This window comes from Paracraurococcus lichenis (assembly GCF_030657435.1).
Taxonomy (GTDB): domain Bacteria; phylum Pseudomonadota; class Alphaproteobacteria; order Acetobacterales; family Acetobacteraceae; genus Paracraurococcus; species Paracraurococcus lichenis.
Map to the genome: position 1 here is coordinate 1 of NZ_JAUTWS010000025.1, position 52,903 is coordinate 52,903.

At 71.9% G+C, this 52,903-nt stretch carries 59 protein-coding genes and 2 riboswitches (1 of these 61 cut by a window edge); of the genes, 30 read left to right on the forward strand and 29 right to left on the reverse strand.

Features of this window, described 5'->3' with window-relative positions:
* The 3 genes from Q7A36_RS22480 to Q7A36_RS22490 form a co-directional block, all read left to right on the forward strand.
* Positions 1-424: PQQ-dependent sugar dehydrogenase (locus Q7A36_RS22480; protein ID WP_305105996.1), on the forward strand; the 424-nt coding region annotated here is incomplete at its 5' end.
* A gap of 55 nt (positions 425-479) precedes the next feature.
* Positions 480-1,070 (forward strand): c-type cytochrome, encoded by a 591-nt coding sequence (locus Q7A36_RS22485; protein WP_305105997.1) that lies wholly within the window; start codon positions 480-482, stop codon positions 1,068-1,070.
* Positions 1,067-1,516, forward strand: a complete 450-nt coding sequence (locus tag Q7A36_RS22490) for a hypothetical protein (RefSeq protein ID WP_305105998.1) — start codon at positions 1,067-1,069, stop codon at positions 1,514-1,516. The genes Q7A36_RS22485 and Q7A36_RS22490 overlap by 4 nt, the downstream gene beginning before the upstream one ends.
* 198 nt (positions 1,517-1,714) lie before the next feature.
* Here the strand turns inward: Q7A36_RS22490 and ilvD are convergent, their stop codons facing one another.
* Positions 1,715-3,568, reverse strand: a complete 1,854-nt coding sequence (gene ilvD, locus Q7A36_RS22495) for a dihydroxy-acid dehydratase (RefSeq protein ID WP_305105999.1) — start codon at positions 3,566-3,568, stop codon at positions 1,715-1,717.
* Positions 3,569-4,093: 525 nt separating this feature from the next.
* Between ilvD and Q7A36_RS22500 the strand changes: the two genes are divergently transcribed.
* The 4 genes from Q7A36_RS22500 to Q7A36_RS22515 all read left to right on the forward strand — a co-directional run bounded on the left by Q7A36_RS22500 (position 4,094) and on the right by Q7A36_RS22515 (position 6,812).
* Positions 4,094-4,618 carry a hypothetical protein gene (locus tag Q7A36_RS22500; RefSeq protein WP_305106000.1) on the forward strand — a complete coding sequence of 175 codons (525 nt, stop codon included), beginning with the start codon at positions 4,094-4,096 and terminating at the stop codon, positions 4,616-4,618.
* Between the two features lie 219 nt (positions 4,619-4,837).
* A complete protein-coding gene (gene proC / locus Q7A36_RS22505) occupies positions 4,838-5,653 on the forward strand; it encodes a pyrroline-5-carboxylate reductase (RefSeq protein ID WP_305106001.1) in 816 nt (271 codons plus the stop codon).
* 43 nt (positions 5,654-5,696) lie between these two features.
* The gene (locus tag Q7A36_RS22510; RefSeq protein ID WP_305106002.1) at positions 5,697-6,296 is read left to right on the forward strand and encodes a TetR family transcriptional regulator; all 600 of its coding nucleotides are present in this window, start codon (positions 5,697-5,699) and stop codon (positions 6,294-6,296) included.
* A gap of 84 nt (positions 6,297-6,380) precedes the next feature.
* Positions 6,381-6,812, forward strand: a complete 432-nt coding sequence (locus Q7A36_RS22515) for a phasin family protein (protein WP_305106003.1) — start codon at positions 6,381-6,383, stop codon at positions 6,810-6,812.
* A gap of 57 nt (positions 6,813-6,869) precedes the next feature.
* Here Q7A36_RS22515 and Q7A36_RS22520 read toward each other — a convergent pair whose 3' ends face one another.
* The 4 genes from Q7A36_RS22520 to Q7A36_RS22535 all read right to left on the reverse strand — a co-directional run bounded on the left by Q7A36_RS22520 (position 6,870) and on the right by Q7A36_RS22535 (position 9,709).
* Positions 6,870-7,754, reverse strand: coding sequence for an LLM class F420-dependent oxidoreductase (locus tag Q7A36_RS22520; RefSeq protein ID WP_305106004.1), 885 nt, complete (start codon positions 7,752-7,754; stop codon positions 6,870-6,872).
* A gap of 175 nt (positions 7,755-7,929) precedes the next feature.
* Positions 7,930-8,340, reverse strand: coding sequence for a hypothetical protein (locus tag Q7A36_RS22525; protein ID WP_305106005.1), 411 nt, complete (start codon positions 8,338-8,340; stop codon positions 7,930-7,932).
* On the reverse strand, positions 8,337-8,630 hold the full coding sequence (locus tag Q7A36_RS22530; RefSeq protein ID WP_305106006.1) for a rod-binding protein: 294 nt from the start codon (positions 8,628-8,630) through the stop codon (positions 8,337-8,339). The genes Q7A36_RS22525 and Q7A36_RS22530 overlap by 4 nt, the downstream gene beginning before the upstream one ends.
* Positions 8,627-9,709 carry a flagellar basal body P-ring protein FlgI gene (locus Q7A36_RS22535; RefSeq protein ID WP_305106007.1) on the reverse strand — a complete coding sequence of 361 codons (1,083 nt, stop codon included), beginning with the start codon at positions 9,707-9,709 and terminating at the stop codon, positions 8,627-8,629. The genes Q7A36_RS22530 and Q7A36_RS22535 overlap by 4 nt, the downstream gene beginning before the upstream one ends.
* A 226-nt stretch (positions 9,710-9,935) precedes the next feature.
* Between Q7A36_RS22535 and Q7A36_RS22540 the strand changes: the two genes are divergently transcribed.
* The 7 genes from Q7A36_RS22540 (at position 9,936) to Q7A36_RS22570 (ending at position 15,907) form a co-directional block, all read left to right on the forward strand.
* Positions 9,936-10,352, forward strand: a complete 417-nt coding sequence (locus Q7A36_RS22540) for a flagellar assembly protein FliX (RefSeq protein ID WP_305106008.1) — start codon at positions 9,936-9,938, stop codon at positions 10,350-10,352.
* Positions 10,353-10,487: 135 nt separating this feature from the next.
* Positions 10,488-10,901, forward strand: coding sequence for an RNA polymerase-binding protein DksA (gene dksA, locus Q7A36_RS22545; protein WP_305106086.1), 414 nt, complete (start codon positions 10,488-10,490; stop codon positions 10,899-10,901).
* Positions 10,902-11,007: 106 nt separating this feature from the next.
* Complete coding sequence (locus tag Q7A36_RS22550; protein ID WP_305106009.1) at positions 11,008-11,754, forward strand: SDR family NAD(P)-dependent oxidoreductase; 747 nt, start codon at positions 11,008-11,010, stop codon at positions 11,752-11,754.
* 47 nt (positions 11,755-11,801) lie between these two features.
* Positions 11,802-12,590, forward strand: a complete 789-nt coding sequence (locus tag Q7A36_RS22555; protein WP_305106010.1) for a DUF1217 domain-containing protein — start codon at positions 11,802-11,804, stop codon at positions 12,588-12,590.
* 105 nt (positions 12,591-12,695) lie between these two features.
* Positions 12,696-13,871, forward strand: a complete 1,176-nt coding sequence (locus Q7A36_RS22560; RefSeq protein WP_305106011.1) for a phosphoserine transaminase — start codon at positions 12,696-12,698, stop codon at positions 13,869-13,871.
* A complete protein-coding gene (gene serA / locus Q7A36_RS22565) occupies positions 13,871-15,457 on the forward strand; it encodes a phosphoglycerate dehydrogenase (protein WP_305106012.1) in 1,587 nt (528 codons plus the stop codon). Before Q7A36_RS22560 ends, serA begins: the two co-directional genes overlap by 1 nt.
* Before the next feature lie 69 nt (positions 15,458-15,526).
* On the forward strand, positions 15,527-15,907 hold the full coding sequence (locus Q7A36_RS22570; RefSeq protein ID WP_305106013.1) for a YybH family protein: 381 nt from the start codon (positions 15,527-15,529) through the stop codon (positions 15,905-15,907).
* Between the two features lie 29 nt (positions 15,908-15,936).
* Here Q7A36_RS22570 and Q7A36_RS22575 read toward each other — a convergent pair whose 3' ends face one another.
* Positions 15,937-16,734, reverse strand: coding sequence for an enoyl-CoA hydratase (locus tag Q7A36_RS22575; RefSeq protein ID WP_305106014.1), 798 nt, complete (start codon positions 16,732-16,734; stop codon positions 15,937-15,939).
* 109 nt (positions 16,735-16,843) lie between these two features.
* Here Q7A36_RS22575 and Q7A36_RS22580 point away from each other — a divergent pair, with 109 nt between their 5' ends.
* On the forward strand, positions 16,844-17,929 hold the full coding sequence (locus Q7A36_RS22580; protein WP_305106015.1) for a Zn-dependent alcohol dehydrogenase: 1,086 nt from the start codon (positions 16,844-16,846) through the stop codon (positions 17,927-17,929).
* A gap of 62 nt (positions 17,930-17,991) precedes the next feature.
* Here Q7A36_RS22580 and Q7A36_RS22585 read toward each other — a convergent pair whose 3' ends face one another.
* The 7 genes from Q7A36_RS22585 to Q7A36_RS22615 form a co-directional block, all read right to left on the reverse strand.
* Entirely contained in the window at positions 17,992-18,528 is a 537-nt protein-coding gene (locus Q7A36_RS22585) for a hypothetical protein (protein ID WP_305106016.1), read from the reverse strand.
* A 592-nt stretch (positions 18,529-19,120) separates the two neighbouring features.
* Positions 19,121-20,305: an OmpA family protein gene (locus tag Q7A36_RS22590; protein ID WP_305106017.1), complete on the reverse strand. Its 1,185-nt coding sequence runs from the start codon at positions 20,303-20,305 to the stop codon at positions 19,121-19,123.
* Positions 20,306-20,830: 525 nt separating this feature from the next.
* A complete protein-coding gene (locus tag Q7A36_RS22595; protein WP_305106018.1) occupies positions 20,831-21,916 on the reverse strand; it encodes an OmpA family protein in 1,086 nt (361 codons plus the stop codon).
* Positions 21,917-22,187: 271 nt separating this feature from the next.
* Positions 22,188-23,243, reverse strand: a complete 1,056-nt coding sequence (locus Q7A36_RS22600; RefSeq protein WP_305106019.1) for an OmpA family protein — start codon at positions 23,241-23,243, stop codon at positions 22,188-22,190.
* Between the two features lie 235 nt (positions 23,244-23,478).
* Positions 23,479-24,618 carry a 5-(carboxyamino)imidazole ribonucleotide synthase gene (locus tag Q7A36_RS22605; RefSeq protein ID WP_305106020.1) on the reverse strand — a complete coding sequence of 380 codons (1,140 nt, stop codon included), beginning with the start codon at positions 24,616-24,618 and terminating at the stop codon, positions 23,479-23,481.
* Positions 24,615-25,109 (reverse strand): 5-(carboxyamino)imidazole ribonucleotide mutase, encoded by a 495-nt coding sequence (purE, locus tag Q7A36_RS22610; RefSeq protein WP_305106021.1) that lies wholly within the window; start codon positions 25,107-25,109, stop codon positions 24,615-24,617. The genes Q7A36_RS22605 and purE overlap by 4 nt, the downstream gene beginning before the upstream one ends.
* Positions 25,110-25,123: 14 nt before the next feature.
* Positions 25,124-25,324, reverse strand: coding sequence for a YdcH family protein (locus Q7A36_RS22615; protein ID WP_305106022.1), 201 nt, complete (start codon positions 25,322-25,324; stop codon positions 25,124-25,126).
* A 137-nt stretch (positions 25,325-25,461) separates the two neighbouring features.
* On the opposite strand from Q7A36_RS22615, the gene Q7A36_RS22620 reads away from it, so the two are divergent.
* Entirely contained in the window at positions 25,462-25,632 is a 171-nt protein-coding gene (locus Q7A36_RS22620) for a YdcH family protein (protein WP_305106023.1), read from the forward strand.
* Positions 25,633-25,739: 107 nt separating this feature from the next.
* On the opposite strand, the gene Q7A36_RS22625 is transcribed toward Q7A36_RS22620, so the two are convergent.
* Complete coding sequence (locus Q7A36_RS22625; RefSeq protein WP_305106024.1) at positions 25,740-26,312, reverse strand: DUF1013 domain-containing protein; 573 nt, start codon at positions 26,310-26,312, stop codon at positions 25,740-25,742.
* Between the two features lie 117 nt (positions 26,313-26,429).
* Here Q7A36_RS22625 and Q7A36_RS22630 point away from each other — a divergent pair, with 117 nt between their 5' ends.
* Positions 26,430-26,624 (forward strand): DUF1192 domain-containing protein, encoded by a 195-nt coding sequence (locus tag Q7A36_RS22630; RefSeq protein WP_305106025.1) that lies wholly within the window; start codon positions 26,430-26,432, stop codon positions 26,622-26,624.
* A gap of 22 nt (positions 26,625-26,646) precedes the next feature.
* On the opposite strand, the gene Q7A36_RS22635 is transcribed toward Q7A36_RS22630, so the two are convergent.
* The 7 genes from Q7A36_RS22635 to Q7A36_RS22665 all read right to left on the reverse strand — a co-directional run bounded on the left by Q7A36_RS22635 (position 26,647) and on the right by Q7A36_RS22665 (position 32,282).
* Positions 26,647-26,967: a hypothetical protein gene (locus tag Q7A36_RS22635; RefSeq protein ID WP_305106026.1), complete on the reverse strand. Its 321-nt coding sequence runs from the start codon at positions 26,965-26,967 to the stop codon at positions 26,647-26,649.
* Positions 26,901-28,724, reverse strand: coding sequence for a methyl-accepting chemotaxis protein (locus Q7A36_RS22640; RefSeq protein WP_305106027.1), 1,824 nt, complete (start codon positions 28,722-28,724; stop codon positions 26,901-26,903). Before Q7A36_RS22640 ends, Q7A36_RS22635 begins: the two co-directional genes overlap by 67 nt.
* Positions 28,725-28,828: 104 nt before the next feature.
* Positions 28,829-29,716: a helix-turn-helix domain-containing protein gene (locus Q7A36_RS22645; RefSeq protein WP_305106028.1), complete on the reverse strand. Its 888-nt coding sequence runs from the start codon at positions 29,714-29,716 to the stop codon at positions 28,829-28,831.
* A 256-nt stretch (positions 29,717-29,972) separates the two neighbouring features.
* Complete coding sequence (locus Q7A36_RS22650) at positions 29,973-30,455, reverse strand: Hsp20 family protein (protein WP_305106029.1); 483 nt, start codon at positions 30,453-30,455, stop codon at positions 29,973-29,975.
* Between the two features lie 198 nt (positions 30,456-30,653).
* Positions 30,654-30,881: a 50S ribosomal protein L31 gene (rpmE, locus tag Q7A36_RS22655; protein ID WP_305106030.1), complete on the reverse strand. Its 228-nt coding sequence runs from the start codon at positions 30,879-30,881 to the stop codon at positions 30,654-30,656.
* A gap of 119 nt (positions 30,882-31,000) precedes the next feature.
* Positions 31,001-31,408, reverse strand: coding sequence for a DUF2000 domain-containing protein (locus tag Q7A36_RS22660; RefSeq protein ID WP_305106031.1), 408 nt, complete (start codon positions 31,406-31,408; stop codon positions 31,001-31,003).
* A 34-nt stretch (positions 31,409-31,442) separates the two neighbouring features.
* On the reverse strand, positions 31,443-32,282 hold the full coding sequence (locus tag Q7A36_RS22665; protein WP_305106032.1) for an AraC family transcriptional regulator: 840 nt from the start codon (positions 32,280-32,282) through the stop codon (positions 31,443-31,445).
* Between the two features lie 334 nt (positions 32,283-32,616).
* Here Q7A36_RS22665 and Q7A36_RS22670 point away from each other — a divergent pair, with 334 nt between their 5' ends.
* Positions 32,617-34,209: a 2-isopropylmalate synthase gene (locus tag Q7A36_RS22670; RefSeq protein ID WP_305106033.1), complete on the forward strand. Its 1,593-nt coding sequence runs from the start codon at positions 32,617-32,619 to the stop codon at positions 34,207-34,209.
* A 165-nt stretch (positions 34,210-34,374) separates the two neighbouring features.
* On the opposite strand, the gene Q7A36_RS22675 is transcribed toward Q7A36_RS22670, so the two are convergent.
* The 3 genes from Q7A36_RS22675 to Q7A36_RS22685 all read right to left on the reverse strand — a co-directional run bounded on the left by Q7A36_RS22675 (position 34,375) and on the right by Q7A36_RS22685 (position 35,822).
* Positions 34,375-34,575, reverse strand: a complete 201-nt coding sequence (locus Q7A36_RS22675) for a hypothetical protein (RefSeq protein WP_305106087.1) — start codon at positions 34,573-34,575, stop codon at positions 34,375-34,377.
* A gap of 72 nt (positions 34,576-34,647) precedes the next feature.
* Entirely contained in the window at positions 34,648-35,250 is a 603-nt protein-coding gene (locus tag Q7A36_RS22680) for a sigma-70 family RNA polymerase sigma factor (RefSeq protein ID WP_305106034.1), read from the reverse strand.
* A 68-nt stretch (positions 35,251-35,318) separates the two neighbouring features.
* Entirely contained in the window at positions 35,319-35,822 is a 504-nt protein-coding gene (locus Q7A36_RS22685; RefSeq protein ID WP_305106035.1) for a sigma-70 family RNA polymerase sigma factor, read from the reverse strand.
* A gap of 93 nt (positions 35,823-35,915) precedes the next feature.
* On the opposite strand from Q7A36_RS22685, the gene Q7A36_RS22690 reads away from it, so the two are divergent.
* The 4 genes from Q7A36_RS22690 (at position 35,916) to Q7A36_RS22705 (ending at position 39,433) form a co-directional block, all read left to right on the forward strand.
* Positions 35,916-36,671, forward strand: coding sequence for a PhyR family response regulator anti-anti-sigma factor (locus Q7A36_RS22690; RefSeq protein ID WP_305106036.1), 756 nt, complete (start codon positions 35,916-35,918; stop codon positions 36,669-36,671).
* A gap of 81 nt (positions 36,672-36,752) precedes the next feature.
* Entirely contained in the window at positions 36,753-36,917 is a 165-nt protein-coding gene (locus Q7A36_RS22695; RefSeq protein ID WP_305106037.1) for a DUF1328 domain-containing protein, read from the forward strand.
* Positions 36,918-36,930: 13 nt separating this feature from the next.
* A complete protein-coding gene (locus Q7A36_RS22700; RefSeq protein WP_305106038.1) occupies positions 36,931-37,584 on the forward strand; it encodes a hypothetical protein in 654 nt (217 codons plus the stop codon).
* Between the two features lie 7 nt (positions 37,585-37,591).
* A complete protein-coding gene (locus Q7A36_RS22705; protein ID WP_305106039.1) occupies positions 37,592-39,433 on the forward strand; it encodes an ABC transporter ATP-binding protein/permease in 1,842 nt (613 codons plus the stop codon).
* A gap of 6 nt (positions 39,434-39,439) precedes the next feature.
* On the opposite strand, the gene Q7A36_RS22710 is transcribed toward Q7A36_RS22705, so the two are convergent.
* On the reverse strand, positions 39,440-39,622 hold the full coding sequence (locus Q7A36_RS22710; RefSeq protein WP_305106040.1) for a hypothetical protein: 183 nt from the start codon (positions 39,620-39,622) through the stop codon (positions 39,440-39,442).
* 63 nt (positions 39,623-39,685) lie between these two features.
* On the opposite strand from Q7A36_RS22710, the gene Q7A36_RS22715 reads away from it, so the two are divergent.
* Positions 39,686-39,892: a hypothetical protein gene (locus tag Q7A36_RS22715; RefSeq protein ID WP_305106041.1), complete on the forward strand. Its 207-nt coding sequence runs from the start codon at positions 39,686-39,688 to the stop codon at positions 39,890-39,892.
* On the forward strand, positions 39,882-40,478 hold the full coding sequence (locus Q7A36_RS22720; protein ID WP_305106042.1) for a PIN domain-containing protein: 597 nt from the start codon (positions 39,882-39,884) through the stop codon (positions 40,476-40,478). Before Q7A36_RS22715 ends, Q7A36_RS22720 begins: the two co-directional genes overlap by 11 nt.
* Here Q7A36_RS22720 and rnhA read toward each other — a convergent pair.
* The 3 genes from rnhA to ispH form a co-directional block, all read right to left on the reverse strand.
* Positions 40,465-40,935: a ribonuclease HI gene (gene rnhA, locus Q7A36_RS22725; protein ID WP_370655696.1), complete on the reverse strand. Its 471-nt coding sequence runs from the start codon at positions 40,933-40,935 to the stop codon at positions 40,465-40,467. The genes Q7A36_RS22720 and rnhA overlap by 14 nt on opposite strands.
* Complete coding sequence (locus Q7A36_RS22730) at positions 40,904-41,881, reverse strand: homoserine kinase (RefSeq protein ID WP_305106044.1); 978 nt, start codon at positions 41,879-41,881, stop codon at positions 40,904-40,906. The genes rnhA and Q7A36_RS22730 overlap by 32 nt, the downstream gene beginning before the upstream one ends.
* 93 nt (positions 41,882-41,974) lie before the next feature.
* On the reverse strand, positions 41,975-42,958 hold the full coding sequence (ispH, locus tag Q7A36_RS22735) for a 4-hydroxy-3-methylbut-2-enyl diphosphate reductase (RefSeq protein WP_305106045.1): 984 nt from the start codon (positions 42,956-42,958) through the stop codon (positions 41,975-41,977).
* Positions 42,959-43,073: 115 nt separating this feature from the next.
* Between ispH and Q7A36_RS22740 the strand changes: the two genes are divergently transcribed.
* The 5 genes from Q7A36_RS22740 to Q7A36_RS22760 all read left to right on the forward strand — a co-directional run bounded on the left by Q7A36_RS22740 (position 43,074) and on the right by Q7A36_RS22760 (position 49,082).
* Positions 43,074-43,610: a hypothetical protein gene (locus tag Q7A36_RS22740; RefSeq protein ID WP_305106046.1), complete on the forward strand. Its 537-nt coding sequence runs from the start codon at positions 43,074-43,076 to the stop codon at positions 43,608-43,610.
* A gap of 104 nt (positions 43,611-43,714) precedes the next feature.
* Positions 43,715-43,828: riboswitch (glycine riboswitch) on the forward strand.
* Between the two features lie 3 nt (positions 43,829-43,831).
* Positions 43,832-43,924: riboswitch (glycine riboswitch) on the forward strand.
* Positions 43,925-43,973: 49 nt separating this feature from the next.
* Complete coding sequence (gcvT, locus tag Q7A36_RS22745; RefSeq protein WP_305106047.1) at positions 43,974-45,092, forward strand: glycine cleavage system aminomethyltransferase GcvT; 1,119 nt, start codon at positions 43,974-43,976, stop codon at positions 45,090-45,092.
* Positions 45,093-45,124: 32 nt separating this feature from the next.
* Entirely contained in the window at positions 45,125-45,502 is a 378-nt protein-coding gene (gcvH, locus tag Q7A36_RS22750) for a glycine cleavage system protein GcvH (RefSeq protein WP_305106048.1), read from the forward strand.
* The gene (gene gcvP / locus Q7A36_RS22755; RefSeq protein WP_305106049.1) at positions 45,499-48,384 is read left to right on the forward strand and encodes an aminomethyl-transferring glycine dehydrogenase; all 2,886 of its coding nucleotides are present in this window, start codon (positions 45,499-45,501) and stop codon (positions 48,382-48,384) included. The genes gcvH and gcvP overlap by 4 nt, the downstream gene beginning before the upstream one ends.
* A gap of 137 nt (positions 48,385-48,521) precedes the next feature.
* Positions 48,522-49,082, forward strand: coding sequence for an NUDIX hydrolase (locus Q7A36_RS22760; protein WP_305106050.1), 561 nt, complete (start codon positions 48,522-48,524; stop codon positions 49,080-49,082).
* Between the two features lie 4 nt (positions 49,083-49,086).
* On the opposite strand, the gene Q7A36_RS22765 is transcribed toward Q7A36_RS22760, so the two are convergent.
* The gene (locus Q7A36_RS22765; RefSeq protein ID WP_305106051.1) at positions 49,087-50,727 is read right to left on the reverse strand and encodes a flavin-containing monooxygenase; all 1,641 of its coding nucleotides are present in this window, start codon (positions 50,725-50,727) and stop codon (positions 49,087-49,089) included.
* A gap of 194 nt (positions 50,728-50,921) precedes the next feature.
* On the opposite strand from Q7A36_RS22765, the gene Q7A36_RS22770 reads away from it, so the two are divergent.
* On the forward strand, positions 50,922-52,903 hold the 5' portion of the coding sequence (locus Q7A36_RS22770) for an acetate--CoA ligase family protein (RefSeq protein ID WP_305106052.1). Its footprint extends 166 nt past the window's final position; 1,982 of the gene's 2,148 nt are visible here — the first part of the coding sequence; it begins with the start codon at positions 50,922-50,924; its stop codon lies off the right edge, out of view.

Consider the following 52,903-nt stretch of genomic DNA (forward strand, 5'->3'; position numbering starts at 1 on the left):
GCGGCTGGGCGAGCATTTCGGCTATCCCTATTGCCACCAGGGCGACATGCCGGATCCGAAATTCGCCATGGGCCACCAGTGCTCCGAGTTCTCGCCGCCGGCGCTGAACCTCGGCGCGCATGTCGCCCCGCTCGGGATGAAGTTCTACACCGGCAACCAATTCCCGGCGGAGTACCGCAACAGCATCCTGATCGCCGAGCACGGCTCCTGGAACCGCCACAACTACCAGGGCGGGCGCATCATGCGCGTCACCGTCGACCCCGACGGCAAGAACGCGAAGCAGGAGGTCTTCGCCGAGGGCTGGATCACCGGCAAGCAGGACTATGCCGGGCGTCCCAACGACATCATCCTCGCCAAGGACGGCTCGATCCTGGTTGCCGATGACTGGGCCGGCGCCATCTACCGCATCAGCTACAGCCGCTGATCCCGAATGGCCGCCCGTCCCATGCGGGGCGGGCGGCCCCATCCCGGAATTCCCCATGCGACATTGGTTGGCCGCCCTCGCGGCCCTGTCCTGCCTTCTTCCCGCCTCATGGCCCGCCCGGGCCGCCGATATCGAGGCCGGCCGCGCCCGCGCCGAGCAATGCGTCACCTGCCACGGCACCGAGGGGATCACCGCCGACCCCTCCATCCCCTCCCTCGCCGGGCAGAAGGAGCGGTACCTGCAGTGGCAGCTCGTCTTCTTCCGCAACGGGCGGCGCAAGAGCGAGATCATGAACCCGCTCGCCGCCGACCTCTCGGATGAGGAGCTGCGCAACCTCGGCGCCTATTTCGCCTCGCTCCCGCGCGCCAACCCGCCGCCCGGCACGCCCGACCCGGCGCTGCAGGCAGAGGGGAAGCAGGCCGCGGCGCGGCACCGCTGCGCCGGCTGCCACATGGACGACTATGCCGGCAGCCAGGCCGCGCCGGCGATCGCGCACCAGACGCGCGCCTATACCGAGAAGGCGCTGCGCGACTACCGCAGCGCCGCGCGGCCGAGCGTCGGCGTCGCCGCCATGAACGAGGTGGCGGGCGGGCTGAGCGACGCGGACATCACCGCCATCGCGGTCTACCTGGAGAAGCCGGAATGAGGCGAGCGGTCCTTGCCGCCGCGCTGCTGCTCGCCGGCCCCGCCGCGGCGCAGGCGCCGCTCGACAATCCCGCGGCCTTCGAGCGGGGCTTCGCCGTCTCGCTCTGGCAGTTCGATGCCTGCGGCGATGCGCTGGCCGGGCGCATGTTCCGCCAGGCGCTGGCCGAGCGCTTCGCGCGCTGCCCTTTCACCGAGACTGCGCGCCGGCACTACCAGCAATGGACGCGCGCCGAGATGCAACTGGCGCGGCAGAAGATGACGGCGCGGGTGGAGGAGCATGGCGGCCTGCCGGCGCAGGTGGAGGGCATGCCGGGCACCTGCCGTGCGCACCAGTCGAGCGAACTCTACCGCAGCTTCCGCACGCTGCTGGAGCGCTATTCGGAGGGCGACGCGCCGGCGGAGGCCGTCCTGCCCGCTGCCTGCGACGCGGCTGACATCCTGCCCTGAGTGCGCATCGAGGGAATGTCGGGGAGAAGGTATTCTCCCGTTGGACGCCCTTGGCGTCCAACCCTCTTCTATTTCTGTGAGTCTTGCACCCGCCGCGCGGCGGCAGCCGACTCCCAGAAGGGAAGGGCGGGGTTGGACGCCGAAGGCGTCCAACGGGAGGGAATACCTTTCCCTCCCCGATCTTGCTTCCCGCGGCCTTCAGCGCCGCCGCAACTGCTTCACGTCGCGCACCGCGCCGCGCGAAGCGCTGGTCGTCAGCGCCGCATAGGCCTGTAGGGCCATCGAGACCACGCGGTTGCGGCCGACGGGTTGCCAGGCCTGCTCGCCGCGCGCCTCCATCGCCGCGCGGCGCTGCGCCAGGACATCGTCGGGCACGGCCAGGCGGATGGTGCGGTTCGGGATGCCGATCTCGATCCGGTCGCCCTCCTCGACAAGGCCGACCAGGCCGCCCTCGGCCGCCTCCGGCGAGAGATGGCCGATGGAGAGGCCCGAGGAGCCGCCGGAGAAGCGGCCATCCGTGACCAGCGCGCAGGCCTTCCCGAGGCCGACCGACTTCAGGTAGCTGGTGGGGTAGAGCATCTCCTGCATGCCGGGGCCGCCCTTCGGCCCCTCGTAGCGCACCAGCACCACGTCGCCCGCCTGCACCTTCTTCCCCAGGATCCCCTCGACGGCCGCGTCCTGACTTTCAAAAATCCGGGCCGGGCCGGCGAAGCTGAGGATGCTGGCATCGACGCCCGCCGTCTTCACGATGCAGCCTTCCTCGGCGAGGTTGCCGTAGAGCACCGCGAGGCCGCCATCCCTGGAGAAGGCGTGCTCGATGTCGCGGATCACGCCGCTTGCGCGGTCCTCGTCCAGCGCGTCCCAGCGGGCGGACTGGCTGAAGGCCTCGGTGGTCGGGATGCCGCCCGGCGCGGCGCGGAAGAAGGTGCGCACCGCCTCATCCCCGGTGCGTTTGATGTCCCAATGCGCCAGCGCTTCCGCGAGGCTCTTCGCATGCACGGATGCGACGGACGTGTCGATCAGCCCGGCGCGGTCCAGCTCGCCGAGGATGCCCATGATGCCGCCGGCGCGGTGGACATCCTCGACATGGACATTGGCGACGGAGGGCGCGACCTTGCACAGCACCGGCACGCGGCGCGAGAGGCGGTCGATGTCGCGCATGGTGAAGCCGAGGCCCGCCTCCTCGGCCGCCGCCAGCAGGTGCAGCACCGTGTTGGTCGAGCCGCCCATGGCGATGTCGAGCGTCATCGCGTTCTCGAAGGCGGCGAAGCCGGCGATGGCGCGCGGCAGGACGGAGTAGTCGTCCTCCTCGTAGTGCCGCTTGGCCAGCGCCACGATGCGCCGCCCGGCCTCGAGGAAGAGCGCGCGGCGATCGGCATGGGTCGCCACGATCGTGCCGTTGCCCGGCAGGGCGAGGCCCAGCGCCTCGGTCAGGCAGTTCATCGAATTGGCGGTGAACATGCCAGAGCACGACCCGCAGGTCGGGCAGGCCGAGCGCTCGACGGCCTGCACCTCCTCATCCGTCGCGGTCGGGTCGGCGGCGGTGATCATGGCGTCGATCAGGTCGACCGAGCGCTTCTGGCCGCGATGCACGACCTTGCCGGCCTCCATCGGCCCGCCGGAGACGAAGATGGTCGGGATGTTGAGGCGCATGGCCGCCATCAGCATCCCCGGCGTGATCTTGTCGCAGTTGGAGATGCAGACCAGGGCGTCGGCGCAATGCGCGTTCACCATGTACTCGACGGCATCGGCGATCAGCTCGCGCGAGGGCAGGCTGTAGAGCATGCCCTGGTGGCCCATGGCGATGCCGTCGTCGACGGCGATGGTGTTGAACTCCTTCGCCACGCCGCCGGCCGCCTCGATCTCCCGCGCGACGAGTTGGCCGAGGTCCTTCAGGTGGACATGGCCGGGGACGAACTGGGTGAAGCTGTTGGCGACTGCGATGATCGGCTTGCCGAAATCGGCGTCCTTCATGCCGGTCGCGCGCCAGAGGCCGCGGGCGCCGGCCATGTTGCGGCCGTGGGTGGTGGTGCGGGAGCGGTAGCTGGGCATGCCTCTCTGGTCCTCCGGGCGCGTCCCGCCGGGACCGGGCTCGGTCGGTCCGGTGGGCGCCTCCGGTGGGACGGGCAGTTCGCGCCCGGGCTGCCGTCCGGGGCGAGCCTGCTCTAGCCCTTCGCCTCCGGGGCGTCCATCGGCGCTGGCGCATGGCTGCCTCTTGCTCGCCTCCTGTCGCGGCCGCGGCTCGGCAGCGTCTCGGCGCCCGACGGCTATCTGCCTGCGGTGGTGATCGGGCTCTGCCACATCCCGGCCGAGGAGATGTTCGCCGACCCGCTTGTTGCGTGGAGAGGCCAACCCCCTGGAAACGCTCAGGATTATGGAATTCACCCATTAACATAAATGCATGAATTCGTTGGAGACTTGCCTGATCCATGCGACACAGTGCCCTGGAACCCATCAAGCGCCGCCAATGAAAGCGATTTGAGAAGGTCGGGATCAGACCTTGGCGGCCTGCCGGTGTGACCTTCCTCACAGCGTCGCCTGCGGGCTTTCTGCGAGAGATGAGCAGGCCAACAAGGGATGACCGATATGTCGCATCCTGCGAATACAGAGTCCCCGGCGGTCGCCGAAGTCGTGAAGGCGCTGCGCAGCGCTATTCCGCTACTCGCTGCGCCGGAACGGATCGGGACCATCCGCGCCGACGCCTCCCGCCACACTGCCGGTCTGGCCATCGACATCATGCTGAACAGCCGCGCGGCCTATGAAAAGTATCTGGCTGACGAAATCATTGAAGCCTTGGTGGATATGCAGTCGGATATAGGATGGCACGATATCCTGTACACCGACTGGAACCCCGACGGCACGCCATTCCACTTTTCCATCCCAGGAAGCCGCATCTACCAGGGAGACCTGCTCAAGAAGAACAAGAACAAGGATGAGGCGCTAGGTCGCAAGCACGAAAATCACGTTCATATCGACTGGGTGGATTTCTCGCTGCGGCTGAAAGGCAATAATGTCCTGGTCTACGACTGGCCGCCTGACGCCATGAAGAAAGGATTTGGCCAGAAGCTGTTCGAACGGCTGGCCTTCGTCTCACGCGAATAGTCCTCCACGCGGGCATGCCGTTGCAGAAGCCGCTGGATTGGGTGGTATGCGGTTATGTGAGCTGGGAGTGAGCCCTCGATCGAAGGGGGCCACCATGCCATTCGAGTTCAATGCTGATCGGCGGCACCCCATTCCAGCTCGGCGGCGCCGGATAACGAACCGGGTGCCGGAGGTGCGCCGCCCATTGCGCCCGCACCCGCGCCGCGCGAGGGTCCGCGCATGAGCGACGCACCCCTTCCCCCCCTCCTCCTCGTCGGCTGCGGCAAGATGGGCGGGGCCATGCTCGCCGGCTGGCTGGAGCGTGGCCTGACCGAGGCCGTGGTGGTGGAGCCGCATGCCGCGGCGGCGGCGGCCTTCGCCGGCAAGGTCACGGTCGTGCCGGAGCCCGCCGCCATCCCCGCCGGCTTCCGCCCCGCCGCCGTGGTGCTGGCGATCAAGCCGCAGGAGGCGGCGGCGACCCTGCCGGCCTTCGCCCGCCTCGCCGGGTCGGAGACCCTCTTCCTCTCCATCATGGCGGGCCGGGCCATCGCCGGCATGCGGGCGCTGCTGGGCGGGGAGGCCGCGGTGATCCGCGCCATGCCCAATACCCCGGCGGCCGTGCGGCAGGGCTTCACCGTCGCCTGCCCCGGCCCGGGCGTGACGGCGGCGCAGCGGGCGCTCGCCGACCGGCTGCTCTCGGCCATCGGCGAATCCGCCTGGGTGGAGGAGGAGGGGCTGATCGACCCGGTCACCGCCGTCTCGGGCGGCGGTCCGGCCTATGTCTTCCTGCTGGCCGAGCTGATGGAGGCGGCGGCGATCGAGCAGGGACTGCCGCCCGACCTCGCCCGCCGGATGGCGCAGGCGACCGTCGCCGGCTCCGGCGCGCTGCTGGCCGCGAGCGCGGAGGACAGCGCGCAGCTTCGTAAGAACGTGACCAGCCCGAAGGGCACCACGGAGCGGGCGCTCGCCGTGCTGATGGCGCCGGAGGCCTGGCCGGCCCTGATGTCGCAGGCGATCGCCGCGGCGACGGCGCGCTCCCGCGAGCTTGCCGGCTGACCGCCCCTTCCGCGACGCGCCTGCCGCCCCAACCTGGGTTGCCATGACCGATACGACCGACGAGACCGATTCCCGCCTGATCGCCGGCTTCTGGCAGGTCGTCGCGGCGCATGGCTGGGACGGCGTGACCCTGCGCCGCCTGGCCGCGGCCAGCGACCTGCCGGCGGCGGCGATCCGCGCCCGCGCCCCGCAGGGCCCGGGCGACCTGCTGCGGCTGCACGAGCGGCTGGCGGACGAGGCGGTCGCGGCCGGCACCGTCCCCGGCCAGGGCGGTACGCCGCGCGACCGGGTCTTCGACGTGGTGATGCGGCGGATCGATGCCATGCAGCCGCATCGCGCCGGGATCCTGCGGCTGGTGGATGACCTCCGCCTGCGCCCCGGCCTCGCGCTCTGCCTGCTCGCGCAGGTCCCGCCTTCCATGGCCCGGCTGCTGGATGCGGCGGAGATCGAGTCCGGCGGGATCTATGGCGCGGTGCGCGCCCAGGGCCTGGCCGGGATCTGGCTGGCGACGCTGCGCGCCTGGACGCGCGACGACACGGCCGATCTCGGCGCCACCATGGCGGCGCTGGACCGGGCGCTGGACCGGGCGGAACAGGTCGCGCGGTCGTTGCGTCTCGATCCCGGCGACATGGCCGCAAGTTGATTTTGCTGCATCGCAACAAGTCCTTTGACCGGACCTCGCGAGCCCCCTAGTGTCTCGCCGCCCGATCCCATGGCGGAGGACGACATGTCAGAGAACAGCGGCAATAAGCCCGAGACCGACCTCATGAAGATGCTGTCGGAGTTCCGCATGCCCGGCATGCCCGATGTCGAGGCCCTGGCGGCCGCCCAGCGGCGGAACCTGGAGGCGCTCTCGGCCGCCAACCGCGTCGCGCTCGAGGGCGCGCAGGCGGTGGCACGGCGGCACATGGAGATCCTGCAGTCCTCCATGACCGAGATGACCGAGGCCATGCGGGCCTTCGGCACGCAGGAGAGCCCGCAGGCCAAGGCGGCGCGGCAGGCGGAGATGCTGAAGGCGGCCTATGAGAAGGCGGTCGCCAACATGAAGGAAGTGGCCGACCTGATCCAGAAGTCGAACCAGGAGGCGCTGGCGCTGCTCAACAAGCGCTTCACCGAGGCGATGGACGAGGTGAAGTCGCTGATGGGCCGGCAGGGCTAGCCCGGGCCGAAGGCAGGTTCCCGTTGGGCCAGGGACGGTGTCCCTGGCCTTGTTCGTTCAGGCCGCCCCGAAGCGGCGGATCACCTGCTCGCCGAAGCGCGGCAGGCTGTCCTCGAGGTCCGGCAGGAAGGCGCCGAGCGGCAGCACGACCCGGCCGACGCCCTGCCTCCGGCGCTCCTCCACCGCGACAAGCGGGTCCTGGCCCGAGCCGGGCAGGGCGCCCGGGCAGCCCATGAGCAGCTCGATGGCGGCGGGGTCGCGCCCGGCCTCCGCCGCCGCGCGGCGCGCCACCGCCAGCAGCGGCAGCGTGTCCACCTGCGCGCCGATGGAGGGGAAGAAGCCATCGCCGAGCCGCCCGGCGCGGCGCGCCGCCGCCTCCGAATGGCCGCCGACGATGACCGGCACCGCGCCCCGCGGCGGCGCCGGGGTGCAGCGCACGCCCTCGAAGCGGACGAACTCCCCGGCGAAGCTGGCGGGCTCGCCGCGCCAGAGCGCGCGCATGGCGGCGATGTACTCGTCCGTGCGGCGGCCGCGCGCGGCGAAGGGGATGCCGAGCGCGTCGAATTCCTCGCGCAGCCAGCCGACGCCGATGCCGAGGTCGAGCCGGCCGCCGCTCATCGCATCCAGCGTCGCCACCTGCTTGGCGAGCACCAGCGGGTTGCGCAGCGGCAGGATGATGACGGCGGTCATGAGCCTGAGGCGCGTGGTCGCGGCGGCGGCGAAGGCCAGCCAGACCAGCGGGTCCGGCATGGCGGCAGTGATGTTGCCGGGCAGGCGGCCATTGGCCGAATAGGGATAGGGGCTGTCGTAGTGCTCCGGCAGGACCACGTGGTCGACGGCGAAGAGGGAATCGAACCCGGCGGCCTCGGCCAGCCGTGCCAGGCGCATGGCGCCGGCGGCGTCGGGAAAGCTCGTATTGCCGAAATGCAGCGCGAATTTCATGCCGGATGTCCTCCCCGCGCGGACTGCCGCCGCGCCGTGGCCGCGAGCATGCCGGCGCCGCCCGCGACCCGTCCATCCAGGGCGTGACCAGAGGGGGGTCTCGAAGGGGGACATCGCCCCCTTCGCGGGGTCCGGGGCAGAGCCCCGGTGGCGTGCCCCGTTTGCCGGGTGCGCCTCACACCCGCGTCGCCATCGCCAGCGCCGGCACCCGTCGCGCTGCCGGCGGCCGGCCCGCGGCGCCGTAGCCCGGCCCGGCCTGGCGCGGCAGGGCGGCGCCGGCGATGGTCTCGATCACCTGCGACTGGATGGCGATGGCCCGCTGCAGCAGGCGCCGGTTCTCCTCGCCGAGCGCCTGCAGCCGCGTGGTCAGCGCCATGGCATCGTCGCGCACCGGGCCCGCCGCCCTGGTGCCGGTCTTCGCCGCGGCGGCGCAGGCGGCGGCGAAGGCGTCCGTCGCCTGCAGCTTGGCGGGGGTGAGGCCCGCGGCGCGGGGCAGGTCGAGCGCGGCGAGCGCCTCGTTCTCCGCCCGCAGCGCCTCGGCCAGCCGCCGCCCGGCGGCGAGCAGCGCGTCCATCATGTCGGTCATGGCTGTCCTTCCTCGGTCGGCATGGCCTGGCGGCGCAGCAATTCGCGCAGGATGGCGTCGGAGAGGCCGAGGCCCTGGCCCGCCCGCACCGCCTTGGTCGCGATGGCGTCCACCAGCATCGGCCGCCACTGCGCCTCCGCGGTGCCACCGCCGAAGAGGCCGCCGGTGCCGATGGTCTCGAAGGCCGGCTGCAGCAGCCGGGCGAGGGCCTGCGCCTCGAATGCCTGCGCCGCCTGGCGCAGGCGCGGCGGCACGGCCGACATCTCGGCCGGGGTGAGGGGGCGGGTCATCGCAGTTCCAGCTCCGCCTGCAGGGCGCCGGCGGCCTTGATGGTCTGCAGGATGGAGATCAGGTCGCGCGGCCCGACGCCGAGCGCGTTCAGCCCGCGCACCAGCTCCTGCAGGGTGATGCCGCCGCGGAGGATGCCGAGCCGCCGCTCCGCCTGGTCGTCCACCTCGATATTGGTGCGCGGCACCGTCACCGTCTCCCCGTTCGAGAGCGGGTTGGGCTGGCTGACCTGCGGCGTCTCGGTGATGCGGATGGTCAGGTTCCCCTGCGCGATGGCGACGGTGGAGACGCGGACGTTCGAGCCCATGACGATGGTGCCGCTGGCTTCCTCGATCACCACGCGGGCGACCTGGTCCGGCTCGACGCGGAGCTGCTCGATCTCGGCGAGGAAGGCGACGGGGTCGCGGCCCTGGAGGTTGAGCGCGACGGTCCGCGGATCGGTCGCATTGGCGATGCCGCTGCCGGCCGCGCGGTTGACGGCGGCGGCGATGCGCCGCGCGGTGGTCAGGTCCGGGTTGCGGAGCGCGAGGCGGAGGCTGGGCCGGCCGGCAAGGGCATAGGGGATTTCGCGCTCGACGATGGCGCCGGAGGCGATGCGGGCGCTGGTCGGCACGCCGCGCTGGACGCTGGCCGCGGCGCCGCGGGCGGCGATGGCGCCGGTCGCGACCGCGCCCTGCGCCACCGCATAGACCTCCCCGTCCGCGCCGAGCAGGGGCGTGACCAGCAGCGTGCCCCCCTGCAGGTTGGTGGCGTCGCCGAGCGCCGAAACGGCGATGTCGATCCGGCTGCCCGGCCGGGCGAAGGCGGGCAGGTTGGCGGTGACCATGACGGCGGCGACGTTCTTCGTCTCCAGCCGCGCCTCGTTGTCGCGGGTGTTCACGCCCAGCCGCTCGAGCATGCCGATCAGGGTCTGGCGGGTGAAGATGGCGGTGCGCAGCCGGTCGCCGGTGCCGGCGAGGCCGACGACGAGGCCATAGCCGACGAGCTGGTTGTCCCGCACGCCCTCGAGGTCCGCGATGTCCTTGATGCGGACGGGCTGCGCGGCGGCGGGGCCCGCGAGGATGGCGAGCAGCGCCGTCATAGCCGCTGCCACAAGCGCGCTTTTCGCCCTTGCGAAAGCAATTTTGGCCACGCTGCTCTCCGTCCCGCGGTTGCCCGGGCGTCCTGCACCTGCCGGGCGTCCTGCACCTGCGGGGGTGGATGGCAATGGCCGTGCCAGCCCGCCGGGCGGGTGGCCCGGCAGACCGTGCCGGGCGGGGCGGCGAGGATTGCCCGCCCCCGGCAGCGGGGCGCCGGAAGGGGGCAGGATGCGCGGGATCGGCGGGGTGACGGGCGGGCCGGGCCGGATCGGGCGGCGGACGGGCCGCGGCGCGGCGGGCTTCGCGCCCGGCGAGGGGACGGAGGCCGCGGCGGGCGCCGCCCCGGCCGCAGCGGCCGGCCCGGTCGGGCTCGGCCTGCTGGCGGTGCAGGAGGCGGGGGAGCGCGCGGCGCGGGACCGGGCGGCGCGGGCGCGGGCCGACTCGATTCTGCAAGAGTTGCGGGGCCTGCAGCGCGATCTGCTCTCCGGCGGCGGCGACCGGGGGCGGCTGGAGCGTCTGGCGGCGCTGGAGGAGGGCGAGGAGGGGGCCGACCCGAACCTGCGGGAAGCGGTGCAGGCGGTCGTCCTGCGCGCACGGGTGGAACTGTGCCGCAGGGGTTGGAACCGAGTCGTGTCAACTCCGTGAAAACTCACCCGTATCTGCAATGTGCAATAGCGTAACCCCTTGGCGCGGCAGGGGCCGCGCCTGTATGGTCCGGCCAACTTCGGGGACGGCGCCCGGCGCCTGGGCCTCGATCGGAATGGGGCCGTCCAGACGATGCTGATCACCCTACCCCCGGATTATCGCCCGACTGATGACGAAGAATTCATGGGCGCGCGGCAACTGGAATATTTCCGGCAGAAGCTGCTGCGCTGGCGGCAGGACCTGCTGCGGGAGGCGGGCGAGACCCTGGCGAGCCTCTCCGTCGGCGGCATCACCGAGGCGGACCTGACCGACCGCGCCAGCGTCGAGACCGACCGGGCGCTCGAACTCCGCACCCGCGATCGCGCCCGCAAGCTGATCGCCAAGATCGACCAGGCGCTGGAGCGGATCGAGAACGGCACCTACGGCTATTGCGAGGAGACCGGCGAGCCGATCGGCCTGCGGCGGCTGGAGGCACGGCCGATCGCCACCCTCTCGATCGAGGCGCAGGAGCGCCACGAGCGCATGGAGCGGGTGCACCGGGACGACTGAGCCCGCCCGCAGGACCGACCTCGCGGCATGGCCGGCCCTGCGCCGGCCATTGCCTTTTCCGGGCCTCTGCTAGGCTCCCCGCATCCGACAGGGAGGAGGGGACGGCATGCGGCTCGCCAATCGGCACGCGATCATCACCGGCGGGGCGTCCGGCATCGGCCTCGCCACGGCGCGGCTCTTCCTGCGGGAGGGCGCGCGGGTCGCGCTGCTCGACCGCGATGCCGGGGCGCTCGCGCGCGTCGCGGCGGAACTCGGCGTGGCCGGCCTGCCGGTCGATGTCGCCGATGCCGCGGCGACCGAGGCGGCCATCGACCGGGCGGCCGCGTCGCTCGGCGCGGTGGACGCGGTGGTCAATGCCGCGGGCATCAGCCGGGTTGCCTCGCCGCTCGAGACCACGCCCGCGCTGTGGCGGGAGGTGATGGCGGTGAACCTGGACGGGCCCTTCCATGTCTGCCGCGCCGCCATCCCGCATCTCCGCCGCGCCGGCGGCGGGTCGATCGTCAACCTCGCCTCCGCCGCCGGGCTGGTCCCCCGGCCCAATTACAGCGCCTATGGCGCCTCCAAGGGCGGGGTGCTGATGCTGACGCGCTGCCTCGCGCTCGACCTGGCGCGGGAGAACATCCGGGTGAATGCCGTCTGCCCCGGCGCCATCCTGACGCCGATGGTGGAGGCGACCATGGCGGCGCAGCCCGACCCGGCCTCGGCCGAGCGGGCCTTCCTGGCGCGCTATGCCATGGGCCGCTTCGGCACGGCGGAGGAGGTGGCCGGCGCGGTGCTCTACCTGACGGGCGCGGAGGCGGGCTTCGTGACCGGCAGCGCGCTCGGGGTGGATGGCGGCTCCGCCTGGCACTGACGGCTTAACGCCGGATTCAGCCGCCCGCGGGCAGGCTGGGGCGGACCATGATCCAGCTCACCGCCTCGCTGGTCGCCTCGCTCTTCGGCGGCACGGCCAGCGCCAGTTCGACCGGCGATGCCGTCTCGGCGCTCGCCGCGCTGAAGGCCGCCCAGGCCAAGGGGGCGGAGGCCAAGGGGGTCGCGCAGGAGAAGAAGGACCCCGTCACCATCGGCGCCCTCAAGCAGTTCGAGACGGCGCTGGCCAAGGCGAAGGACGTGAAGGCGGCGCTGCAGGACCCGCGGGTCCTGGCTGTCCTGCTGCCGGCGCTAGGCCTCTCGGACCAGGCGGACTATCCGGCCCTGGTGCAGAAGGCGCTGCTCGCCGATCCGCAGGACACGAAGGGGCTGCTGGCCAGCCTCGACAGCCGCTTCAAATCGGCGGCGGAGACGCTGGACCTGCGAAGCAAGGGCCTGGCCGGGCTGCAGGACCCGACCGTCAGGGCGAAGCTCGAGGACGCCTATGTCCAGTACCAGTACCAGAAGGGGCTGGACGACAAGGCCGCCGGCATGTCGGACGCGCTCTATTTCATCAAGAACGCCGCCAGCGAGACGGATGTCTACGGCATCCTCGGCAATGCGGTGATGCGGCGGGTGGTCACCGGGGCGCTCGGCCTGCCATCCGAGATCGCGGTGCAGTCGGTGGAAGCGCAGGGGCGCGCCATCACCAGCCGGCTGAAGCTCGCCGACCTGCAGGACCCGAAGAAGGTCCAACTCCTCGCCCAGCGCTACGTCATGGCCCAGGCCGGGACGGCGACGACCGGGACGGCGGGCAGCCTCCTCTCCCTCCTCGGTTAGGTATCCTACACGTCGCCGTTGCATCGGCGGCGGGACTGCCCTACCTCTTGCAGCGGGCCACGTCCCCCCACCGGGACGCATTCGCTTCTGCAAGGGAGCTGCATCATGGCGATCGCCGCGAAGCCGGACCTCCGTCCGGCCAATCCCCGTTTCTCTTCCGGTCCCTGCGCCAAGCGTCCCGGTTGGACGCTGGAAGCGCTCTCCGGCGCCTTCCTTGGCCGCAGCCACCGCGCCAAGGACCCGAAGGCACGCCTCGCCGAGGTGATCGAGCGCTCCAAGGCCGTGCTCGGCATGCCGGCGGACTGGCGGCTCGGCATCGTCCCGGCCTCCGATACCGGCGCGGTCGAGATGGCGCTCTGGTCGCTGCTCGGCGCCCGCGGCGTCGATGTCCTGGCCTGGGAGAGCTTCTCCAAGGACTGGGCGACCGATGTTGCGAAGCAGCTCAAGCTCAAGGACGCCCGCGTCATCGACGCGCCCTATGGAAGGCTGCCGAAGCTGGAGGCCGACGGCACGCGCGACCTGGTCTTCGTCTGGAACGGCACGACCAGCGGCGTGCGGCTGCCGAATGCCGACTTCATCCCGACGGAGCGCGAGGGCCTGGCGATCTGCGACGCGACCAGCGCCGCCTTCGCCATGGACCTGCCCTGGGACAAGCTCGATGTCGTCACCTGGTCCTGGCAGAAGGTCCTGGGCGGCGAGGCGGCGCATGGCATGCTGGCGCTCAGCCCGCGCGCGGTCGCCCGGCTGGAGAGCTACACGCCGGCCTGGCCCCTGCCGAAGATCTTCCGCATGACCAAGGGCGGCAAGCTGAACGAGGGCATCTTCAAGGGCGAGACGATCAACACGCCCTCCATGCTCGCGGTCGAGGATGCGGTGGACGGCCTGAAGTGGGCCGAGAGCGTCGGCGGCCTGAAGGGCCTCGTCGCGCGCTCCGAGGCGAACCTCGCCGCCATCGCCGGCTGGGTGGCGAAGACCCCCTGGGTGGACTTCCTCGCCGAGGATCCGGCGACGCGCTCCTGCACCTCGATCTGCCTGAGGATCGTGGCGCCCTGGTTCACCGCGCTGGACGCGGAGGCGCAAGGCGCGGCGGCGAAGAAGCTCGCCTCGCTGCTGGAGAAGGAGGGCGTCGCCCTCGATGCCGGCGCCTATCGCGACGCGCCCCCGGGCCTGCGCATCTGGGGCGGCGCGACGGTCGAGACCAGCGACATCGAGGCGCTGCTGCCCTGGCTGGACTGGGCTTTCGCGGGTGTCGAGGCCGAGCAGCAGAAGGCGGCCGCCTGATGCCGAAGGTCCTGATTTCCGACAAGCTGTCGCCGGCCGCCATCGAGATCTTCAGGCGGCGCGGGATCGAGGTGGACTTCAAGCCGGGCCTCGGCCCGGCCGAGCTGCGCGGCATCATCGCGCCCTATGACGGCCTCGCGGTGCGCAGCGCCACCAAGGTGACGCGCGAGCTGATGGAGGCCGCGCCGAACCTGAAGGTGGTCGGCCGCGCCGGCATCGGCGTGGACAACGTGGACGTCACCAGCGCGACGGCGCGCGGCGTCGTGGTGATGAACACGCCCTATGGCAATGCCATCACCACGGCCGAGCATGCCATCGCCATGATGTTCGCCCTCGCCCGGCAGATCCCGGAGGCCTCGGCCTCCACCAAGGCCGGGCGCTGGGAGAAGAACCGCTTCATGGGCGTCGAGCTCTTCGGCAAGACGCTCGGCCTGATCGGCTGCGGCAATATCGGCTCCATCGTCGCGGACCGCGCGGTCGGCCTGAAGATGAAGGTCGTCGCCTTCGACCCCTTCCTCTCGGCGCAGCGCGCGCTCGAGCTCGGCGTCGAGAAGGTGGAGCTGAACGAGCTGCTGGAGCGGGCGGACATCGTCACCCTGCACGCGCCGCTGACCGAGCAGACGCGCAACATCCTCAGCCGCGAGAACCTGGCGAAGCTGAAGAAGGGCGCGCGCCTGATCAACTGCGCCCGCGGCGGGCTGGTGGACGAGGCCGCGCTCCATGACGCGCTGAAGTCCGGGCATCTCGCGGGCGCCGCGCTCGACGTCTTCGAGACGGAGCCGGCGACCGACAGCCCGCTCTTCGGCCTCGAGAACGTGGTCTGCACGCCGCATCTCGGCGCGGCGACCGCGGAGGCGCAGGAGAACGTGGCGCTGCAGGTGGCCGACCAGATGGCGGACTACCTGCTGACCGGCGCGGTCTCCAACGCCATCAACATGCCCTCCGTCACCGCCGAGGAGGCGCCGCGCCTGAAGCCCTACATGGCGCTGGCGCAGCTCCTCGGCGCCATGGCCGGGCAGCTCACCGCGGCGCGGGGCGGCGTCATCAAGGCGATCCGCGTGGAGTACGAGGGCCATGTCGCCGAGCTGAACCGCCGACCGCTGACGGCCGCGGCCTTGGCCGGCACCCTCGCGCCGCTGATGGGCGCGGTGAACATGGTCAATGCGCCCGTGGTGGCGAAGGAGCGGGGGATCGAGGTCGCCGAGACGGTGCACGAGCGCCGCGGCGACTATGCCTCCCTGCTGCGGGTCACCATGGTGACCGACCGCGACGAGAAGAGCGTCGCCGGCACGCTGGTGGGCGAGGCGCGGCCACGCCTCGTCGAGATCAAGGGCATCGCGGTCGAGGCCGATTTCGCCCCGGACATGCTCTACGTCACCAACCAGGACCGCCCCGGCTTCATCGGCCGCTTCGGCATGGTGCTGGCGAATGCCGGCATCAACATCGCCACCTTCCACCTCGGCCGCGCGACGCAGGGCGGGGATGCGATCTGCCTCGTCAGCCTGGACGGGCCGATCCCCGAGGCGGTGCTGGCCGAGGTGCGGTCCCTGCCGCTGGTGGTGCAGGCGACGCCGCTGCGCTTCTGAGCGTCACGGCCTCGTGACGGCTTCCCTCTCCCGCCCGGTGCAGAGTCCCGGGCGGGAGAGGAGGGTCCGATGTCCGAGAGCACCGAAGGCTTCCGCGCCACCAACCGCATCTTCGAGGAGGAGGTGGTCGGCCGCGGCGACTTCGCCTCCCTCGCGCGGGTCTATACCGAGAAGGCGCGGCTGCTGTCCCCGGGCGTGCCGCTGATCACCGGCATCCCCGGCATTGCCGCGTTCTGGCAGGGCGCGGCAGCGGCGCTCGGCGTGACAGCGATCCGGCTGCACACGCTGGAACTCGCCGTCACCGGCGACACCGCGCAGGAGCTGGGCCGGGCCGAGATCTTCACCCGGTCCGGCGGCGGCAGCCCCGCCCATGCCAAGTATGTCGTCCTCTGGAAGCGGGAGGGCGGCGCCTGGAAATGGGACGTGGACTGCTGGAACATGGACGCCTGACGGTCCGTCCGGGGGCGGGGAGGGTGGGCTCAGCGCCCCTGGAAGACCGGCGGCCGCTTCTCGACGAAGGCCTTCAGTGCCTCCCTGTGGTCCTCGGTGTCGCGGCAGCGGGTCATGCCGAAGGCCTCGACATCCAGCGCCTCGGCCAGCGTGCCCTGCTCCGCCACCTGCATGTTGCGCTTCATATGGTGCCAGGCGACGCGCGGGCCGGCGGCGAGCTGCCTGGCCAGCGCCATGGTCGTCGCCTGCAGCTCGGCATCCTCGACCAGCCGGTTCAGCAGGCCGAGGCGATGCATCTCGGCGGAATCGATCACCTCCGCGGTGAAGTAGAGCTCCCGCGCCTTGGCCGGGCCCACCAGCCGGTTCAGGAACCAATGGCCGCCGAAATCGCCCGAGAAGCCCATGCGCGCGAAGGCCGTGCCCATGCGCGCGCTCCGGCCCCCGATGCGCATGTCGCAGGCCAGCATCATCGACATCCCCGCGCCGGCGGCGACGCCATTGACCATGGCGATGGTGGGCTTGGGCATCTCGTGCAGCAGGCGGGAGGCCTCCATGCGGGCGCGGAGCGACATCTGCGCCTGCTCCCGCGTGCCCTCCAGGATCGGCCGCTCCCCGGTCGCGCGCGACTTCATGTCGCCGCCCGCCGAGAAGCCGCGGCCCGCCCCGGTCAGCACCACGCAGCCCACCGACATGTCGGCGGCGATGCGGGTGAGCGCGGCCAGCATCTCGTCGAGCAGCGTGCCGCCCAGCGCGTTCAGGCTGTCCGGCCGGTTCATGGTGAGCAGGGCGACGCCCTCCTCCTCGGTGACGATCAGGTCGCCTGCCATCGTTCCCTCCTGCTTCTGCGGTCTGGCGCAGCCTATACCGGCGGCGCAGAATAGCCACCTAGCCGTCGCGCACCGGCAATGACGCGGCGGGAGGAGGAGAGACCGACCCATGAAGGTAGCCGTCCTGCATGCGCCGAACGAGCCCCTGACCATCGAGGAGGTCACGCTGCAGAAGCCCAAGGCGCGGGAGGTGCTGGTGCGCACCGCCTATGCCGGGCTCTGCCACTCCGACCTGCACTTCATCGAGGGGCTCTATCCCCATCCGCTGCCGACCGTCCCCGGCCATGAGGTCGCGGGCGTGGTGGAGGCGGTCGGCGCCGACGTCACCTATCTGCAGCCGGGCGACCACGTGATCGGCTGCCTCTCCGTCTTCTGCGGCGCCTGCCAGCAATGCACGGCCGGCCGCACGGTGCTCTGCGAGAACACCGAGGTGAAGATGGTGCCCGGCCAGTCCCGCCGCCTCGCCTGGAAGGGCGGGGAGGTGATGCACCAGTTCCTGAACCTCTCGGCCTTCGCCGAGCAGTTGCTGGTGCACGAGAATGCGCTGGTGAAGATCGACCGCGACATCCCGCTCGACCGCGCGACGCTGGTCGGCTGCGGCGTCATCACCGGCGTCGGCGCCGTCATCAACACCGCCCGCATCCCGGCCGGCGCGACCGTCGCGGTCATCGGCTGCGGCGGCGTCGGGCTCTCGGCCGTCAATGGCGCGGCGCTCGCCGGCGCCTCGCGCATCATCGCCCTCGACACCCTGCCGGAGAAGCTCGAGGTGGCGCGCGAGATGGGCGCGACCGACACCATCCTGGTCGGCAACGACGACCCGGTGCAGGCAGTGAAGGACCTGACCGGCGGCGGCGTGGAATACAGCTTCGAATGCCTCGGCCTGAAGGTCACGGCCGAGCAGAGCTTCGCCATGCTGAAGCCAGGCGGGACGGCCACCATCGTCGGCATGGTGCCCTTCGGCCAGAAGATCGAGCTGCACGGCTTCGACTTCCTGCGGGAGCGGCGGATCCAGGGCTCCTCGATGGGCTCCAACCACTTCCGCACGGACATGCCGCGGCTGCTGACCATGTGGCAGCAGGGCAGGCTGAAGCTCGACCACCTCATCAGCGCGAAGATCAAGTTGTCCGAGATCAACGATGGCTTCAGGCGCCTCAAGGGCGGTCATGTGGTGCGGCAGTTGATCGAATTCGGCTGAGGCGCCGGACGGTCCGGCCTTGCGCCGCGCAGGGCCGGTCCAGGTCGCCGGGGCGATCCGCCCTATCGGCGCCGGTCCAGCCGGTCCATCTCGGACGCGACCATGCCCGCGGCCTCGGCGGTGCGCGGCAGGCGCGGCATGGCGTTCAGCTTCGCCAGCATCGCCTGCGGGCCGGCGGGGAAGGCGGGGACGGACAGCGCCGCCTCGGCCCGCGCCCGGCTGCCCTCGCGCAGCGCCGCGCCGGCGCGGCGCATCGCCTCGATCACCACCTGCGGGTCGGCACCGGCGGGGATGCCGAGATAGCCGCGCATCTCGGTGCGGGCGACCTGCAGGGTCTGCAGCACGGCCGGATTGACCTCCGGCGCCCAGCGCGGGTTGGTCGCCAACTCGCTGGTCAGGAATTCGAGCTGCTCCACCGCGACGGCGGCCTCCGCCGGCTGTCCGGCCCAGCGGCCGGTATTGCCCAGGTTCCGCGGGGCAAAGAGCGCCGCGCCGCGCACCGGGTCGCCGATGCCGCCGAGGTAGTTCGCCGTGGGATCGACCGTGCAACCCGCGAGGCCGAGGACCAGCACCGCCATCACCCCGTGCCTCGGCCGCATGCCGCGCCTCCGCCTCACCGGCCCTGAGCCATAGTCACGAAACGCTGAGCCAACAAGCCGCCGGAAGCGCAGGGGCGAAACGGGCGTTGCCACGGGACCGGAACGCAACGGAAGGCAACCATGCGCGGCATCCTCCTCTGGCTCCTCGGCCTGCCCATCCCGATCATCATCCTGCTCTATCTGTTCCACGTCATCTGAACAGAACCGGCGCCGATCGATTGAGCGGCGCAACCTGTTCTCCTCCATGACGCGTCGGGCTGGCCGGCAGACATCAGGACCCCTGCCGGCCGGCGGCGCGGAGCGATCTGCGCCGCACGCCCCTGAGCAAATCCCTTCGGCTTTGCGCTGCAATAAAACCCTGAGCAGGCTTTCGCTTCAAAGGGCTGGGCCGCAGGAAGTGTGGCCCAACCCGCGAAAGCCTGCTTAGCCTGACGGCGACGCGCCGCACCGTCCAGTCGCTTGCCTGAGCGGCCGCATCCAGGCAGCGCCTGCTCCCACCCTCGCATCGGCCGGCAGCGGCAAACCACCCAACGAAAAAGGGGCGCCTCGCGGCGCCCCTTCCCGTATCGGCCTTCGTCGGGTGTGCCGCGCCTCAGCGCAGCACGATCTCGACGCGGCGGTTCTGCGGCTCGCGCACGCCGTCGGCGGTCGGCACCAGCGGGCGGCTCTCGCCGAAGGCGGTCACGCTGATGTCGTTGCGCGAGACGCCGCGCGACACCAGCTCGGCCGCCACCGCATCGGCGCGGCGCTGCGACAGGCGCTGGTTGTACTGCGGCGTGCCGGAGCGGTCGGCATGGCCGGCCACCTCGATCCGCGTGGAGGCGACGCGGCGGGCATTGTCCGCGGCCTCGCCGATGATCTCCCGGGCGCGGGCGGTCAGGTCGGCGCGGTCCCAGTCGAAGAAGACCAGGTAGGTGCGCGCCGGGGCGGGCGCCGCGGCGGGGGCCGGGGCGGCGACCGGCGGCGGCGGCGGCGGCGGCTGGAACAGCGCGTAGCGCAGGCCCAGCATGACCGAGTGGTGGTAGTTGTCGCTCTCCACCTGGCCGGCCGCGATCGGCACGTTGTTCGGCGCGCGGACAATCGTGTTCAGTTCCGGCTGCAACGTGCCGAAGAAGCGGTACTCGGCAGTCAGCGTCAGGCCAGTCACGCCTAGCCAGGTGAGGGGCGTGGCGACGCCGACGATGGCCTGATAGGCGAACTGGGCGTCGGTGTCGTTGGCGAAGATCGTTGCGCCATTGGTGCCCGGGTTGTTGCTCACGCCCCGGATGTTGCGCCACTCCGTCCAGGCATAACCGGCGCCGATGCCGACATAGGGCTGGAAGATGGACTGGCCGAGGCCGAAATTGGCAAAGTCGAAATCGTAGAAGACGTTAACCATCGCGCCGTAGACGCGCTGGAATCCGCCGGTCCGGCCGACCGGCGAAAGGCCGAAGCCACCAACGCTGAGGCTGCGAATGCTGTCTACTTCGTTCTCGCGGTAGTTGCCCTCGATCTCGGCCCGGAAGCCGTTGCCGAAGCCCCAGCCGATGCTGCCGACGCCGCCCCAGCCGAAGTCGAAATTCGCTTTGCCGACATTGTTGCGAGTCGCATCGCGGGTCAGGCCGAAATTGCCGCTGCTGATATCCGCGGTCCGGCCGGACACGTCGAATTTCGAGGGGTTGTTCACCCAGTTCCCACCGGCGCCGACGCCGATGTAGAGGCCGGTGACGGGCTGCGCGCTGGCTGCCGCCGGGACCGCCAGAATGGTCGCTGCCAGCAGCGCCTTCTTCAGACTCATGACCTGTTCTCTCCGTCCTGGATGCGTGTGCCGCGGGACCCGCTCGGTTCGGGGGCGACACGCGCTCATTCGCCAAAAGAAATCCCGGGCCGCCGGTTCAGTGGGAGCGATGCAAGCGCTGACGCTGTTGCCCGCATGCCACAATCCTCGGGCGTCCCGTGCCGGTCGCGAGCCGGCGCCCCGCAGGGCGTCGCGGCCGCGCGGACCGGCCTGCCCGGGGCCAGGGGCTGCGGCATCCTGCCGGCCGAGCGCCATCGGGCATTGGCGGTAGAGCAGATCGGGGCATCGGCGGCGCGCCACGGCTGCGAGAGCGGGGCCATGGCGGCGCAACGAGGCGGGGCTTGTGGCCGCCGGGCAACCACGCTTCCGGGAAAGTAACAGCAACGCGATCCGGCCGCCGCAAGCTTGTCGGCCCCGCTTCCCCACAAGGTGAAGGCGCGTCCGCGTCAATCCCGGCGGAGTCGTCCCAATACAGAAAGGGGCGCCTCGCGGCGCCCCTTCCCAACCTCCCGAGAGGGCCTCCGCTCAGCGCAGGACGATCTCGACGCGGCGGTTCTGCGGCTCGCGCACGCCGTCGGCGGTCGGCACCAGCGGGCGGCTCTCGCCATAGGCGGTGACGGTGATCTCGTTCCGGCTGATGCCCTGGCGGACCAGCTCGGCGGCGACGTTGTCGGCGCGGCGCTGCGACAGGCGCTGGTTGTACTGCGGCGTGCCGGAGCGGTCGGCATGGCCGGCCACCTCGATCCGCGTCGAGGAGACACGGCGGCTGTTCTGCGCCGCCTCGGTGATGATCTCCCGCGCGCGGGCGGTCAGGTCGGCGCGGTCCCAGTCGAAGAAGACCAGGTAGGTGCGCGCCGCGGCCGGCGGGGCGACCGGGGCGACGACCGGGGCGGCCGGCGGCGGCGCCGGCGAGTAGAAGGCGTAGCGGATGCCGACCAGGGCCGAGTAGTTGTCGTTGCTCGGCTTCCAGTTCACACGCTGCGACACGGTCGGGGTGACGCGCGAGGCGTCCTTGAAGCTCGGATCCGTGGTGCCGTAGTACCGGCCCTCGAGCGTGAAGGCGAGGTTGGGCGTGAGCTGGTAGGCGATGCCGGCGATGCCCTGATAGGCGAGCTCGCCCTCCGTCTGGGTGGAGGGGAAGCCGATTCGCGCACCCTTGCGGATCTGGTTCCAGCCATAGCCGACGCCGGCGCCGATATAGGGCACGACCGGCCAGCCGAAGTTGAAGTCGTACAGCACGTTGACCATCGCGGCGTAGTTCTCGAGGTAGCCGCTGCCGGCGGTGCCGACGATGCCCGGGACCTTGTACTTGCGGACGTCGTTGGTGCGGTAATTGCCCTCGACCTCGGCGCGCAGGCCATTGCCGAAGCCCCAGCCGATGCTGGCGACCGCGGCCCAGCCCGGCTCGGTGATCGCAGTCGCCTTGCCGCCCACCGTGGTGCCGGGCAGGCCGAGGGTGGAAATGGTGCTGCGGGAATAATTGCCGTCCGCGTCATCGCGGAAATTCACGCCGGCCCCGGCGCCGACATACAGGCCGGTGACCGGCTGCGCCTGCGCGGCCACCGGCAGCGCCAGCACGGTGGCGGCCAGAAGGGCCTTCCTGAAGGTCATAATCGTCTCTCCTCGCTTCGGCGGCGGTCGTTCTGCGTCGCAGTGCCAGTGCGGCAGGCGGACAGGACGATGCGAGGGCGGACGCTAACATCGCATATCGTATAATGGCAGACGACCCGAACCATTCGCAGGCCATTGTGGCTGCCAGGCCACAGACCGGGATGGCAAATCCGTCACACCGCGCCCGTGGCGCGATGTGGCGAGCGCCGCCTCCAAACGAAAAGGGGCGCCTCGCGGCGCCCCTTCCCAAAGCTCCCGGGAAGGCCTGCGCTCAGCGCAGGACGATCTCGACGCGGCGGTTCTGCGGCTCGCGCACGCCGTCGGCGGTCGGCACCAGCGGCCGGCTCTCGCCATAGGCCGTGACGGCGATCTCGTTGCGCGCGATGCCCTGGCGGACCAGTTCGGCGGCGACGGTATCGGCGCGGCGCTGCGACAGGCGCTGGTTGTACTGCGGCGTGCCGGAGCGGTCGGCATGGCCGGCCACCTCGATGCGCGTCGTCTGGGTGCGCTTCGCGTTCTGCGCCGCCTCGGCGATGATCTGCCGGGCGCGGTCGGTCAGGTCGGCGCGGTCCCAGTCGAAGAAGACCAGGTAGGTGCGGGCGGCGGCCGGCGGCGCCACCGGGGCGACCACCGGCGCGGCCGGCGCGGCCGCGGGCGCGTTGAAGGCGTAGCGGACGCCGAGCAGGACCGAGTGGTTGTAGTTCGTCGGCTCGATCTTGCCGGAGGCCAGCACGCGGCCATTGGCGGCGCCGCTGCGCACCTCGGCATCGAGCTTCGGATCGAGCGTGCCGTAGAAGCGGTACTCGGCGGTCAGGGTCAGGCCCGCACCCAGGTTGTAGCCGACGCCGGCGATGCCCTGGTAGGCGAAGTTGCCGGCCGTGTCGGTGGAGGTCGTGGTCAGCGCGCCGGTGGTGGCGCGGATCTTGTGCGACTCGACCCAGCCATAGCCGGCACCCACGCCGAGATAGGGGGTGATCGGCGAGCCGGTCTGGATGTCGTACACGGCGTTGACCATCACGCCGTAGTTCAGCACCGAGCCCGCGGTGTCGGAGGCGCGCACGCCGCCGATCGTCGAGCGCCGCAGGTCGTTGGAGCGGTAGTTGCCCTCGAGCTCGGCGCGGAGGCCATTGCCGAAGCCCCAGCCGAGCGCGCCCAGGCCGACCGCGCCGACATCCTTGTACTTCAGCTTCAGGCCGCTGTCGGTCGACTCCTGATGGTAGTTCAGGCCGGCGCCGGCACCGACATAGAGGCCCGACACGGGCTGCGCCTGGGCGGCCACCGGCAGCGCCAGAACCGTCGCGGCCAGAAGGGCCTTGCGGAGGGTCATCCTCGTCTCTCCTCGATCCTTAGAGGCAATTCCGTCGCACCGCCGTCCGCACATCACGCGCGATCAGCGAAGCGTCACGGCGTAGTATCACCCCATGGGCGAGAAGGGCAGGGTTGCCGGACCATTTGCGCATCGATGTGGCGCGAATGTCACGACTGCCGATGGCAAATCGGTCACAGTCCGAAACCCGGCGATACGGAGCAGCGGCAGGCGGTCCGGTCGCGCTCGCGGGCCGTCAGCGGCCGAAGAAGTCCGCCGGATCCTCGAGCCCGGCAAGGCCGCCCAGCGGCAGCAGCCGGTTGGCATGGCCGATCTTGCGGCCCGGCCGCGCTTCGTCCTTGCCATAGAGATGCGGCACCACGCCGGGCTGCTCCAGCAGCCCCGGCCAGCGCGCCATGCCCTCGGGCCCGACCAGGTTCAGCATAACAACATCGTGATGTTGCGCGGGGTCGGCCAGGGGCAGGCCGGCGACGGCGCGCACATGCTGCTCGAACTGGCTGGCGGCGCAGCCATCCATGGTCCAGTGGCCGGAATTGTGCGGCCGCGGCGCGATCTCGTTGCCGAGCAGCCGGCCGTCCGGCAGCAGGAACAGCTCGAGCGCCAGCACGCCGATGAGGCCGAGCGACTCGGCGACCGCCGCGGCATGCCGGCGCGCCGCCGCCGCGATCTCCGGCGCGACGCGCGCCGGGGCGATGCTGAGGTCGAGGATGTGGTCGCGGTGCCGGTTCTCCACCGCGTCATAGACCGCCGAGGCGCCGTCCGCCCCGCGCGCGGCGATGCCGGAAAGCTCCGCCACGAAGGGCACGAAGGCTTCCAGGATCAGCGGCTTCGGCGAGAGTTGGGCGAAGGCGGCGGCCGCGTCCTCCGGCCGGCGCAGGACGGCCTGGCCGCGCCCGTCATAGCCGAGGCGGGTGGTCTTCAGCACCGCCGGCAGGCCGATCGCGGCGATGGCGGCCGCGAGGTCCGACTCGTCGTGCACCGCCCGCCAGGGGGCGACGGGGACGCCGGCGCGCTCGAGGAAAGCCTTCTCCCGCAGCCGGTCCTGGCAGATCCGCAGCACCTCGACGCCGGGGCGGCAGGGGGCGAGGGGTTCGAGCGCCGCCAGCGTCTCGGCCGGGACATTCTCAAACTCGAAGGTCACCACATCGACCGCCGCGGCGAAGCGGCCGAGCGCCGCCGCGTCCTCGTAGGGCGCGACGGTCGCGGCGGCGGCGACCTGCATGCCGGGGCTGTCGGCCTCCGGCGCATAGACATGGCAGCGATAGCCGAGCCGCGCCGCCGCCAGCGCCGACATCCGGCCGAGCTGGCCGCCGCCGAGAATGCCGATGGTCGCGCCGGGGGGGAGGGGAAAGCGGTCCGCGAAAGCGTCGCTCACGCCGGCGTCTCCGGCACGCCCTCGGTCTGCGCCGCGCGCCAGGCATCGAGGCGGCGCGCGAGGTCGGGGTCCGACAGCGCCAGGATCGCGGCCGCCAGCAGCCCGGCATTGATCGCGCCGGCGCGCCCGATGGCGAGCGTCCCGACCGGCACGCCGCCCGGCATCTGCACGATGGAGAGCAGGGAATCCATGCCCTTCAAGGCGTGGCTCTCGACCGGCACGCCGAGCACCGGCAGCGGCGTCATCGCCGCCGCCATGCCGGGCAGATGGGCCGCGCCGCCAGCGCCGGCGATGATGACCCGGAGCCCCCGCCCGCGCGCCGTCCGGGCATAGTCATGCAGGCGGTCCGGCGTGCGGTGGGCGGAGACCACCTTCGTCTCGTGCGGCACGCCGAGCCGCTCCAGCGTCTCGGCGGCATGGCGCATCGTCTCCCAGTCGGAGCGGCTGCCCATGATGACGCCGACGAGCGGCGCCGGCCCTGTGGGGGTCATGTTCCGTGACGTACCTAGGCAATGATGTCGGGGAGCAGCCGGCTCTCGAGCCAGGCGATCTCGTCCTTGATCTTCAGCTTGCGCTTCTTCAGCCGCTGCACCTGGAGCTGGTCGGTCAGGCTGTCCGACAGCCGGGCGATGACCGTGTCCAGGTCGCGATGCTCGCTCCGCATCTCATGGAGCCGGCGCAGCAGGGATTCGCGATCATCGAGCATGGGGATATGCACTCGGACGTGAAACAGGGATGCAATCCCTCGCGGGCCGCCATTACCATGCCCCTGTGCGGGCGCAACAGCATGGCCTGCCGGCCGGCTGTCCCCCGTGCACCACAGGGTCAAAGGGAGAATGCCGAATGAACACTTCGCCGAGACTCCGCTCCCTCGAGGAGCGGCATGCGGTGCTTGACCGGCAGATCGGCGAAGAGGACGCGCGGCCAAGGCCGGACGAGGGGGAACTCCAAAGGCTGAAACGCGAGAAGCTGCGGGTGAAGGAGGAGATGGAGCGCCTGCGGCGGGAGGGCTGACGCGTCCTTCGAACCCTCCCCCGGTCCTGCCGGGGGAGGACCAACCCGGCCTGCGCGCCGGGCCGTTCAGGCCTCCGGGCCTCGCGGCGTCCAGATCGCCCGGCCGCTCAGGCCACCGTCTCCTCGGCATCCGAGAGCGGTACCGGCGGCAGGTGCGCCGGGCGCTCCCCGGCCGCGGCGACCGCGGCATTCAGGTCGGACTGCGTGCAGAGGCCGAGGATCACCGGATCGCGCGGCTTGATGTTGGCGCTGTTCCAGTGCGTCCGGTCGCGCACCTTGGCGATCGTCTCCTTGGTGGTGCCGAGCAGCTTGCCCACCGCGGCATCCGACATGTGGGGATAGTGCCGCAGCACCCAGGCGATGGCGTCCGGGCGGTCGTTGCGCTTGGAGACGGGGGTGTACTTGGCGCCCTTGCCGCGCGTCTTCGGCACCGGCAGGGCGTTCTGCGCCATCTGCAGCCGGGCGGTCGGGTCCGCCTCGCAGCGGGCGATCTCCTCCCGCGACAACTGGCCGTTCAGCACGGGATCGTAGCCGATGATCCCCTGCGCCACCTCGCCATCGGCGATCGCCTGCACCTCCAGCGGGTGCATGCCGACGAAATCCGCGACCTGGTCGAAAGTCAGGGACGTCTTCTCGATCAGCCACACGGCGGTGGCCTTCGGCATCAATGGCTGGGTCATGGGGCGTAACCTTCTGGGCGGAGCCGGGGGACAACCGGGCATCCCCGCCGCGGCATCCCCCGCGATATAGAGTTGGCCCCCCGCAGGGTCAAAGCCCGGACGAGATGGGAGAAAGCGATGATGGAGGAGGATGCGCCGAGGCCCGCCACCGGCTTCGTGCCGGCGAAGCTGGATGGCTGGGGAGTTGAGGAACTGAAGCATTACATCGCGCGGCTGCAGGCGGAGATCGCCCGGGCCGAGGCGGCGATCGCGCGGCTGCAGGCGCATCGCGGCGCCGCCGAGGCGCTGTTCCGGCGGCCCGGCGAGGGGTGAGGGCCGGGCCGCCGGCCCGTCCTCAGGCCGCGCGGATGGCGCCGAGGAAGGCGTCGACCTTGCGGTTCAGCGCCCCGGCCTCGCGGGCGAGGTCGCCGGAGGCGGCGCGGAGCTGCGCCGCCGCCGCGCCGGTGCGGTCCGCCCCCTGGGTCACGCCGGCGGTATGCTGCGTCACCTCGCGGGTGCCCGCGGCGGCCTCGGTCACCGCGTGACCGATCTCGCGCGTGGCGGCGGACTGCGCCTCCGTCGCCGCGGCCACCTGCGCCGTGATGCCGTTCAGCTCGTCGATGGTGCGGGCGATGCCGCCGATCGCGCCCACGGCCTGCTCGGTCTCGGCCTGCATGGCGGCGATCTGGGCGCCGATCTGCTCCGCGCCTGCGCCGTCTGCTCGGCAAGGCTCTTCACCTCCGTCGCCACCACCGCGAAGCCCTTGCCGGCCTCGCCCGCCCGCGCCGCCTCGATCGTCGCATTCAGGGCGAGGAGGTTGGTCCGGCCGGCGATGTCGGCGATCATCCGGACCACCTCGCCGATGCCCTGCGCCGCGGCGGAGAGCGCCTGCACCGCGCTGTTGGTGGAGCGCGCCCCCTCGGCCGCGCGATGCGCCGCGGCGGCGCTGCCATTGACCTGCTGCGAGATGCCGTTGACCGAGGCCAGCAGCGCCTCCGTCGAGTCCGCGACGCGCTGGACGTTCACGCTCGCCTGGTCCGCCGCCGCGGCGACCGCCGAGGCCCGGCTCCGGCCCTGCTGCGCCGTCGCCTCCATCTCGCCGGCGGTGGCATCGAGCGCGCCGGCCGCCGTCGTCACGCTCCGCAGCGCCGCCGCCGCTTCCTCCTCGAAGCCGCGCACCAGCGCCTCCAGCCGCTCGGCCCGCGCCGCGCGGGCGCCGGCCTCGGCGAGCTGCGCCGCCGCCATCGCCTCCCGCTCCGCCGCCGCGGCGCGCAGCTTCTCGACCGCCGCGGCCATGCCGCCGAGCTCGTCCTGCCGCGCGCGCCCCGGCACGGCGAGGTCGAGCGCGCCGGCCGCGATGCGTTCCGTCGTCCCGGTGAGATGCCGCAGCGGCGAGACGATGCGCCGCATCAGCGCCACCACCGACCCGATGCCGAGGCCGAGCGCCGCGACGACGAGCGCCAGGGCCATGGCCAGGCCGTGCGAGGCGGAGCGCGCGGCGCGGGCGCTTTCGGCCAGCGCATCGTCCAGCGCCGCGTCGCGCAGCGCCAGGATCTCGGACTGCATCGGCACGCTCCAGGCCCGGTACTCGGACAGCGACTCCGGCCAGGCCGGGGCCGCGGCGCCCTCGCCGGCCGCGGCGCGGGCGCGGCCGATGTCGACCATGCGCTGCCAGCGCGGCTCGTGCTGCCGCTCGAAGCCCTCCCGCAACTGCCTGATCGCCGCGAGGACGCCGGGCGTGGCGGCGCCCGTCTCGACCAGCCTCTGGGCATTCCCCCAGGCCTGGGCGAGGCGGCCGGTGAGCCGATCCGCCGCCACGACCTGCGCCATCGGGACGCTGCGGCCGCCGATCCAGGCATTGATCATCAGGTTCCGCTGGCCCGTCTGGTCGCGCATGTCCATGGCCTGGGCCGCCACCTCGACGAGGCCGGCGGCCAGCGGGCTGCCGCCCGCGATGTGCCGCGTCGCCTCCTGCACCAGGCCGCCGAGGCTGGCGGACTGCGCGGCCCGCAGGGTGATGATCCCCGGGGCGAAGCCGGGATCCCGCTCGGGCAGGGGCCGCGCGACGAGGGTGGCAAGTTGCTCGCGCAGCCGGGCGATCGCGGCCCTGGCCTCGGCGGGCGGGCGCGCGTCGAGGCCGGCGCCGAGGGCGCTGCGTCGGGCCGCCTCCAGCAGCGCATCGGTCCGCTCGCGCATGGTGGCGAGGATGGCGTTGTCGGGCGCCGCCACCAGGGCCGAGGTGGTGATCTGGCCGAGTTCGAGGACGAAGGCGGTGCGGGCGCGCTGCACGTCGCTGATGACCTGCGTAGCGGCTCCGGCCTCGGTGGCGCCGCGCCACGCCGCCCACTCCCGGGCCGACATCCAGCCGGAGGCGAGAAGGCCGGGGATGGAGACGGCAGCGAAGCCGAGCAGGAAGGTGGTGCGGATGCGCATTATTTGGCATGCCTAATGGTTAGGCTGCGACCATCTCGTTAATCCGTTGCCGAAGCCTTGACATCGGTGCCTCCGGTCGCGGCGGCACGGCGAATGCGGAGGCCTCAGCCGGCCGGGTGGTAGGTCTCGATCCGCAATTCCCGCAGCGTCAGGTCCTGCGCGGTGCCGAGGGTCGCGATGGTGGTCAGGAACCGCGTGCGGCCGCCCTCCGGTGCCAGCATCTCCACCGGCACGACCAGCGGCGCCGCGGCGCCGAGCGGCCGGTTGCGCAGCAGCGCCGCGACGCCGGGCTGGGCCAGCGCCTCCTCGATCGGCGGGCGGCGGGCCGGGTCGGCGCTGGGCAGCCGCGCCTCGCGCTGCACCCGCTCCAGCAGGGCGCGGGCGACCTCGGGCCAATTGCCGATGATCCGCCGGGCGCCTGCGGGATGGCAGAGCAGCCGCAGCAGGTTCGGCCGCGGCGCCGGCAGCAGGGCGAGGCGGGGCAGGGGTCCGGGGCCGACCTCCGGCTCCGCCCCTCCGGCCAGGCAGGCGTCGAGCGCCGGGCCATAGGCCGCGTTCACCATGACGATGTCCCAGGCGGCATCGAAGGCGACCGCCGGCAGCGGGTCGTGCCGCGCCAGGATCAGCCGCAGCGCCGCCAGCACCTCGGCCATGGCGGGCGCCTCCAGCGGCGTCTCCCGGTGCGCCGGGGCATGGCCGGCGGCGAGCAGCACGCGGTCGGCCTCCCGCGGCGGGACGCCCAGCACCTCGCAGAGCCGCAGCACGAGGCCGGGGCTCGGCCGGGCACGGCCGGTCTCGACGAAGCTGAGATGGCGGGTGGAGATGCCGGCCTCGAGCGCCAGGTCCATCTGGCTGAGGCGCCGGGCGCGGCGGGCGGTGGCGAGCAGGGCGCCGGCGCCGGCCGGGCCCGCGGGCAGGGCAGGGCTGAGGAGACCGTCCATGCCGCCAGGGTCGCGCGGCCGGCGCGCGAAATCCATGACCTCGGAGGTCATGGAACCGCGGAGCGGGTCGCGCACATGGCAAAGGCCGGCGGGGATGCCCCGCCGGCCCTCATTCGGGATCCGTCCCGTCCGCACACATGGCCGGCCGATTCAGACCTTCGCGCCATCCGGCGCTTCGGTCATCGGGCCGCGCAGGTGGCGGGCCGATTCGGACCTCCGCGCCTTGCGGCGCTGCGGTCATCGGGCCGCGCAGATGGCGGTCCGGTTCAGACCTCCGCGCCCTGCGGCGCTGCGGTCACCGGGCCGCTCAGGCGGCCTGGGCCTGCGCGCCCTGCTCGTTCGCGGTGATCTGCGGCTGCGCCTGCGGGCGGCCGGCCTGCACCGGGATCTGGCGGGGCTTCAGGGCCTCCGGCACCACGCGCTTCAGGGCAAGCTGCAGCAGGCCGTTCTCCAGCGTCGCGCCCTCGACCACGATGTGGTCGGCGAGGACGAAGCGGCGCTCGAAGGCGCGGCCGGCGATGCCACGATAGAGGAAGCTGCGGCCATCCTCGGCCTGCGGGGCGCGGCCGGCGACGGTCAGCACGTTCTCCCGCGCGACCACATCGATGTCGCCCGGGCCGAAGCCGGCGACGGCCATGGTCAGGACATAGGTGTCCTCACCGGTCTTCTCGATGTTGTACGGGGGATAGCCCTGCGCGTCGGTGAGGCTGCGGGCGCTCTCGAGCTGGCGGGCCAGCCGGTCGAAGCCGATGGCGGTGCGGAAGAGCGGAGAGAAATCGATGGCGTTCACGTCGAACCTCCTTGAGGAAGCAAGGTCGATAGGCGCTTGCGATCCCCGACCCGGAGACGGCCCCGTGCGGGCGCCGCGGAAGGCTGGGAACCACGCCCGAGGCCCCGTCAGGGCGCCTCGGACGCTCCGAAAATAGAAAACGCCGCCCCCCGGTTCAAGGGGGCGGCGCTGCGAAAAATCCCGAGGCGGACGAGCGGCTTACTTCTTCCGCATGCCGATGCCGGCGAACTTCTTGTTGAACTTCGCCACCTGCCCGCCGGTGTCGATCACGCGCTGCACGCCGGTCCAGGCCGGGTGGGATTTCGGGTCGATGTCGAGGCGGATGGTGTCGCCCTCCTTGCCGGTGCAGGACCGGGTCTTGAAGGTCGTCCCATCGGTCATGACGATGTTGATCTCGTGGTAGTCGGGATGGATGTCCGGCTTCATGGCGCGCTCGTGCAGCTTGGCGCAGCCGATACCGACCGGCCGCGGGAAGCGGGGGCTATAGGCGCAAGGCGGGGCCGGACGCAACCTTCCCGGCGGGTACCGGGGCCGGGATGCCGCTCTCAGCCATGCAGCACCGCCCCCTTGGTCGCCTTGTCCAGGTCGCGCCGCGGCCCCCGCAGGCCGAGCCCGACCAGGTCCGGCGCCTCGGCCGGCTCTTCCCGGAAGGCGGCGCGGTTCGCGGCGTCGTGGCCGGTCGAGAACATGGCGCGGACATAGGCCGCCCGGGTCAGCCCGCGCTCGATCGCCTGTCCCCAGGCGCGCCGCAGCACCTCCGGCGGGGCGGCGAAGACGAGGATCGGCTGGCCGAGCAGCCGGGCATGCCGGCGGCCGAGGGCATCCTCGTAGGGCTCGCCCAGCGCGTCCGGCGCCTCGGCGGCGATGCCGGTGGCGAGGAAGGCCGTGACGTTCAGCTTCTGCCAGACCGCGAGGTCGTCGAGGACCAGGATGGCCACCTTGGTGTCGAACATGCCGTGCCGCCTCCCCGGGATGGACGGCGCGAGTTCAGCCGGCCGCGCGGGCCCCGTCTGGAACGCCCGTGCAGCGCGCGGCATAGGCGGCCGGGGTGAGGCCATAGGCGCGGCGGAACCAGCGGCCGAGATGGCTCTGGTCGGCGAAGCCGAGCTCCGCCGCGACCGCCGCCGGCCGGCCGCCGCGGGCGAGGCGCCGGCGCGCCTCGACCAGCCGGATCTGCACGAGATAGGCATGCGGCGACAGGCCATAGGCGGCGCGGAAGGCGCGGGCGAGGCGGAAGCGGTCGGCGGCGCCGGCGGCGCGCGCCAGGGCATCGGCGCCGATCTCCTCCGTCATCAGGTCGTGCAGCACGGCGCGGGCCCGCCGCGCCAGCGCGGCATCGCCCCGCGCCGGCTCTCGCTGCGGGCGGCCGAGCTGCGGCCGCAGCGCCTCGACCACCGCATCGAGCGCCGCGTCATGCGCCAGGCGCCCCTCCGGCGCGGCCTGGCTGCGGAGGGCGCGGCGGATGGCCTGCGCGAGCCGCGGATCCTCGACGAGCGTCGTGCGGAAGCCCGGATCGCCGGCCGGCCCCGGCCCGAGCTGCGCCCGCAGCCAGGGCTGCGGCAGGTAGAGCATGCCATAGGCGAAGCCGGCGGCGTCGTCGGCCTCGCCGTCATGCACCTCCTCGGGTTCCAGCAGGATGACGCGGCCCGGGGTGCTGCGCCAGCGCCGGCCGCGGCAGCGGAAGGCCTGCACGCCGTGATGGGTGACGCCGACCAGCCAGTCCTCGTGCCGGTGGGGATCATAGGCATGGCCGGGGAAAAAGGCCTCGATGGTCTCGATCCCCGTGGCGGGGTCGCGGTGGAGGCGGATCCGTCGCTCGCCGGGCATGCCGCCATTCTGCCGCGGGCGGGGCGGGATGGCGAGGCGGGGGGGCCTGCGGCAGGCCGGGGAAGGCCGGGGCGGGAAGGGCGCGATTCGGCCCTGGACGCCTTCCGTGCCGCTGGCTAGGGTGCCCGAAGCCATGCAACCCAGCGCGCTCCTCGCCGGCCTGACCCGCGGCCTTCCCGCCGCCGGGCCCGCGCGCGCCCTGCTTCCGCTCCTCCTCCTTCGACTTAGCCGCCCCTGGGCGTGACGCGCGGCTGACCGGCCGCCACCGCTCAGGGGAACCTGAGGCGCCCTCGTGCGCCTGACCGGCATTTACAGAGACGCGAAGGAACGCCCCATGGCCATCACCCACCCGAGCTTCGGCACCCTGGCCGAGGACCGCATCATCATTTTCGACACCACGCTGCGCGACGGCGAACAGTCCCCCGGCTTCTCCATGAACATCCAGGAGAAGCTGCGCATGGCGGAGGCGCTGGCCGAGCTCGGCGTCGATGTCATGGAGGCGGGCTTCCCCATCGCCTCCCCCGGCGACTTCGAGAGCGTGCAGGAGATCGCCAAGCGCTTTTCGAAGGACGGCCCGGTGGTCTGCGGCCTGGCGCGCACCTCCCCGGCCGACATCATGGCGGCGGCCGAGGCGGTGAAGCCCGCCGCCCGCAAGCGCATCCACAGCTTCGTCTCCACCTCGCCCCTGCATATGCGCGTCAAGCTGCGCATGGAGCCCGAGGCGGTGCTGGACCTGGTGACCAGCAGCGTCGCGCTCGCCCGCCAGCACACCGACGATGTCGAGTGGTCGGCCGAGGACGGCACCCGCACCGAGCCCGACTTCCTCTGCCGCTGCGTCGAAGCCGCCATCAAGGCCGGCGCCACCACCATCAACATCCCCGACACCGTCGGCTATGCGGTGCCGGAGGACATGATCCGCATCTTCACCATGCTGCGGGAGAGGGTGCCGGGCGCCGACAGGGTCGTCTTCTCCGCCCACAACCACAACGACCTGGGCCTGGCGGTGGCGAATACCCTGGCCGCCATCCGCGCCGGCGTGCGGCAGATCGAGAGCACGATCAACGGCATCGGCGAGCGCGCCGGCAATGCCAGCCTCGAGGAGGTGGTGATGGCGCTGCGCACGCGCCACGATGCCATCCCGGTGAAGAACGGCGTCACCACCGAGCGCATCCTGAAGACCAGCAAGCTGCTGGCGACCATCACCGGCTTCGACGTGCAGCCGAACAAGGCGATCGTCGGCCGGAATGCCTTCGCGCATGAATCCGGCATCCACCAGGACGGCGTGCTGAAGGACGCCTCCACCTACGAGATCATGACGCCGGAGAGCGTCGGCTGGACGACCAACTCGCTCGTGCTCGGCAAGCATTCCGGCCGGGCCGCCTTCCGCGACAAGCTGAAGGCGCTGGGCTATGGCGAGATCGGCGACAATGCCCTGAACGACGCCTTCCGCCGCTTCAAGGACCTCGCCGACCGCAAGAAGGTCGTCTACGACGAGGACGTGGCGGCGCTGGTGGATGACGAGGTCGTCCGCGGCAACGACCGGGTGAAGCTGGTCGGGCTGACGGTCGCCACTGGCCTCGGCGTGCGCCCGATGGCGACGCTGGCGCTCGAGGTGGACGGCGAGCGGCGCGACGGCACCGCGGTCGGCGACGGCGCGGTGGACGCCACCTTCAACGCCATCCGCCAGGCCTTCCCGCACGAGGTCGCCCTCAAGCTCTTCGCCGTGCAGAGCGTGACGGGCGGCACCGACGCGCAGGCGCGGGTGACCGTGCGTCTCGAGGAGAACGGCAAGCTGGTGGACGGGCAGGGGGCGGATACCGACACCATCGTTGCCTCCGCCCGGGCCTATGTGCATGCGCTGAACAAGCTGCTGGCCAAGCGCGAGCGGACCGCGCCGCCGGAGTTCCAGCCGGCCCTCTCGGCCTGAGACGGGCAGGCGCGCCGCACGCCCGCGGCGCGCCCATCCCGAAGCCTGGGGGCCGGAACGCAGACGGGGGCACCGGCCGGGCCGGTGCCCCCGTCTGCGTCAGGGACCGCCGCAAGGGCGGATCCGCCCGGGGCGCGGCACCGATCGCCGCCGGTGCCGCCCGCCCTATTCGTCGTTCTTCTTCTGCCGGTCTTCCTCGATCATCCGGAGCAAGGCTTCCGGGATCGGTTCTTTCGCGACCGTGTCATAGAGTTGGTGCAGCCCGCACCGCAACCACAGGTCGAAGGCGCCGTCCACCGCCTCGCTCTCCTGTTCCGTGCCGGCCTTGGCCGGATCGTTCTGCTTCTTCTGGTCCGTCTTGCCCATTGCCGCTGCCGAGTAAGACGGGCTGGCGGCGGGCCGCTCCAGGACCGCCGCCGAACTCCGCATCATGGCACACTAGACTCCGGCGCGGAGTTCGCCAATGCCAATGATATCGGAACGCTCCGCCCGCGGCACCTGCCGCTCGGACCGCTCCTCGCCGGCCAGCCAGGTCTGCAACTGGCGGCGGGCGCGGAAGACGCGGCTCTTGGCGGTGCCCACCGCGCAGCCGGTCGCCTCGGCCACCTCCTCGTAGGACAGGCCCTGCAGCACCACCATGAACAGTGCCTCGCGCTGGTCCGCCGGCAGCCGGCCGAGGGCGCGGCTGAGCTCCTTCAGCACCATCCGGTCCTCATGCGCGGCGCCGACCGCGAAGGCCGACATCGGCAGGTCCTCGATGTCGGTGGTCTCGCGCTGCTTGCGGAGGGTGGAGATGAAGCGGTTGCGCAGAATGCGATGCATCCAGGCGGCGAAATTGGTGCCGGGCGTGAAGCTCTCCTGCGCGGCCAGGGCATTGGCGACCGCATCCTGCACCAGGTCCTCGGCGGCGGCGCGGTTGCGGGTCAGGGCGAGCGCCTGGACGCGGAGCTTGGGGAGAAGAGAGACGAGCTGGTCGTGGAATTCCTTGCTCGCACGGCCACCGCGCTGCGGCTTCGTCTGGGTCGTGGTCATGCCGTCCATCGGTGCATCCCCTCTTGAGATCTGCAGACCAATGATCGCCAAGGCGGCAGGGTTGCATCGCGGCGGCGTTATGCTGTCACACGACCGAGAGCGGCAGCAAGCAGCTTGCGGGCGCGCGACACGCGCGCCTTCATGGTGCCGATCGGAACGCCGCAGATCTCCGCGGCCTCCTGGTGCGACAGGCCCTGCGCGCCGACCAGGATCACGGCTTCGCGCAGCAACGGCGGCAGTTCCTTCAGCGCGCGCGCGAGGTCGCGCATCTGCCCGGGCGTCTCCTGCGCGGGCGGCGCGGGTTCCTCCGGCACGGCATCGCGCAACCGCACCGTCTCCCGCTTCCGTGCGCGCAATTCCTCATGGAAAATATTGCGTACGACGGCTAGGCACCAGGCGCGGAGGTCGGTCACCCGCTCCTCCTGCGCGTCCAGGCTGCGCAGGGTGCGGGCCAGCGCCTCCTGCACCAGGTCGTCGGCCTGCGCCGCATTGCCGCAGAGGAATCGCGCGAAGGCCCGAAGTTCAGGCAACAATTCCGCGAGGGCGCTTCGCAGTCCCGTATCCGTGGCTTGTTCGGTCACCCGGCGCTCAATATCAACCTTGTCGTATCCCAGCGAGGATGTCGGGCTTGTGCGCAGGATGACAACCCGAAGAGCGGTCGAGGCCTGACAGGAATGAGTGCAATGGACCGTGGTGCACTGATCCGTGCACTGCCCTATGCGCGCCGCTATGCGCGCGCGCTGACCGGCAGCCAGGCGCGCGGCGACGAGGTCGTGGCGGATGCCCTGCGGGAGGTGCTGGCGGATCCGCCCGGCGACCTCGCGCAGGACACGGCCGCGCGGACCGCCCTCTACGGCGCCATCGGCGACCGGGTGCGCGGCACCGCGCCGGCGGCCCCGGTCGATCTCTCCGACATGTCGCTGATGCAGCGCATGCTGCTGCTGCTGACCGCGCTGGAGGAGCAGCCGCTGACCGCTGCGGCCGCTGCCTGCCGCATCCCGCCCGCGACGGCGGAACTGGAACTGCGCCTTGCGCGCGACGGCCTGCGCACCGGCGTCGCCACCCGCGTCCTGATCATCGAGGACGAGCCGATCATCGCCCTCGACATCCAGGAACTGGTGGAGCGCTGCGGCCACAGCGTGGTCGGCATCGCCGCGACCGAGGCCGAGGCGGTGGCGATCGCCGAGGCGGAGAAGCCCGGCCTGGTGCTGGCCGACATCAACCTCGGCGCCGGGGGCGACGGGGCCAGCGCGGTCGCGCATATCCTCAAGCGCCTGACCCTGCCGGTGATCTTCGTCACCGCCTATCCGGAGCGCCTGCTGACCGGCGAGGCGGTGGAGCCCGCCTTCGTCATCACCAAGCCCTTCGACCCGACCACCCTCGCGGTCGCGACCTACCAGGCGGTGACCCGCGGCGTGCGACCGTTGTGAGTGTCTTCCCGGTTCGTTGAGCTTCGGCAACCGCAACGGCCGGATGGCGTTCTGCGGCCGTCAACGTCGCGGAGGATGCCCATGCTCTACTGGACCCTGATCTTCCTCGTCATCGCCCTGGTGGCCGGACTCTTCGGCTTCGGCGGCATCGCCTCGGCCTCGGCCGGCATCGCCAAGATCCTCTTCGCCATCTTCCTCGTGCTCTTCCTGGTCTCGCTGATCTTCGGCGCGGTCCGCGGGGTCTGACGGGGGACGGAGGATGCGGCGGCGCGCGGCGCTGATCCTGGCGGGGCTGGCGCTGCCAGCCGCCGCGCGGGCGCAGGGCTCCGCGCCGCGGCCGCGCGGCGAGCTCTGGTTCGACCCGACCCAGCTCCCCTCCTTCACCGGGACGGTGGAGCGCTACCTGCCCAACCCCCGCGGGGAGACCGATGCGCTGATTTTCCGTGAGGGGCCGCAGATCGTCTTCCCGCCCGATGTCGCGGATGCCGTGCGGCAGGCCGCGCCCGCCGGCCGGCCCCTCGTCGTCTGGGGCATCCGCGCGCGCAACGCGCCGGTGATCACCATGCTGGCCTTCGCGCCCGCCAGCGACCAGCCGCCGACCGTGGTCGACCGTCTCTACTGGCGGCTCGGCGGCCGCCTGCCGCAGGAGCGGGCGACGCAGCTCACCGTCTCCGGCACGGTGAAGCAGCCCTACTACGCCCCGCAGGGCGAGGTGGCCGGCGCCATCCTCGAGGACGGCACCGTCGTGCTGGTGCCGCAGGGCACTGCCGAGGGCGTGAAGGACCTGCTGAAGGCGGGCGCGACGCTCACCGCTGAAGGCATGGGGCAGGCCGGTGAGGGCGGCCGCGCCCTGCTCGCCGGCGCGCTCGGCGAGAGCCCCGAGGCGCTGAAGCCGATCGCCCCGCCGCGCTGAGGCCACCATGACACCGACCGATCCCCCGCCGGACCCGAGGCCGGACGGCTTCCTGCGCCGTTTCGCCAGGCTCTCCGCCCTCTACTTCAACGGCGACCAGAAATGGCGCGCGCGCGGGCTGGCCGCCGGCGTGCTCGGCCTGACGTTGCTGCAGATCCTCGTCCAGGTGCGGTTCAACATCTGGAACCGCGACTTCTTCAACGCGCTCGAGAACCGCGACCGCGACGCCTTCTTCGGCCAGATGGGGCTGTTCCTCGGCCTCACCCTCGCCAGCATGGTGACCGCGGTCTACCAGCTCTATGTCCGGCAATTGCTGCAGCTTCACTGGCGGGAATGGCTGGTCTTCCGGCTGCAGCGCCGCTGGCTGGAGAATGGCCGGCACTACCAGCTCAACTTCCTCGACGGCGCGGCCGACAACCCGGACCAGCGCATCAGCGAGAATACCCGCGCCGCCACCGCCATGGCGGTGGACCTCGCGGTCGGGCTCGTCACCTCGGTCCTGATGCTCCTCTCCTTCGTCGGCATCCTCTGGACCCTGTCGGGCCCGCTGCATGTCGCCCTCGACGCGACCGAGTTCGACATCCCGGGCTACATGGTCTTCGCCGCGCTGCTCTACGCCTTCATCGGCAGCTTCCTGACCTGGCGCATCGGCGGGCCGATGGTCGAGGCGAATATCCGCCGCAACGAGGCCGAGAGCGACCACCGCTTCGCCCTGGTGCGGCTGCGCGAGAGCAGCGAGGGCGTCGCGCTGATCCGCGGCGAGGCGGACGAGGAGCGCGGGCTGCGCCAGGCCTTCGGGCATGTGGTGCAGGTGATGCGCGACCTGATGCGCAGCGAGCGCAACCTGATGTGGCTGACCAGCGCCTATGGCATGCTGCTGACGGTCTTCCCGGTGCTGGTGGCGAGCCCGCGCTTCTTCTCGGGCGCCATCACCCTCGGCGTGCTGATGCAGATCTCCTCCGCCTTCGGGCAGGTGACGACGAGCCTCAACTGGTTCGTGGACAACTTCCCCCGCCTCGCCGACTGGCGCAGCCATGTGGAACGGGTGGTCGAGCTGGAGGACACGCTCGAGGCCGAGCAACTCGCCGAGGTCGAGGGCGGAATTGCGGTGGTCGAGGATCCGGGCGCGGCGGCGCTGGTCTTCCGCGACCTGCAGATCGCGCAATCCGACGGCAGCACCCTGATCGCCGAGGCCAATGCCGAGATCGCGGCCGGCGAGAAGGTGCTGATCGTCGGCGAGAGCGGGACGGGCAAGTCCACCCTGTTCCGCGCCATCGCCGGCCTCTGGCCCTGGGGCCGGGGCGAGATCCGCATCCCGCCGCGCGCGCAGATGATGTTCATGCCGCAGCGGCCCTACCTGCCGCTCGGGACCCTCGCCGCCGCGCTGGCCTATCCGGAGCCGCCCAAGCGCTTCGCGCGCGCGGCGCAGGCGGCGGCGCTGACGCGCTGCGGGCTCGAACACCTGGTGCCGCGGCTCGACGAGACGGAGCGCTGGGACCGCATCCTCTCGCTCGGCGAGCAGCAGCGGCTCGCCTTCGCCCGCCTGTTGCTGCACCGGCCGCGCTGGGTCTTCATGGACGAGGCGACGGCCGCCCTCGACGAGGCCAACCAGGACGCGATGATGCGGCTGTTCCCGGAGGAACTGGCCGGCAGCGCGCTGCTCTCGATCGGCCACCGGCCGGGACTCGATGCCTATCACGACCGTACGCTGACCCTGGTGCGCGGCACCGAGGGGGCGCGGCTGACGGCCCGTCGCCGCCGCGCGGCGCCGGCGCGGGGCGGCGAGGGCGCGCCGGGGCCGGCGGCGGGTAGCGGCGGGCTGCGGCGGCTGCTGCGGGGTGCGCGGTAGGGGCGCTCAGTCGTCCCTGCCGCCGGGCGTCTCGTCCGTGACGCCCGGCCGGTCGGGGTAGAGGTCCGAAGGCACCTTCGCCTTCGGGTTCTGCGTCCGGTTTCCCTGCTGGACCTTCTCGGCGGTGGTGGGGGAGGCGGGGTCGGCGGTGTTCATCCGCTCGCGGTTCCCGGTCGGCGACTCGGCCATGCGCTGTCTCCTGCTGTCGGTGGGGGAACGCGGCGGCGGCGCGGAAGTGCTACGGTCCGGACCATGACGGAGCCGGAGGAGGAGTTGCCGCCCGAGGCCGCGGCCGCGCTGCTCGGCCTGTCGCGCCTGGCATTGCAGCGCCTGCTGGATCGCGGGCTGCTGCCCGGCCTCGGCCGCGCGGCGCTGCTGGCCTGGCGCGACCGGCAGGCGGCGGTCCGGCGCGATGCGCTCGCCGCGCTGGCCCGGCTCTCGGCGGCACATGACCTCTGACCCGCCTGCCGTCGCGCTGCTCGATGCCTGCGTGCTGTTCCGCGGTCGGGTGACGGACCTGCTGCTGCATCTGGCGGAGGCCAGGCTGTTCGAGCCCGCCTGGTCGCCCACCATCGCGGCGGAGTGGACGCGTGGCCTCGCGCGCCGCCGCGGCGTGACGGCCGTGGCGATCGAGGCCCGCGCGGCGCTGCTGGACGCCGCCTTCCCCGCCGCAGCGTGCACCCCCGATCCGGCGCTGGTCGAGGCGGTTGCCGACCGCTGCCGCAACGCGGCGCAGCGAAAGGACGCGCATGTGGTCGCGGCGGCGCTGGCGGCCGGGGCGCGCTCGATCGTGACGGAGAACACCGCCGACATGCCGCCCCGGCTGCTCACGGGATTCGGGCTGCACGCGCTGCGGCCGGATGAATTCTGCGCGGGCCTCCTGGCGGCGGCGCCGGCGAAGGTCCGCGCGGCGCTCGACCGGCACCGCGCCGGGCTGCCCCCGCCGCAGGATGCGCCGGAGGGCTACCGCGCCCTGCTGGCGAGCCGGAGGCTCTCCCTGCCGCGGACCGCGGCGCTGCTGGCGGCGCCGCCTATCCCAGCCTGAGCCTTGCCTCGGTCGCCAGCCGGTCCGCCCGTTCGTTCATCGGGTCGCCGGCATGGCCGCGCACCCATTTCCACTCGACCTCGTGCGGCTTGGCCGCGGCCAGCAGGCGCTGCCACAGCTCCATGTTCGCCACCGGGTCCTTGGCCGCGTTGCGCCAGTTGTTGCGCACCCAGCCATTGATCCAGCGGCTGATGCCGTTGCGGACATATTCGCTGTCGGTGTGCAGCACCACTTTGCAGGGGCGCTTCAGCGCCTCCAGCGCGCTGATCGCCGCCGTCAGCTCCATGCGGTTGTTGGTCGTGGCCGGGTCGCCGCCCGAAAGCTCCCGCTCGACCTCGCCGTATCGCAGGATCGCCGCCCAGCCGCCCGGGCCCGGGTTCGGCTTGCAGCCGCCATCGGTCCAGATCTCGACCGACTGCCGCTCCTCAGGCGCCAAGGGAGGCCGCTCCGGTGGCATGCGCGAAGAAGCGCAGCTTGCGCAGGTATTCCAGCGGATCCTTACGGGTCACCAGCGCGCCCGCCGGCGTCGCCGTCCAGTCATAGAGGCGGGTCAGCAGGAAGCGGATCGCGGCGCCGCGGCACAGCACCGGCAGCGCCGCCCGCTCCGCCGCCGAGAGCGGCCGCAGCTTCTGATAGGCCGAGAGCAGGGCATGCGCCTTGGTCACGTTGTAGGATCCGTCCGGCTCGAAGCACCAGGCATTCAGGCAGACCGCGATGTCGTAGGCCAGCAGGTCGGTGCAGGCGAAGTAGAAGTCGATCAGGCCGGAGACGCGCGGGCCGCCCTCGGCATCGAGGAAGAAGACGTTGTCCGGGAAGAGGTCGGCATGGATCTGCCCGGTCGGCAGCACCCCCTCCGCCGGCCAGGCCGCCCGGATGGCGGCCAGCGCCGCATCGAGTTCCGCGACCAGCCCGGGCTGCACCGCGTCGCCCCCCGGCCGGCAGCGCTCCAGCAGCGGGCCCCAGGAGGCGGGGCCGAGGCCGTTCGGCCGGACCTCGTCGAAATCGGCGCCGGCCAGGTGCAGCCGCGCCAGCGCCGCGCCGAGCGGCGCGCAATGCTCCGGCCGGACGCGCCGCGGCCAGACGCCGGGGAGGAAGGTACAGATCGCCGCCGGCCGCCCCGCCAGGCTGCGCAGCGCCTGGCCGTCCCGCGCCTTCACCGGCAGCGGGCAGTCGATCCCGCGCGCCGCCAGGTGCTCCATCAGCGCCAGGAACCAGGGCAGCTCGCGCGGGTCCACCCGCCTCTCGTAGAGGGTCAGGATGAAGTCGCCGGCCTCGGTCTTGAGGGCATAGTTCGAGTTCTCGACGCCCTCCGCGATGCCGCGGAAGGCGCGGAGCGCGCCGAGGGGGTAGTCGGCGAGGAAGGCGCGCAGCGCCTCGTCCGTGACTTCGGTATAGACGGCCATGCCGGCGCTTCTAACGCGACCGTGCGCGCGCGCCCATGGGCTGTTGCAGGCCGCCCCGATTCGGGGCTTCGCGTGCTCCGCTGCGGGGCCGCGTCACGCGTGCAGCCCGGCCGGCAGCTTGAAGGTGATCCGCTCCTCCGCGACCACCACCTCCTCGATCACCACCTCGAATCGCTCCCGCAGCCGGGCCAGCACCTCCTCCACCAGCACCTCCGGCGCGCTGGCGCCGGCGGTGATGCCGATGGTGGCGAGGCCCTGCGCCAGGCCGAGGTCGAGGTCGCGGCCGCGCTGGACCATCACCGCCTTCGGGCAGCCGGCGCGCTCGGCCACCTCCACCAGCCGGAGGGAGTTTGAGGAATTGGGCGCCCCCACCACCACCATCAGCTCCGCCCGCGGGGCGATGGCCTTCACCGCCGCCTGGCGGTTGGTGGTGGCGTAGCAGATATCCTCCTTCGCCGGGGCGTGGATGTCCGGGAAGCGCGCCCGCAGCGCCGCCACGATGCCGGCGGTGTCGTCCACCGAGAGGGTGGTCTGGGTGATGAAGGCGAGCGGCACGTCGGCCGGCACCGCGACGCTGCGGGCATCCGCCTCGTCCTCGACCAGGGTCACCGTGCCCTCGGGCAACTGTCCCATGGTGCCGACCACCTCGGGGTGGCCGGCATGGCCGATCAGCAGGATGTGGCGGCCGCGGGTGAAATGCTGCTCCGCCTCCCGGTGCACCTTGCTGACCAGCGGGCAGGTCGCATCGAGATAGAAGAGCTTGCGGCGGGAGGCCTCGGCCGGGACGGATTTCGGCACGCCATGCGCCGAGAAGACCACGGGCGCGTCGTCCGGCACCTCGTCCAGTTCCTCGACGAAGATGGCGCCCTGGCGTTCCAGGCTTTCGACAACGAAGCGGTTGTGGACTATCTCGTGCCGGACATAGACGGGCGCGCCGTAGCGGCGGATGGCCTCCTCGACGATCTTGATGGCGCGGTCCACGCCGGCGCAGAAGCCGCGCGGGCCGGCCATCAGGACGTTCAGGCGGGGCCGGCCACGGCCGGCAGCGCTGGAGCGGTCGGGGATGATCTGGTCCATGGGTCGGGTTCGCTCGCGGGCCGCGGTGGTGCCAGGCCGTGCGGCCGGCGGGCAGTGTGCCCTGTGGCCCGGCACACTAGCCGCCGGGTCATCGGGCTCAAGGGGGAAGATGGGGATGGGGTGGAGGTTTGTCCTGGCTGCGCTGCCGTTGCTGGCTCTTTTGGGATGCGGCAACAACACCAACCAGCGATTGCCGCTGGCCTGCCCGCGCCCGGGCCTGCTGGCGGAGGGGGCGGACCTCACCCGCTACCGGCCCGGCGCGGTGCGGGACCTGACGACGCTGGAATGGGATGCGCGGCTCACCGGCATTAGCGGCGGCTGCAATCCGGGGCGCGGCAACCGGTCGGTGGACGTCACGCTGACCGCCGGCTTCTCGGTGGAGCGCGGGGTCGGCGCCGAGAGCCGGGCGGTGGACCTGCCCTGGTTCGTCGCGGTGGTCGACGCGAATGACGAGCGGATCCTGAACCGCCGGAGCTTCACGGACCGCGTGGTCTTCGGCCGCAACGAGACCCGGCTCTCCGTGCAGAGCGAGCCGATCACGCTCTCCCTGCCGGTCGGCGAGAATCGCCGCGCCACGGACTACCGAGTCCTGGTCTCCTTCGAGCTCACGGCGGAGGATCTGGAGCTCAATCGCCGGCGCGGTCCGCGGTAGCGGGCCGCTTCCTCGCCGGGGTGCGCCACTCGCTGCGGCGACGTCATTTGTGCGCCCCGGCGGTTGCGCCGGCGGGGCAGGGCGCGGTAGAGGAAGAGACCCGCAGATCCCGCGCGGGAGAGAGGGGCAGGCCCCGTCAGGCATCCTGACAGGCCGGCCTCCGCCGAAGGCGCAACCGGCCCCCGGAAACGCTCAGGCAGAAGGGCCGCGCGGGGAAGGGACCTCTGGAAAGCCCGCGGCCGCAAGGCTTCGGCACCGACGGAGTAAGGTCCCCGGGAGGAGGGGACCGAATCTCTCAGGTCACGGGACAGAGGGGGGCCACGGACTAGCAACCAGCGCCGCGATCGCGCGGCCGGGGGACCCGTGGCAGAATCCGAATCGCTTCTCGAGACCCCGTTGGGGGACCTGCATCGCAGCCTCGGCGCGCGCATGGTGCCCTTCGCCGGCTATGCCATGCCGGTGCAGTACCCGGCCGGGATCATGGCCGAGCACCTGCATTGCCGCAGCGCCGCCGCGCTCTTCGACGTCTCCCATATGGGCCAGGCGGAACTGGTCGGCGCCCAGGGGACGCAGGATGCGGCGGCGGCGCTGGAGCGCGTCACGCCCGCCGACATCCGGGGCCTGAAGCCGGGGCGGCAGCGCTACGGCCTGCTGATGACGCCCGATGGCGGCATCTTCGACGACTTCATGGTCTCGAACATCGGCGACCGGCTGGCGCTGGTGGTGAATGCCAGCCGCAAGCACCTGGACTTCCCGCTGATCGAGCAGGCGCTGCCGGCCGGCGTCTCGCTGCGCCCGCTGCCGGACCGCGCGCTGCTGGCGCTGCAGGGGCCGGGCGTCGCGGCGCTGATGCAGGACCTCTGCCCGGCGCTCGCCGCGCTCTCCTTCATGGGCGTGGCACAGGCCGAGATCGCCGGCATCCCGGTGCTCGCCAGCCGCTCCGGCTACACGGGCGAGGACGGGTTCGAGATCAGCGTCGCCGCCGACCGGGCCGAGGCGCTGGCGAAGGCGCTGCTGGCCCGGCCGGGCGTGCAGCCCGCCGGTCTCGGCGCGCGCGACTCGCTGCGGCTCGAGGCCGGGCTCTGCCTCTACGGCCAGGACATCGACGAGACGACGAGCCCGGTCGAGGCCGCCCTGGTCTGGTCCATCGGCAAGCGCCGCCGCATGGACTGGGACTTCCCCGGCGCGGAGCGGGTGCGGCAGGAACTGGCGGATGGCCCGCGGCGCCTGCGCGTCGGCCTCAGGCCGGAAGGCCGCCAGCCCGCCCGCGCCCATACCCCGATCCAGGCGGCCGACGGCATGCCGGTGGGCGAGGTCACCTCCGGCGGCTTTGGCCCCTCGCTGAACGGCCCGATGGCCATGGGCTATGTCGCCCGCCCCTATGCCGGGGACGGCACCGCGCTGGAACTGCTGGTGCGCGGCAAGGCCCTGCCGGCCCGTGTCGTGCCCACCCCTTTCCATCCCCATCGCTACAAGCGCTGACCCCCCATCCTCTTACCGAGAGAGCCCGTGAGATGAGCGAACTGCGTTTCACCAAGGATCACGAATGGGTCCGGCTGGAGGGTGACGTCGCCACCATCGGCATCACCGACCATGCGCAGAACGCGCTGGGCGACGTGGTCTTCGTGGACCTGCCGGAGGTCGGCCGCACGGTCGCGGCCGAGGAGGCCTGCGCCGTGGTGGAGAGCGTCAAGGCGGCCTCCGACGTCTATGCCCCGATCGCCGGCGAGGTGGTCGAGACCAATGCGGCGGTCGGCGAGAATCCCGCGCTGATCAACAGCGCGCCGACGGGCGAGGGCTGGTTCTTCCGGTTGCGCGTGCAGGACCCGGCCGAGGTCGCCGCGCTGATGGATGCCGATGCCTATGCCGCCTTCGTGGAGACGCAGGCGTGAGCGTTCTGGACGACCTCGCGCAGCTCGAGGACCGCGGCGAATTCGCCCGCCGGCATATCGGCCCGGGCGCCGACGACATCGCGGCGATGCTGAAGCTGGTCGGCGCGGCGAGCCTGGAGGAGATGGCGGCGCGCACCCTGCCCGCGGCCATTGCCGGCGCCGACCTCTCGGCCCTGCCGCCGCCGGCGACGGAGGCGGAAGCGATTGCGGAACTTCGGGCCCTTTCCGAGCGGAATACTCGGAAGAAATCGCTGATCGGCCTCGGCTACCACGGCACCCATGTGCCGCCGGTGATCCTGCGCAACGTGCTGGAGAATCCGGGCTGGTACACCGCCTATACACCCTACCAGGCGGAGATCGCGCAGGGGCGCCTCGAGGCCCTGGTGAATTTCCAGACCATGGTGGCGGAACTGACCGGCCTGCCGGTCGCCAATGCCTCCCTGCTGGATGAGGCGACGGCGGCGGCCGAGGCCGTAGCGCTGGCGCATGCCGCGCACAAGGGCAAGAGCGGCACGCTGCTGGTCTCGGCCGGCATCCTGCCGCAGACCCTGGCGGTCGTCCGCGTCCGCGCCGAGGCGGTGGGGATCACCGTGAAGGTCGCCGATGACGCGGCGGACATCGCCGCCGAGAAGCCCTTCGCCGTGCTGATGCAGTATCCCGACCGCGGCGGGCTGGTGCGCGACCTGCGGCCGGTGATCGAGGCGGCGCATGCCGCCGGCGCGCTGGCCATCGTCGCCGCCGATCCGCTGGCGCTGACGCTGCTTACCCCGCCGGGCGAGATGGGCGCCGATGTCGTCATCGGCTCCACCCAGCGCTTCGGTGTGCCGCTCGGCTATGGCGGGCCGCATGCCGGCTACATGGCGGTCAAGGACGCGCTGAAGCGCCTGCTGCCGGGGCGGCTGGTCGGCGTCTCGGTGGATGCGGCGGGCAGCCCGGCCATGCGCCTCGCCCTGCAGACACGCGAGCAGCACATCCGGCGGGAGAAGGCGACCTCCAACATCTGCACCGCGCAGGTGCTGCTGGCCGTCATGGCCGGCATGTACGCGGTGTGGCACGGGCCGGAGGGGCTGCGGCGCATCGCCCGGCGCGTCGCGCTGCAGGCCCGCATCCTGGCTGCGGCCGCGCGGCAGGGCGGCCATGCGCTGGTGCACGAGGCCTTCTTCGACACCATCCGCATCCGGGCCGGCGAGCGTGCCGAGGCGCTGATGCAGGGCGCTGTCGCGCGCGGCTTCAACCTGTGGCGCGAGGGCGAGGAGATCCAGATCGCCCTCGACGAGACCGTCACGCGGGACGACCTCGCCTCGCTCGCCGAGTTGCTGGGCGCGGGCGACCTCGCCTCGCTGGCCCCGGTCGGCGGGCTGCCGCAGGCGCTGGCGCGGACCACGCCCTTCTGCACGGCCGAGGTCTTCAACAGCCACCACTCCGAGCATGCGATGCTCCGCTACCTCAAGCGGCTGGAGGACAAGGACGTCGCGCTGAACCGCAGCATGATCCCGCTGGGATCCTGCACCATGAAGCTGAACGCGACGGCGGAGATGATCCCGGTCACCTTCCCGGGTTTTTCCGACGTTCACCCCTTCGTGCCGGCCGATCAGGCTGCGGGATACCTGGAGATGATCCGGCGGCTCGAGTCCTGGCTCTGTGGGGTCACCGGCTTCGCCGCCGTCTCGCTGCAGCCGAATGCCGGCAGCCAGGGCGAGTATGCCGGGCTGCTGGCGATCCGCGCCTTCCACAAGGCGCGCGGCGAGGCGCAGCGCGACATCTGCCTGATCCCCTCCTCCGCGCATGGCACCAATCCGGCCAGCGCCGTCATGGCGGGCATGAAGGTGGTGGTGGTCGGCTGCGACCGCGACGGCAATGTGGACGTCGCCGACCTGCGGGCGAAGGCGGAGCAGCACGCGGAGCGTCTCGCGGCGCTGATGATCACCTATCCCAGCACGCATGGCGTCTTCGAGGAGGCGATCCGCGAGATCTGCGCCCTGATCCACGAGAAGGGCGGCCAGGTCTACATGGATGGCGCCAACATGAATGCGCAGGTCGGGCTGACCTCGCCGGCCGCCATCGGCGCCGATGTCTGCCACCTCAACCTGCACAAGACCTTCTGCATCCCGCATGGCGGCGGCGGGCCGGGCGTGGGCCCGATCGGCGTCGCGGCGCATCTCGCGCCGCACCTGCCGAACCACCCGCTGCACCCCGAGGCGGGGCCGGCGACCGGCTATGGCCCGGTCGCGGCGGCGCCCTTCGGCAGCGCGGCCATCCTGCCCATCTCCTACGCCTATATCCGGATGATGGGCGCCGAGGGGCTGACGCGGGCGACGGCGGTGGCGATCCTCAACGCCAACTACGTGGCGAAGCGGCTGGAGGCGCACTACCCCGTGCTCTATCGCGGTGCGCGCGGCATGGTGGCGCATGAATGCATCCTCGACTGCCGCGGCTTCCAGCAGGGTGGCGGCGTGCTGGTCGAGGACATCGCCAAGCGGCTGCAGGATTACGGCTACCACGCCCCGACCATGTCCTGGCCAGTGGCCGGCACGCTGATGGTGGAGCCAACCGAGTCCGAGCCGAAGGAGGAACTGGACCGCTTCTGCGACGCCATGATCGCCATCCGCGCCGAGATCCGGGCGGTGGAGCAGGGGCGCGCGGACAAGGCGGACAACCTGCTGAAGAACGCGCCGCACACCGCCGCCGAGGTGATGGCGACGGAATGGACGCATCCCTACACACGCGAGGAGGCCGCTTTCCCCGCCCCCTTCGTGCGCGCCCACAAGTACTGGCCGCCGGTCAAGCGCGTGGACAATGTCCATGGCGACCGCAACCTGGTCTGCACCTGCGCGCCGCTCGAGGACTATGCGCAGCAGATGCAGTTGCAGGCGGCGGAGTGACCGGAGCAGGATCGCCCGAGGCCGCTCCGGCCGAAGGGCGTGAATCCTGCGACCAGAAGACCGGAGCAGGATCGCCCGAGGCCGCTCCGGCCGAAGGGCGTGAATCCTGTGACCGGCCGGGATGGCCGGAAGGCCCGGTGCCGGAGGGGGAGAGGCCCTGGAAGACCCTCTCCCGCCGGGAAGTAGTGCGCAACCGCCACCTGAACCTGGATGCCGAGGCGGTCGAGACGAGTACCGGCGCCGTGCTCGACCCCTACTGGATCATGTCCTATCCGGACTGGGTACTGGTGGTGGCGCTGACGCCGGAGGACCAGCTGGTGCTGGTGCGGCAATGGCGCCAGGGCGCCAAGGCCTGGGTTCTGGAGCCGCCGGGCGGCGTCATGGACCCGGGCGAGGATGCCTGCACCACGGCGGCGCGCGAGTTGCGGGAGGAGACGGGCTACGAGGCCGGCTCATGCCGCCTGATCGGCTCCCTCTGGTCCGACCCGGCGCACAATACCAACCGCGTGCATGTCGTCCTGGCGGAAGGCGCGATGGCGACCGGCGCGCATGACCGCGAGGCCGGCGAGGAGATGGAGACCGTGACCTTGCCGGTCGCCGAGGCGGTGGCCGGCGTGACGCGCGGGATGTTCGTCCACGCCATGCATCTCGGCGGCCTGCTGCTCGCGCTGCAGGCCGCCGGCCGGATTCGGTTCTGAGGCGCTACTCCGCCGCGGCGGCCGCGGCCGGCGCCGCCGCCAAGCGGAAGCCCTCATAGCCCCGGGCGGCGATCTCGTCGCACCGCTCGCGGTAGGCGCCGACGCCGCCGATATAGGGCATGAAGACCCGCGGCTTGCCCGGGATGTTCGCGCCCATGTACCAGGAGGCCGCTGTCGGGTAGAGTGTGCGGTTGGCGACCTCCTCGCCATGCGCCACCCAGTCCTCCTGCGCCGCCTCCGTCGCCTCCACGCAGGTCAGCCCGCGCGCCTGCATGTGCGAGAGCAGGCCGGTGATCCAGTCCACGTGCTGCTCGATCGAGACGATCATGTTCGACAGCACGGAGGGGCTGCCGGGCCCGGTGATCGTGAAGAGGTTGGGGAAGCCCGCGACCTGCAGGCCGAGATAGCTGCGCGGCCCGTGCTCCCAGACCTGCGAAAGGCGTGTGCCGCCGCGGCCCTCGAAGTCGATCTTCAGCAGCGCGCCGGTCATGGCATCGAAGCCGGTGGCGAAGACGATGGCGTCGAAGTCGAGGCTTTCCGCCGAGGTGCGGATGCCGGTCGCGGTGATCGTCTCGATCGGCGTCTTCCGCAGGTTCACAAGCCGCACGTTCGGTCGGTTGTAGGTCTCGTAGTAGTTCGTGTCGACGCAGATGCGCTTGGTGCCGATCGGGTGGTCTTTCGGCGCCAGGGCCTCGGCCGTCTCCGGGTCCTTGACCATCTGGCGGATCTTGCTGCGGACGAACTCGGCGGCGGTGTCGTTCGAGGCCTTGTTGAGGATCAGGTCGTGATAGGCGCCCATGAAGGCGGTGCCGCCATTCGCCCAGCGCCGCTCGTATTCCGCCTGGCGCTCCGCCTCGCTCGCCTCGACGGCCGATTGCGGGTTGATGTCGTAGAGGATGCCGGTGCGCATCATGCGCGCCTGCAGGCGTTTGCTGCGATAGTCGTCCTTCCACCAGCGCTCGTATTCCGCGTCCATCGGGGCGTTGCGGGACGGGATGGAGAAATTTGGCGTGCGCTGGAAGACGGTGACCTGCGCCGCCTCCTCGGCGATCACGGGGATGGCCTGGATCGCGGAGGACCCGGTGCCGATCACGGCGACCCGCTTGCCGGTGAAGTCGACCTTCTCGTGCGGCCACCAGCCGGTGTGGTAGGTCTCGCCCTTGAAGTCGTCGATGCCGGCGATGTCCGGCAGGCGGGCGGCGGAGAGGCAGCCCGTCGCCATGACGCAGAAGCGGGCCGAGACGACCTCGCCCTTGTCCGTCGTGACGGTCCAGCGGTCGGCGGCTTCGTCATAGGTGGCGCTCGCCACCTTCGTCTCGAAATGGATGTCGCGGCGCAGGTCGAAGCGGTCGGCGACATGGTTGGCGTAGCGCAGGATCTCCGGCTGGGCCGCGAAGCGCTCGGACCACTGCCACTCCTGCTGCAGCGCCTCGTCGAAGGAGAAGCTGTACTGCATGCTCTCCACGTCGCAGCGGGCGCCGGGGTAGCGGTTCCAGTACCAGGTGCCGCCGACCCCGTCCGCCGCCTCCAGGATCCGGGCGGTGAGGCCGAGGCCGCGCAGCCGGTGCAGCATGTACATCCCGCCGAAGCCGGCGCCGACGATGACGGCGTCCAGGCTGGCGGGCAGGGTCTTGCTCTCGGGCATTCCTCACTCCGTGGCCGCTTGGGGCCATTGATTGCTAGCTATCTATATCGGCACATGCCGCCGTGCCATCTGTCAACCGGAACCCGCACGCCGGGTTGACCGGCCCCGGCCGCGCTTTACCCTTCGCCGGGTCAGGAACGCCGCGACGCGGGCGAGGGGAGGGACGATTGCAGCAGCCAGGCAGCGCCGGAGGCATGTCCGGCGGATCGGGACCGGAACCGCTGCGCGATCCGGCGAGGCTGCGGCGGGTGCTCTCACCCCGCAGCGTCGCGGTCATCGGCGTCTCGGCCGAGCCCACGCGCTTCGGCGGCCGCACCGTCACGAACCTGGTGGACTTCGCCGGCCCGGTCTGGGGGGTGAACCCGAAATATGCCGGGCAGACCCTGCATGGCCGGCCCTGCCTCGCCTCGCTGGACGAGATCCCGGAAAGCCCCGACTGCGTGCTGATCGCCCTGCCGCGCGAGCAGATGATGCCGGCGGTCGAGGCCTGCATCCGCAAGGGCGCGGGCGGCATCATCGCCTTCGCCTCCGGCTATGGCGAGACCGGCCTGGCCGAGCGCGTGGCGGAGGAGGCGGCGCTGCGCGACCGCTGCCGCGCGGCCGACATGCCGCTGGTCGGTGTCAATTGCCTCGGCATCGTCGACCATGTGCTGAAGGCCGGCGTCACCTTCATGCCGGAATATGTGCGGATGACCGCGCCGCCCGGCGGCGTCGCCATCACCTCGCAGTCCGGCGCGCTGGGTTATGCGCTGATGCAGGCGGCGGAGCGCGGCTTCTCCGTCTGCCACATGGTCACGGCGGGCAATGCCACCGACCTCGATGTCTGCGACCTCGCGGCCTATCAGCTTTCCATGCCGGAATGCCGCGCCGTGGCGCTGGCGGTGGAGGGGCTGCGTGACGGACGGCGGCTGATGCTGCTGGGCGAGGCGGCGCGGAAGGCCGGCAAGCCGATCGTCGCGCTGAAGCTCGGCCGCGGCGATGCGGGGGCGGCCGCCGCGGCTTCCCATACCGGCTCGCTCGCCGGCAGCGCGCTCGCCTGGTCCGCCGCCTTCCGCCGCGCCGGCATGGTGGAGGTGGAGGATTTCGACGCCCTGCTGGAGACGGCTGGCATGTTCGCCAAGGCGCCGCCGCCGAAGGCGAAGGGCGTCGCCATCATCACGCCCTCGGGCGGTGCCGGCATCATGGCTGCCGACCAGGCGGAGGCGCTGGACCTGCCCATGCCGCAGCCCCTGCCGGAGACGGAGGCGGTGCTGCGCGCCGCCATCCCGGATTTCGGCGCGCCGCGCAACCCCTGCGACCTGACGGCGCAGGTCGCCAGCAACCCGGCCAGCTACGACGCCTGCATGGAGGCGATGCTGTCCGACCCGCAATATGGCTGCGCCGTCATCCCGCAGGTCTATTCGCACCATGCGACGACGGTCGGCCGCATGGAATCGCTGCGGCCCTATGCCACGAAATTCGGCAAGCCGCTGCTGATCGCCTGGATCCCCGAGCAGCTCGAGGGGCCGGGCGCGGTGCATGCGGACAGCGTGCCGGAACTGATCCTGTTCCGCTCCATGCGACGGCTGATGCATGCGGTGAAGCTCTGGCACCAGTATTACGACCAGCGGGAGGAGGGCGCGCCGCAGGCGCCGGCGGGCCTCGCGGAGGCGCTGGCGGCGCTGCCGCCCGGCCCCCGCGTGCTGGCCGAGGCGGAGTCGAAGGCGCTGTTCGCCAGGGTCGGCGTGCCGGTGACGGAGGAGCGGCGCGGCGCGAGTGCCGAGGCGGCCGCCGACCAGGCGGTGGCGCTGGGCTTCCCCGTGGTGCTCAAGCTCGACAGTCCGGACATCGCGCACAAGACCGAGGTGGGCGGGGTGAAGCTGCACCTCGGCGACGCGGATGCAGTGCGCGGTGCCTTCGCAGAGATCATGGCCTCGGCGAAGCGGCACGCGCCCGCCGCGCGGTTGGATGGCGTGCTGGTGCAGCCGATGGCGCGCAAGGGCGTGGAGCTGATCCTGGGCGGGCGGCGCGACGGGCAGTTCGGCCCGATGGTGCTGGTCGGCACCGGCGGCGTGCAGGCGGAGCTGTGGAAGGACGTGGCGCTGGACATCGCCCCCGTCACGCCCACGCGGGCCGAGGCAATGCTGCGCAGCCTCAAGGGTTTTCCTTTGCTGGACGGCTTCCGCGGCGCGCCGAA

Bases quoted from the DNA above. Each gene is read 5' to 3' on its own strand.
- Q7A36_RS22485 (WP_305105997.1), top strand. From the start codon at position 480: ATGCGACATTGGTTGGCCGCCCTCGCGGCCCTGTCCTGCCTTCTTCCC.
- Q7A36_RS22490 (WP_305105998.1), top strand. From the start codon at position 1,067: ATGAGGCGAGCGGTCCTTGCCGCCGCGCTGCTGCTCGCCGGCCCCGCC.
- ilvD (WP_305105999.1), bottom strand. From the start codon at position 3,568: ATGCCCAGCTACCGCTCCCGCACCACCACCCACGGCCGCAACATGGCC.
- Q7A36_RS22500 (WP_305106000.1), top strand. From the start codon at position 4,094: ATGACCGATATGTCGCATCCTGCGAATACAGAGTCCCCGGCGGTCGCC.
- proC (WP_305106001.1), top strand. From the start codon at position 4,838: ATGAGCGACGCACCCCTTCCCCCCCTCCTCCTCGTCGGCTGCGGCAAG.
- Q7A36_RS22510 (WP_305106002.1), top strand. From the start codon at position 5,697: ATGACCGATACGACCGACGAGACCGATTCCCGCCTGATCGCCGGCTTC.
- Q7A36_RS22515 (WP_305106003.1), top strand. From the start codon at position 6,381: ATGTCAGAGAACAGCGGCAATAAGCCCGAGACCGACCTCATGAAGATG.
- Q7A36_RS22520 (WP_305106004.1), bottom strand. From the start codon at position 7,754: ATGAAATTCGCGCTGCATTTCGGCAATACGAGCTTTCCCGACGCCGCC.
- Q7A36_RS22525 (WP_305106005.1), bottom strand. From the start codon at position 8,340: ATGACCGACATGATGGACGCGCTGCTCGCCGCCGGGCGGCGGCTGGCC.
- Q7A36_RS22530 (WP_305106006.1), bottom strand. From the start codon at position 8,630: ATGACCCGCCCCCTCACCCCGGCCGAGATGTCGGCCGTGCCGCCGCGC.
- Q7A36_RS22535 (WP_305106007.1), bottom strand. From the start codon at position 9,709: ATGACGGCGCTGCTCGCCATCCTCGCGGGCCCCGCCGCCGCGCAGCCC.
- Q7A36_RS22540 (WP_305106008.1), top strand. From the start codon at position 9,936: ATGCGCGGGATCGGCGGGGTGACGGGCGGGCCGGGCCGGATCGGGCGG.
- Q7A36_RS22550 (WP_305106009.1), top strand. From the start codon at position 11,008: ATGCGGCTCGCCAATCGGCACGCGATCATCACCGGCGGGGCGTCCGGC.
- Q7A36_RS22555 (WP_305106010.1), top strand. From the start codon at position 11,802: ATGATCCAGCTCACCGCCTCGCTGGTCGCCTCGCTCTTCGGCGGCACG.
- Q7A36_RS22560 (WP_305106011.1), top strand. From the start codon at position 12,696: ATGGCGATCGCCGCGAAGCCGGACCTCCGTCCGGCCAATCCCCGTTTC.
- serA (WP_305106012.1), top strand. From the start codon at position 13,871: ATGCCGAAGGTCCTGATTTCCGACAAGCTGTCGCCGGCCGCCATCGAG.
- Q7A36_RS22570 (WP_305106013.1), top strand. From the start codon at position 15,527: ATGTCCGAGAGCACCGAAGGCTTCCGCGCCACCAACCGCATCTTCGAG.
- Q7A36_RS22575 (WP_305106014.1), bottom strand. From the start codon at position 16,734: ATGGCAGGCGACCTGATCGTCACCGAGGAGGAGGGCGTCGCCCTGCTC.
- Q7A36_RS22580 (WP_305106015.1), top strand. From the start codon at position 16,844: ATGAAGGTAGCCGTCCTGCATGCGCCGAACGAGCCCCTGACCATCGAG.
- Q7A36_RS22585 (WP_305106016.1), bottom strand. From the start codon at position 18,528: ATGCGGCCGAGGCACGGGGTGATGGCGGTGCTGGTCCTCGGCCTCGCG.
- Q7A36_RS22590 (WP_305106017.1), bottom strand. From the start codon at position 20,305: ATGAGTCTGAAGAAGGCGCTGCTGGCAGCGACCATTCTGGCGGTCCCG.
- Q7A36_RS22595 (WP_305106018.1), bottom strand. From the start codon at position 21,916: ATGACCTTCAGGAAGGCCCTTCTGGCCGCCACCGTGCTGGCGCTGCCG.
- Q7A36_RS22600 (WP_305106019.1), bottom strand. From the start codon at position 23,243: ATGACCCTCCGCAAGGCCCTTCTGGCCGCGACGGTTCTGGCGCTGCCG.
- purE (WP_305106021.1), bottom strand. From the start codon at position 25,109: ATGACCCCCACAGGGCCGGCGCCGCTCGTCGGCGTCATCATGGGCAGC.
- Q7A36_RS22615 (WP_305106022.1), bottom strand. From the start codon at position 25,324: ATGCTCGATGATCGCGAATCCCTGCTGCGCCGGCTCCATGAGATGCGG.
- Q7A36_RS22620 (WP_305106023.1), top strand. From the start codon at position 25,462: ATGAACACTTCGCCGAGACTCCGCTCCCTCGAGGAGCGGCATGCGGTG.
- Q7A36_RS22625 (WP_305106024.1), bottom strand. From the start codon at position 26,312: ATGACCCAGCCATTGATGCCGAAGGCCACCGCCGTGTGGCTGATCGAG.
- Q7A36_RS22630 (WP_305106025.1), top strand. From the start codon at position 26,430: ATGATGGAGGAGGATGCGCCGAGGCCCGCCACCGGCTTCGTGCCGGCG.
- Q7A36_RS22635 (WP_305106026.1), bottom strand. From the start codon at position 26,967: ATGCAGGCCGAGACCGAGCAGGCCGTGGGCGCGATCGGCGGCATCGCC.
- Q7A36_RS22640 (WP_305106027.1), bottom strand. From the start codon at position 28,724: ATGCGCATCCGCACCACCTTCCTGCTCGGCTTCGCTGCCGTCTCCATC.
- Q7A36_RS22645 (WP_305106028.1), bottom strand. From the start codon at position 29,716: ATGACCTCCGAGGTCATGGATTTCGCGCGCCGGCCGCGCGACCCTGGC.
- rpmE (WP_305106030.1), bottom strand. From the start codon at position 30,881: ATGAAGCCGGACATCCATCCCGACTACCACGAGATCAACATCGTCATG.
- Q7A36_RS22660 (WP_305106031.1), bottom strand. From the start codon at position 31,408: ATGTTCGACACCAAGGTGGCCATCCTGGTCCTCGACGACCTCGCGGTC.
- Q7A36_RS22665 (WP_305106032.1), bottom strand. From the start codon at position 32,282: ATGCCCGGCGAGCGACGGATCCGCCTCCACCGCGACCCCGCCACGGGG.
- Q7A36_RS22670 (WP_305106033.1), top strand. From the start codon at position 32,617: ATGGCCATCACCCACCCGAGCTTCGGCACCCTGGCCGAGGACCGCATC.
- Q7A36_RS22675 (WP_305106087.1), bottom strand. From the start codon at position 34,575: ATGGGCAAGACGGACCAGAAGAAGCAGAACGATCCGGCCAAGGCCGGC.
- Q7A36_RS22680 (WP_305106034.1), bottom strand. From the start codon at position 35,250: ATGGACGGCATGACCACGACCCAGACGAAGCCGCAGCGCGGTGGCCGT.
- Q7A36_RS22690 (WP_305106036.1), top strand. From the start codon at position 35,916: ATGAGTGCAATGGACCGTGGTGCACTGATCCGTGCACTGCCCTATGCG.
- Q7A36_RS22695 (WP_305106037.1), top strand. From the start codon at position 36,753: ATGCTCTACTGGACCCTGATCTTCCTCGTCATCGCCCTGGTGGCCGGA.
- Q7A36_RS22700 (WP_305106038.1), top strand. From the start codon at position 36,931: ATGCGGCGGCGCGCGGCGCTGATCCTGGCGGGGCTGGCGCTGCCAGCC.
- Q7A36_RS22705 (WP_305106039.1), top strand. From the start codon at position 37,592: ATGACACCGACCGATCCCCCGCCGGACCCGAGGCCGGACGGCTTCCTG.
- Q7A36_RS22710 (WP_305106040.1), bottom strand. From the start codon at position 39,622: ATGGCCGAGTCGCCGACCGGGAACCGCGAGCGGATGAACACCGCCGAC.
- Q7A36_RS22715 (WP_305106041.1), top strand. From the start codon at position 39,686: ATGACGGAGCCGGAGGAGGAGTTGCCGCCCGAGGCCGCGGCCGCGCTG.
- Q7A36_RS22720 (WP_305106042.1), top strand. From the start codon at position 39,882: ATGACCTCTGACCCGCCTGCCGTCGCGCTGCTCGATGCCTGCGTGCTG.
- rnhA (WP_370655696.1), bottom strand. From the start codon at position 40,935: ATGCCACCGGAGCGGCCTCCCTTGGCGCCTGAGGAGCGGCAGTCGGTC.
- Q7A36_RS22730 (WP_305106044.1), bottom strand. From the start codon at position 41,881: ATGGCCGTCTATACCGAAGTCACGGACGAGGCGCTGCGCGCCTTCCTC.
- ispH (WP_305106045.1), bottom strand. From the start codon at position 42,958: ATGGACCAGATCATCCCCGACCGCTCCAGCGCTGCCGGCCGTGGCCGG.
- Q7A36_RS22740 (WP_305106046.1), top strand. From the start codon at position 43,074: ATGGGGTGGAGGTTTGTCCTGGCTGCGCTGCCGTTGCTGGCTCTTTTG.
- gcvH (WP_305106048.1), top strand. From the start codon at position 45,125: ATGAGCGAACTGCGTTTCACCAAGGATCACGAATGGGTCCGGCTGGAG.
- Q7A36_RS22765 (WP_305106051.1), bottom strand. From the start codon at position 50,727: ATGCCCGAGAGCAAGACCCTGCCCGCCAGCCTGGACGCCGTCATCGTC.